Annotated in this window: 50 protein-coding genes and 1 tRNA gene (2 of these 51 running past the window's edge); 27 read left to right on the plus strand and 24 right to left on the minus strand. The window is 57.8% G+C overall.

The genetic code is table 11. The features are described from left to right. The 8 genes from BM062_RS12520 to BM062_RS12555 form a co-directional block, all read right to left on the minus strand. Positions 1-209: the beginning of an HlyC/CorC family transporter gene (locus BM062_RS12520; protein ID WP_092397284.1), read on the minus strand. 673 nt of this gene lie to the left of the window's left edge; only the first 209 of its 882 coding nucleotides appear in the window; the start codon lies at positions 207-209; its stop codon lies off the left edge, out of view. 178 nt (positions 210-387) lie between these two features. Beyond that, positions 388-672, minus strand: coding sequence for a pentapeptide MXKDX repeat protein (locus tag BM062_RS12525; protein ID WP_092397286.1), 285 nt, complete (start codon positions 670-672; stop codon positions 388-390). Positions 673-741: 69 nt separating this feature from the next. Then, positions 742-1515, minus strand: coding sequence for a molybdopterin-dependent oxidoreductase (locus BM062_RS12530; RefSeq protein ID WP_092397288.1), 774 nt, complete (start codon positions 1513-1515; stop codon positions 742-744). Positions 1516-1532: 17 nt separating this feature from the next. Continuing rightward, complete coding sequence (locus BM062_RS12535; RefSeq protein WP_092397290.1) at positions 1533-2138, minus strand: cytochrome b/b6 domain-containing protein; 606 nt, start codon at positions 2136-2138, stop codon at positions 1533-1535. 290 nt (positions 2139-2428) lie between these two features. Further along, positions 2429-2896, minus strand: a complete 468-nt coding sequence (ybeY, locus tag BM062_RS12540) for an rRNA maturation RNase YbeY (protein ID WP_092397292.1) — start codon at positions 2894-2896, stop codon at positions 2429-2431. A gap of 5 nt (positions 2897-2901) precedes the next feature. Then, entirely contained in the window at positions 2902-4053 is a 1152-nt protein-coding gene (locus tag BM062_RS12545; protein WP_092397294.1) for a PhoH family protein, read from the minus strand. A 52-nt stretch (positions 4054-4105) separates the two neighbouring features. Next, positions 4106-5446 (minus strand): tRNA (N6-isopentenyl adenosine(37)-C2)-methylthiotransferase MiaB, encoded by a 1341-nt coding sequence (miaB, locus tag BM062_RS12550; RefSeq protein ID WP_092397486.1) that lies wholly within the window; start codon positions 5444-5446, stop codon positions 4106-4108. Positions 5447-5479: 33 nt separating this feature from the next. Continuing rightward, the gene (locus BM062_RS12555) at positions 5480-5830 is read right to left on the minus strand and encodes a hypothetical protein (RefSeq protein WP_139220035.1); all 351 of its coding nucleotides are present in this window, start codon (positions 5828-5830) and stop codon (positions 5480-5482) included. Positions 5831-6305: 475 nt separating this feature from the next. Between BM062_RS12555 and BM062_RS12560 the strand changes: the two genes are divergently transcribed. The 8 genes from BM062_RS12560 (at position 6306) to BM062_RS12595 (ending at position 15148) form a co-directional block, all read left to right on the plus strand. Next, positions 6306-6779, plus strand: a complete 474-nt coding sequence (locus BM062_RS12560; RefSeq protein ID WP_092397298.1) for a type IV pilin protein — start codon at positions 6306-6308, stop codon at positions 6777-6779. Next, positions 6746-7402, plus strand: a complete 657-nt coding sequence (locus BM062_RS12565; protein ID WP_092397300.1) for a GspH/FimT family pseudopilin — start codon at positions 6746-6748, stop codon at positions 7400-7402. Before BM062_RS12560 ends, BM062_RS12565 begins: the two co-directional genes overlap by 34 nt. Then, positions 7399-7791, plus strand: a complete 393-nt coding sequence (locus BM062_RS12570) for a prepilin-type N-terminal cleavage/methylation domain-containing protein (protein ID WP_092397302.1) — start codon at positions 7399-7401, stop codon at positions 7789-7791. Before BM062_RS12565 ends, BM062_RS12570 begins: the two co-directional genes overlap by 4 nt. Continuing rightward, positions 7788-9011 carry a PilW family protein gene (locus BM062_RS12575; RefSeq protein WP_092397488.1) on the plus strand — a complete coding sequence of 408 codons (1224 nt, stop codon included), beginning with the start codon at positions 7788-7790 and terminating at the stop codon, positions 9009-9011. Before BM062_RS12570 ends, BM062_RS12575 begins: the two co-directional genes overlap by 4 nt. A gap of 3 nt (positions 9012-9014) precedes the next feature. Next, a complete protein-coding gene (locus BM062_RS12580; protein ID WP_254785054.1) occupies positions 9015-9641 on the plus strand; it encodes a pilus assembly PilX family protein in 627 nt (208 codons plus the stop codon). Positions 9642-9682: 41 nt separating this feature from the next. After that, positions 9683-13738, plus strand: a complete 4056-nt coding sequence (locus BM062_RS12585) for a pilus assembly protein (protein WP_092397304.1) — start codon at positions 9683-9685, stop codon at positions 13736-13738. 29 nt (positions 13739-13767) lie between these two features. Continuing rightward, positions 13768-14469, plus strand: coding sequence for a hypothetical protein (locus tag BM062_RS12590; RefSeq protein ID WP_139220036.1), 702 nt, complete (start codon positions 13768-13770; stop codon positions 14467-14469). Between the two features lie 190 nt (positions 14470-14659). Further along, positions 14660-15148, plus strand: a complete 489-nt coding sequence (locus BM062_RS12595) for a type IV pilin protein (protein ID WP_371326583.1) — start codon at positions 14660-14662, stop codon at positions 15146-15148. Between the two features lie 237 nt (positions 15149-15385). Here the strand turns inward: BM062_RS12595 and BM062_RS12600 are convergent, their stop codons facing one another. The 3 genes from BM062_RS12600 to BM062_RS12610 form a co-directional block, all read right to left on the minus strand. After that, positions 15386-15820, minus strand: a complete 435-nt coding sequence (locus BM062_RS12600) for an alpha/beta fold hydrolase (protein ID WP_092397310.1) — start codon at positions 15818-15820, stop codon at positions 15386-15388. Positions 15821-15854: 34 nt separating this feature from the next. Continuing rightward, on the minus strand, positions 15855-16271 hold the full coding sequence (locus BM062_RS12605) for an organic hydroperoxide resistance protein (protein WP_092397312.1): 417 nt from the start codon (positions 16269-16271) through the stop codon (positions 15855-15857). A gap of 114 nt (positions 16272-16385) precedes the next feature. Continuing rightward, on the minus strand, positions 16386-17435 hold the full coding sequence (locus BM062_RS12610; RefSeq protein ID WP_092397314.1) for an alpha/beta fold hydrolase: 1050 nt from the start codon (positions 17433-17435) through the stop codon (positions 16386-16388). Between the two features lie 178 nt (positions 17436-17613). On the opposite strand from BM062_RS12610, the gene BM062_RS12615 reads away from it, so the two are divergent. The 8 genes from BM062_RS12615 (at position 17614) to BM062_RS12650 (ending at position 30385) form a co-directional block, all read left to right on the plus strand. After that, positions 17614-18084: a MarR family winged helix-turn-helix transcriptional regulator gene (locus BM062_RS12615; RefSeq protein ID WP_092397316.1), complete on the plus strand. Its 471-nt coding sequence runs from the start codon at positions 17614-17616 to the stop codon at positions 18082-18084. Positions 18085-18880: 796 nt separating this feature from the next. Next, positions 18881-20884 carry an anti-phage ZorAB system protein ZorA gene (zorA, locus tag BM062_RS12620; protein WP_092397318.1) on the plus strand — a complete coding sequence of 668 codons (2004 nt, stop codon included), beginning with the start codon at positions 18881-18883 and terminating at the stop codon, positions 20882-20884. 6 nt (positions 20885-20890) lie between these two features. Then, positions 20891-21610, plus strand: coding sequence for a flagellar motor protein MotB (locus BM062_RS12625; RefSeq protein WP_092397320.1), 720 nt, complete (start codon positions 20891-20893; stop codon positions 21608-21610). Then, entirely contained in the window at positions 21607-23238 is a 1632-nt protein-coding gene (locus tag BM062_RS12630; protein ID WP_254785055.1) for an EH signature domain-containing protein, read from the plus strand. Before BM062_RS12625 ends, BM062_RS12630 begins: the two co-directional genes overlap by 4 nt. Positions 23239-23241: 3 nt before the next feature. Then, positions 23242-27015, plus strand: a complete 3774-nt coding sequence (locus BM062_RS12635) for an SNF2-related protein (RefSeq protein WP_254785056.1) — start codon at positions 23242-23244, stop codon at positions 27013-27015. A 540-nt stretch (positions 27016-27555) separates the two neighbouring features. Further along, entirely contained in the window at positions 27556-27942 is a 387-nt protein-coding gene (locus tag BM062_RS25555; protein WP_175500987.1) for a hypothetical protein, read from the plus strand. A 403-nt stretch (positions 27943-28345) separates the two neighbouring features. After that, entirely contained in the window at positions 28346-28906 is a 561-nt protein-coding gene (locus BM062_RS12645; protein ID WP_092397322.1) for a recombinase family protein, read from the plus strand. A gap of 543 nt (positions 28907-29449) precedes the next feature. Then, entirely contained in the window at positions 29450-30385 is a 936-nt protein-coding gene (locus BM062_RS12650; RefSeq protein WP_139220037.1) for an SDH family Clp fold serine proteinase, read from the plus strand. A gap of 1056 nt (positions 30386-31441) precedes the next feature. Here the strand turns inward: BM062_RS12650 and BM062_RS25030 are convergent. The 8 genes from BM062_RS25030 to mutL form a co-directional block, all read right to left on the minus strand. Next, complete coding sequence (locus tag BM062_RS25030) at positions 31442-31954, minus strand: hypothetical protein (protein ID WP_139220039.1); 513 nt, start codon at positions 31952-31954, stop codon at positions 31442-31444. Positions 31955-31956: 2 nt separating this feature from the next. After that, on the minus strand, positions 31957-34578 hold the full coding sequence (locus tag BM062_RS25560; protein WP_175500988.1) for a hypothetical protein: 2622 nt from the start codon (positions 34576-34578) through the stop codon (positions 31957-31959). After that, positions 34578-34784: a helix-turn-helix transcriptional regulator gene (locus BM062_RS12665; RefSeq protein ID WP_092397326.1), complete on the minus strand. Its 207-nt coding sequence runs from the start codon at positions 34782-34784 to the stop codon at positions 34578-34580. The genes BM062_RS25560 and BM062_RS12665 overlap by 1 nt, the downstream gene beginning before the upstream one ends. A gap of 109 nt (positions 34785-34893) precedes the next feature. Continuing rightward, the gene (locus tag BM062_RS12670; RefSeq protein WP_092397328.1) at positions 34894-35493 is read right to left on the minus strand and encodes a hypothetical protein; all 600 of its coding nucleotides are present in this window, start codon (positions 35491-35493) and stop codon (positions 34894-34896) included. A gap of 103 nt (positions 35494-35596) precedes the next feature. Continuing rightward, positions 35597-36859 carry a tyrosine-type recombinase/integrase gene (locus BM062_RS12675; RefSeq protein WP_092397330.1) on the minus strand — a complete coding sequence of 421 codons (1263 nt, stop codon included), beginning with the start codon at positions 36857-36859 and terminating at the stop codon, positions 35597-35599. Positions 36860-37024: 165 nt separating this feature from the next. Then, positions 37025-37101, minus strand: a tRNA-Met gene (locus BM062_RS12680). Positions 37102-37187: 86 nt separating this feature from the next. Then, entirely contained in the window at positions 37188-38159 is a 972-nt protein-coding gene (gene miaA, locus BM062_RS12685; RefSeq protein ID WP_092397332.1) for a tRNA (adenosine(37)-N6)-dimethylallyltransferase MiaA, read from the minus strand. Between the two features lie 5 nt (positions 38160-38164). Continuing rightward, positions 38165-40030, minus strand: coding sequence for a DNA mismatch repair endonuclease MutL (mutL, locus tag BM062_RS12690; RefSeq protein WP_092397334.1), 1866 nt, complete (start codon positions 40028-40030; stop codon positions 38165-38167). A 237-nt stretch (positions 40031-40267) separates the two neighbouring features. Here mutL and BM062_RS12695 point away from each other — a divergent pair, with 237 nt between their 5' ends. After that, complete coding sequence (locus BM062_RS12695; RefSeq protein WP_092397336.1) at positions 40268-40912, plus strand: VTT domain-containing protein; 645 nt, start codon at positions 40268-40270, stop codon at positions 40910-40912. A gap of 79 nt (positions 40913-40991) precedes the next feature. On the opposite strand, the gene BM062_RS12700 is transcribed toward BM062_RS12695, so the two are convergent. Together BM062_RS12700 and tsaE are read right to left on the minus strand one after the other, a co-directional pair. Then, complete coding sequence (locus BM062_RS12700) at positions 40992-42338, minus strand: N-acetylmuramoyl-L-alanine amidase (RefSeq protein ID WP_092397338.1); 1347 nt, start codon at positions 42336-42338, stop codon at positions 40992-40994. Continuing rightward, on the minus strand, positions 42302-42796 hold the full coding sequence (gene tsaE, locus BM062_RS12705; RefSeq protein ID WP_092397340.1) for a tRNA (adenosine(37)-N6)-threonylcarbamoyltransferase complex ATPase subunit type 1 TsaE: 495 nt from the start codon (positions 42794-42796) through the stop codon (positions 42302-42304). The genes BM062_RS12700 and tsaE overlap by 37 nt, the downstream gene beginning before the upstream one ends. Positions 42797-42867: 71 nt before the next feature. Here tsaE and queG point away from each other — a divergent pair, with 71 nt between their 5' ends. Further along, on the plus strand, positions 42868-43974 hold the full coding sequence (queG, locus tag BM062_RS12710; protein WP_092397342.1) for a tRNA epoxyqueuosine(34) reductase QueG: 1107 nt from the start codon (positions 42868-42870) through the stop codon (positions 43972-43974). Positions 43975-43976: 2 nt separating this feature from the next. Here the strand turns inward: queG and BM062_RS12715 are convergent, their stop codons facing one another. Next, on the minus strand, positions 43977-44870 hold the full coding sequence (locus BM062_RS12715) for an AEC family transporter (protein ID WP_092397344.1): 894 nt from the start codon (positions 44868-44870) through the stop codon (positions 43977-43979). Positions 44871-45389: 519 nt separating this feature from the next. Between BM062_RS12715 and BM062_RS12720 the strand changes: the two genes are divergently transcribed. From BM062_RS12720 to lpdA, 9 genes are all read left to right on the plus strand, one after another. Next, entirely contained in the window at positions 45390-45920 is a 531-nt protein-coding gene (locus tag BM062_RS12720) for a methylated-DNA--[protein]-cysteine S-methyltransferase (protein ID WP_092397346.1), read from the plus strand. Next, positions 45917-46855, plus strand: coding sequence for a site-specific tyrosine recombinase XerD (xerD, locus tag BM062_RS12725; RefSeq protein ID WP_092397348.1), 939 nt, complete (start codon positions 45917-45919; stop codon positions 46853-46855). Before BM062_RS12720 ends, xerD begins: the two co-directional genes overlap by 4 nt. A gap of 150 nt (positions 46856-47005) precedes the next feature. Then, positions 47006-47191 (plus strand): hypothetical protein, encoded by a 186-nt coding sequence (locus tag BM062_RS12730; RefSeq protein ID WP_092397350.1) that lies wholly within the window; start codon positions 47006-47008, stop codon positions 47189-47191. A 114-nt stretch (positions 47192-47305) separates the two neighbouring features. Further along, positions 47306-47791: a Cys-tRNA(Pro) deacylase gene (ybaK, locus tag BM062_RS12735; protein ID WP_092397352.1), complete on the plus strand. Its 486-nt coding sequence runs from the start codon at positions 47306-47308 to the stop codon at positions 47789-47791. Between the two features lie 37 nt (positions 47792-47828). Further along, positions 47829-48449 carry a glycerol-3-phosphate 1-O-acyltransferase PlsY gene (plsY, locus tag BM062_RS12740; RefSeq protein ID WP_092397354.1) on the plus strand — a complete coding sequence of 207 codons (621 nt, stop codon included), beginning with the start codon at positions 47829-47831 and terminating at the stop codon, positions 48447-48449. 397 nt (positions 48450-48846) lie between these two features. Beyond that, complete coding sequence (gene aceE / locus BM062_RS12745; protein WP_092397356.1) at positions 48847-51543, plus strand: pyruvate dehydrogenase (acetyl-transferring), homodimeric type; 2697 nt, start codon at positions 48847-48849, stop codon at positions 51541-51543. A 163-nt stretch (positions 51544-51706) separates the two neighbouring features. Next, positions 51707-53041 (plus strand): dihydrolipoyllysine-residue acetyltransferase, encoded by a 1335-nt coding sequence (aceF, locus tag BM062_RS12750; protein ID WP_092397358.1) that lies wholly within the window; start codon positions 51707-51709, stop codon positions 53039-53041. 82 nt (positions 53042-53123) lie between these two features. Next, positions 53124-53717, plus strand: coding sequence for an Ntn hydrolase family protein (locus BM062_RS12755; RefSeq protein ID WP_092397360.1), 594 nt, complete (start codon positions 53124-53126; stop codon positions 53715-53717). Between the two features lie 67 nt (positions 53718-53784). Further along, complete coding sequence (gene lpdA / locus BM062_RS12760) at positions 53785-55890, plus strand: dihydrolipoyl dehydrogenase (protein WP_092397362.1); 2106 nt, start codon at positions 53785-53787, stop codon at positions 55888-55890. Positions 55891-55976: 86 nt separating this feature from the next. Here the strand turns inward: lpdA and BM062_RS12765 are convergent, their stop codons facing one another. Together BM062_RS12765 and BM062_RS12770 are read right to left on the minus strand one after the other, a co-directional pair. Next, positions 55977-56459 carry a C40 family peptidase gene (locus BM062_RS12765; RefSeq protein ID WP_092397496.1) on the minus strand — a complete coding sequence of 161 codons (483 nt, stop codon included), beginning with the start codon at positions 56457-56459 and terminating at the stop codon, positions 55977-55979. A 34-nt stretch (positions 56460-56493) separates the two neighbouring features. Continuing rightward, positions 56494-57671, minus strand: partial view of an acetylornithine transaminase gene (locus BM062_RS12770; protein ID WP_092397498.1) — the 3' portion only. 25 nt of this gene lie beyond the right edge of the window; the window shows 1178 of its 1203 coding nt (coding positions 26-1203); its start codon lies beyond the right edge, outside the window — the gene reads right to left on this strand; its stop codon occupies positions 56494-56496.

Raw genomic sequence — 57671 nt, forward strand, 5'->3', positions numbered from 1 at the left:
CGGGCGGAGAGGTCGGAGACCTGGAACACGCCTTCGATCATCGACAGCGCGTCGGCGTCGATCAGGTTGCGTTCGTGTGCGTCTTGCAGCACATCGAGCAGTTCGGCGCGATTTTCAGGTTCGGGAGAAATCAGTGCGGTCAGGCGTTCGAATAACGACCGGTGGGGTTTAGCGTCAAATGATTTGACGCTACTAGGGTGCTCTGGCATATGGCGTTAGCCTTGGTTTCACATTGTTTCGGAAGCAATAGGATACAACAAATATGTGACAGGACGACGAAACGCACAGGTTTGCGGGATTTTTTTGTGGCGTCGGCAGACGAGTTCCAGGCATGAAAAAAGCGGCCGCTGCCCGAAAGCACCGACCGCCGCATTGTGGAAAAGATAATTATTTCTTCATTTCATCTTTGGCCATGCCGTCTTTGCCCATGGCATCCTTGCTCATCGCATCTTTCGCCATGGCGTCTTTCTTGGCGTGGGCTTTCTTTTTCATTGCATCCTTGGCCATGGCCGGCTTGTCCATGCCATCTTTCGACATGGCGTCCTTGGACATGGCATCCTTGGACATGGCGTCTTTGGACATCGCGTCCTTCGACATCGCATCTTGTGCATAGACGCCGCCGGCAGTCATCATCAGGCAGGTAACCAGCAGGGTTGTGAGGCTCTTTTTCATTTGTATCTCCAGGTAAAAGTGGCGAAAGTGCCGTAAAAATCAGCGGGTGCTGCAGGGCTGCTTGCCAGCCTAAGCACCGCCGAACCAGTTGTACCCCTGGTCTTCCCAGTAACCGCCGGGGTACTTGTTTGTTACTTCGATCGACATGATGTGTTTCGGATTCTTGTAGCCAAGCTTGGTCGGCATCCGCAATTTCATCGGGAAACCGTATTTCGGCGGCAGGATCTGGCCGTCGTAGGTCAAGGTCAGCTGGGTCTGCGGATGCAAGGCGGTCGGCATGTCGATGCTGGTGTGGTAATCGTCGCCGCATTTGAAATCGATATACTTGGCGCTCAGGTCGGCGCCGATCTGCTTGAGGAAATAAGAAAACGGCACGCCGCCCCAGCGGCCGATGGCGCTCCATCCCTCGACGCAGATATGGCGCGTGATCTGCTCGTTTTGCGGCAGCCTGTGCAATTGCTCCAGCGTCCAGGGCTGTTTGTTCGTCACCAGGCCGCTGACTTCCAGCTGATAGTCGCCGCCGTCGATGTCTGGCACTTCCTCGATGGCGTAAAACGCATTGAAAGGGAAGGGGCGGGTGATTTCGGCCTGGGTATAGGTCGGCGCCAGCCGTTTCGGATCGAACAGCCATCCCTGCACGCCGTCGTTCATGCGCGAGATGCGTTCCAGCATGCGGTTGACCGACGGTTCGTCGGTGATATTGCAGCCGGTCAGCAGCGACAGGCCGCCCAGGGTAAGCGCGCGTTTTGCAAACAGGCGGCGGGAAGGCAGCGCCAGCTCGCGCCGGGCGTCTTTCAATATCGATTCGGTGTCGAGCGCCGGGTCAGGATTTTTCTTGAACATGATTGTCTCCATTTACCTTAGCGGCCGCGCAGCATGGCCAGCAGCGTGCGCGGCACCAGCGCCACCATGATGATATGCACCACGATAAATGCCACCAGGAAGCTCATCGCGCAGAAATGCACGATCCTGGCGTTATCGAAACCGCCCATCAGTTCGCGCAAGAGAGGAAACTGCACCGACTTCCAGATAGCCAGGCCGGAAACCACCAGCAGGATCAGGTCCAGGATGACCGAGACATACGCCAGTTTCTGTACCGCGTTGTAATGATCGAGGGCGTCGTGCTGGAGCTTGCCGCGCAGCGCTTTGACAAAATCCTGCACTACCTCAGCCGGGCGCAGCGGCAGGAATTTTTTCCACAGGCGGCCGCTGCCGGCGTTCAGCAGCAGGTAAACCAGGCCGTTGAAGAACAGCAGCCACATGGCGGCAAAATGCCATTGCAAGGCGCCGCCCAGCCAGCCGCCCAATGTCCATTCGCTGGGAATGCGGAACGGAAAGATCGGCGATGCGTTATAGATGCGCCAGCCGCTCAGGATCATGATGATCACCGCCAGCGCGTTGAGCCAATGGGTGACGCGCAGCCAGATCGGGTGGATGACGGGTTTTTTGATGGCAGGGGCTGGCATTCAGGTCACCTGCGCAAGAGGAAGGACGATCGCCATGGGTGGCGTGACTTGGTTCACGGTAGTCTCCGGCAACTGAGCAATGAGGGTTTTCATGTGGCTTAGTCGCGGGCCAGGTCGGTTCATTACATGAATTCATCATAATCTTATTAATTAAAAAGATAAGGGGAAATATGTAATGCATGAATGGCAATATTTATTCTGCAAACCTTTGATTCTCAAATGAAAATCGAAATCCGGCCGCAGAAATGAAAAACGCCGCAAAAGCGGCGTTTTATCGGGGCGGAAGCGAATTACCGGTCGGCGTAGGGATTGGGCCAGCCCAGCTTGTGCAGGATTTCAATTTCCAGGTTTTCCATTTCCATCGCTTCTTCATCGTCCTCGTGGTCGTAACCTTGCGCATGCAGGACGCCATGCACCACCAGATGCGCGGCATGTTCCACCAGCGACTTGCCTTGTTCTTCTGCTTCGCGCTGCAAGACGTCGGTGCACAGGATGATGTCAGCCTGGGTGATGCCGCTGTCTTCTTCGTCCTGGTCTTCCGAATAAGCAAACGTCAGCACATTGGTGGCGTAATCCTTGCCGCGATAATCGCGGTTCAGGGCACGGCCTTCGTCGGCGTCGACGAAACGGAGCGTCAGTTCGGCCGGCGCCAGCAATGCCGCCTGCACCCAGCGCCGCAATTGCGGGCGCGGCACACTGTCTTGCAGGCGTGGATCGGGGTATTGGACCGACAGGGAGAGTTTATTTTTTTGCGACATTGTGTTTACTTACGATTCCGGGCTGTTTTGGTGATCCCGGTCTGCACCGGTTTGACGGGTTTCGCTGCTTGCGGCGTAGCGGCTTCGATGACGCCATGGGTGGACGCTACCGGCGCCGCCTGGGCTGCGGACTCATAGGCATCGACAATGCGCGCCACCAGCGGATGGCGCACCACGTCGCTGCTGTTGAAGCGGGTGAAGGCAATGCCGCGCACGTCTTTCAGGATGTTCATGGCATCGATCAGGCCGCTCTTCTGGCCGCGCTGCAAGTCGATCTGGGTAACGTCGCCGGTGACCACGGCCTTGCTGCCGAAGCCGATCCGGGTCAGGAACATCTTCATCTGTTCCGGCGTGGTGTTCTGCGCCTCGTCCAGGATGATGAACGCATGGTTCAGCGTGCGGCCGCGCATGTAAGCCAGCGGCGCGATTTCGATCGCCTGCTTCTCGAACATTTTCTGGGTGCGGTCAAATCCCAGCAAGTCATACAGCGCGTCATACAGAGGGCGCAGGTAGGGATCGACTTTCTGTGCCAGGTCGCCGGGCAGGAAACCCAGGCGCTCGCCGGCTTCCACCGCAGGCCGCGTCAGCACGATGCGCTTGACGGCGTCGCGTTCCAGGGCGTCAACCGCGCAGGCAACCGCCAGGTAGGTCTTGCCGGTGCCGGCCGGCCCAATACCCAACGTCACATCGTGTTCCAGGATCGAACGGATGTACTGGCTTTGATGCGGCGTGCGGCCGCGCAGGTCGCTGCGGCGGGTTTTCAGGACCGGGCTTTCGATGTCCGTCTCGGTCAGCTCTGCTTCGGCAGGATCGGCATCCGCAGCAGCGCCGGATGCGCCGGCAGCCTTGCCGTTGCCCTTGGCGGCTTTCGGCTTCATGCCCAGCTTGGCGCGCTGCTCCACCAGCGCCAGCTGGATTTCATCTACCGAAATCACCTTGTTGGCGATGGCGTAAAACTGGTCGAGGATTTCCACCGCGCGTTCCGCATTGCTGCCGGCGGCGATGAATTTGTCGCCGCGCCGGAAAATCGACACGTCCAGCGCCGCCGAAATCTGCCGCAGGTTTTCATCCAGCGGGCCGCACAGGTGCGCCAGCCGCGTATTGTCTAGCGGCTGCGGGATGAAATAATGCGGCTGGGTAGGTGTTTTAGTTTTCAAACTATGGTGTGTTTATCTGGTGTGCGTGGTTGGCGGGCGCTGTATCGGCGGGCTAGTCTGCCAGTACGATCTCGCCGCGCAGGGTGTAGGTATAAGTGTCTGTAATCTTTACATCTATCAGCTGCCCGACCAGGCGCGCGCCGTCAGGGCCGGCATCGAAATTGACTACGCGGTTGTTCTCGGTGCGCCCCTGCAGGTCGGCCGGGTTTTTCTTGGACGGCCCTTCGACCAGGATGCGCTGCACGCTGCCGACCATGGCGGCGCTGATCTTGCCGATATTTTCTTCCACCGCCGCTTGCAGCCGCTGCAGCCGTTTCAGCTTGACTTCGTGCGGCGTGTCGTCCTGCAGGTTGGCCGCAGGCGTGCCCGGCCGCGGGCTGAAGATGAAGCTGAAGCTGTTGTCGTAGCCGATGTCGGCGATCAGTTTCATCAGCGCCTCGAAGTCGGCGTCGGTCTCGCCCGGGAAGCCGACGATGAAGTCGCTGGAAATCGTGATGTTGGGCCGCACCTGGCGCAGGCGGCGGATCACCGATTTGTATTCCAGCACGGTATAGCCGCGTTTCATGGCCGACAGGATGCGGTCCGAACCGTGCTGCGCCGGCAGGTATAAATGGTCGACCAGCTTCGGCACCTTGGCGTAGGTATCGATCAGGCGCTGCGTGAATTCCTTGGGATGGCTGGTGACGAAACGGATCCGTTCGATGCCGGGGATCTCGGCGATGTACTCGATCAGCAGCGCGAAATCGGCAATCTCGCCATCCGCCATGGCGCCGCGGAAGGCGTTGACATTTTGCCCCAGCAGCGTGATTTCCTTGACGCCTTGCTCGGCCAGTCCGGCCACTTCGGTCAGCACGTCTTCAAACCGGCGCGAGACTTCTTCGCCGCGGGTGTAGGGCACTACGCAGTAGCTGCAATATTTGCTGCAGCCTTCCATGATCGACACGAATGCAGTCGCGCCTTCAACCTTGGCCGGCGGCATGTGGTCGAATTTCTCGATTTCGGGAAAGCTGATGTCGACTTGCGAATGGCCGGTGGCGCGCCGCTGGCTGATCATCTCCGGCAAGCGGTGCAGGGTCTGCGGGCCGAACACCATGTCGACATATGGCGCCCGCTTGACGATCGCCGCGCCTTCTTGCGACGCCACGCAGCCGCCGACGCCGATCAGCAGGTCAGGATTGTTGCGCTTCAGTTCGCGCAGGCGGCCGAGGTCGGAAAACACTTTCTCCTGCGCCTTTTCGCGCACCGAACAGGTATTGAGCAGGATCACGTCGGCATCCTCCGGGCGATCAGTCTTGATCAAGCCGTCGGACGCGTTCAGGACGTCGGCCATCTTGTCCGAGTCGTATTCGTTCATCTGGCACCCGAAGGTCTTGATGAATACTTTCTTTTGCATCGTTTTTTCCATGGCTGCTAATTGACTGCTCTTCTATCGTTTCATGCCGTTGCGCTGCGCTTCGATCTTCTGGCTGGCTTCATCGGTAGTCAGGACCCAGACGCGGTCGATGTCGCCTTGAATGTTCAAGGTGTAGTTCACCTGGTAAGTATCGGCGCCAAGCGAGTTGGGGATCTGGGTCAGCTGCTGGGTATTCCAGATGCGCGAGCCGGGCGACAGCCGCAGCGCCTGGCCATTGACGGTGACGTTCGGGTAGTCGGTGATGGTCAGCTTGCCGCGCAGGGCCGAGGCGGGGAAATCGCGGTCTACCGCCATCGCGGAAAAGGCTAGCGTGGCCAGCAGGAAGATCATGAGCAGGCGGACTGGCCGCATTGTTGCCGACATAGCAAACTCCATTCGATGAAAACCATGGCGTATTTGCGCATGGTGTTGAAAACACTGGTTCAGGCTGGTCCATAGAGGCCAGCATTGCCGGACTGCGCAAGCACAATTCGTTTGTTGCTTCAGTGCCGGGCCGCATTCCGGGAAGACTATCGGCCCGTTTGCGGGAAGCGCGGATTATAGCATTTGGCGGCTATTGCATCGAGATGCCAACTATCTCCTGGGGCCGATGTCTCTGAAAATAAATTTACGCATCAAATTGTTATCTTGATATTTTTTGTGGACGGCCGGTACTTGGTTGTCGATAGACGGAAGGTCAGATGATTTCCTTTGAGAAACGTAAAATCTATAATGATGCATCGCTGGAAAATTACGAAACTTTCGTTTAAGTCTCTGCGGCTCAGGTCTGAGTCGCTAGATAAATCGATAAATTTATTTCGTGACATATAAGCAAATTTAAGAAAGAGAAGGCACTTTCATGTACCCGAATTCATTTCGCCGTTACGCGCGCTTGCAGGCTGGCTTTACTCTGATCGAGGTAATGATCGTGGTGGCGATCATTGCGATTCTGGCGGCGATCGCTTTGCCGAGTTACAGTGATTACGTACTGCGCGGGAAGCTTGTTGAAGCGTCAAACATGTTGTCGGCGACGCGAGCCAACATGGAACAGTACTATCAGGACAATCGCACATACCTTACCTCCGGCACAATCCTGTCGCCGTGCGATGCCGCGAGTTTGACTACCCTGAACGGCAGTCTCAAGAATTTTACGCTCAGCTGCCCCACTCTCACCGCATCGACCTATAAGCTCGTCGCCACTGGCTCCACTACGGCTACCACGGGCTTTATCTTTAACGTAACCGATGCCAATGTACAGACGTCAACGGTAGGAGCCGTCTGGGGTGCGGGGAGCTATGCTTGTTGGGCCATGAAGAGAGGTACGACGTGTTGAAGCGATCCCTTGCTCGGGAAGCGCGCGGCTTCACACTGATAGAGCTGGCGATAACATTGACGGTGATGACGGTATTAATACTGATGGTGGTTCCATCATTCACTGGCTGGCTGAATAACTCAAAAGTCAGAAGCGTTGCGGAGGCTCTGCAAAATGGCTTGCGCGCCGCGCAGGCTGAAGCGATCCGACGCAGTCATCAGACGGCCTTCGTACTGACAAGTGCGACGCCGGCACCGAATACGGTTGCCAGCACTTCTGGCAGCGGCAGCAATTGGTACATCCAAGTCTTGCCTGTCTATGTTGGCGAAACCCTTGACCCTAATCCTATGGTGCAGAGCGGCTCGTTCGGCAACCTGGCGCCAAACGTCAAGGTTACTGCCAGCCCAGCTACGGCTTCCCTGGTTTGTTTTAACTCGATGGGGCGGCTGGTTGCCAATAGTGACGCCACTACAAGTACGAATTTTGGAACAACCTGCACTGCTCCCACCGGGAATATCACCTATGACGTCACCCTCACTGGTGCGACGCATCCGCTTCGGGTATTGGTAGGTCTTGGCGGGCAGGTGCGCATGTGCGACACCACAAGAGTTTTATCTACCTCAGCTCCGGATGGGTGCCCATGAAAACTCCGCAACGCAATCATCTTGACCAGTCGGGCATGTCGCTCATCGAGGTGCTGATCTCCATGCTTATTTTTTCGTTCGCCATTCTCGGACTGGTCAGCTTGCAGGTTAACGCAGTCAAGGTTTCATACGGCGCAGAAGATCGTACGCGCGCAGCGCTGATGGCCAACGAGATCATTGCGACAATGTGGACGAAAAAAACGCTCAACCCATCCTTGACGTCGTGGCAAACACGGTTGGCTGATCCTACGGTTTCCGGCCTTCCCGGAAGCGCAACCGGAACGGTCAGTGGGGCGGATGCGAGCGGTGTGGTGACGATCACCATCACTTGGCAAGAGCCATCGACCAAGAGCACAGACAACTATATTACCCAGGTTGCGATGCCATGAATCAGTCACTTCTTACTCATAAACGCAAGGGCGGATTCAGCCTGATCGAATTGATGGTGGTGATCGCCATCGTGCTGGTGATGTCGCTGGCTATTTTTGGCGTGATGTCGACCAGCGAAGGTAAAAAACGCAGCTTGACCTCGGTGAATGATATCAACCAGTCAGGAAATTTTGCCCTGTTCCAGCTCGAAAAAGCGCTACGTAATGCCGGCTCCGGGTTTTCCCAGAGTTATGCGCAATCGTTTGGATGTAAGTTATTCGCATCTCAGAAGCAGGCTGTGCCTGGCAATACCGGGGTAGTTCTTCCTTTTCCCGGAGCAGCCATGGCTGAGCCTTTCAAGACTGTGAATGCGACGGTGGGCGGGATATACATGCTGGCGCCTATGATTATCGCGAGCGGGGCAACCAAGCCCGGCATGAGCGGGAGTACCTCCGATGCGCTCATCGTCATGGCCGGGTCTGCCGGCTATGGCGAGGTGCCAACGGCGTTCACCAATGTAGCCACTTCGACACAGCTTAATTTGCAAAGCACCTTGTCCTTCAATCCAAATGATTTTGTCCTTGTAGCAGATGAGGCTGGCAGCGCTGGATCATTGCCATGCATGATCGAACAGGTTGACTCGGGCTACACGGCCGGCAGCAACGCCACGGCATTACCGCTGGCGGGCACCTATTACGCTAGTTCGATCAAGGATAAAGGTGGGGCGATAAGAAACCTGATAGATTTTTCGAACAACGCCCTTGCCATGGGTATTGGCAATTCTGCCGGCAACCCGCCATCTTTCCAGATGTTTGGCGTGGGAGACAATAATGTCCTGTTTCAATACGATTTGCTGCAAGGGGGCGCGTACGACACGCCGATACCGATCGCAGACGGTGTTTTTGAAATGCATGCGCTGTACGGCGTGGACACCAATAATGACGGCTTGGTGGATACCTGGATTGATCCATCAACGGCCGGTTACGACTACGCCACGCTTGAAAGCGGGACCGTCGCCGCGAACAACACGCTTTTGACCATCAAAGCAATTCGCCTCGGCCTGATCATGCGGACCTCGCTGCCGGAAAAAGCGCCGGTAACCACAGGGCCGTTAGTCTTATTCTCGGATCTGGGAACAACGCTCACGTTCACGCGTACCCTGGCTGCCGCAGAACAAAATTATCGATATCGGATCATTGAATCGACTATCCCGCTTCGCAATTCACTGCTGTTAAATTGAGCCATGAAACCTGCGCCTAATTATATTCGCCGCCATGCCTGCCGACGTTCAGCGATACGCCATCATGGCCAACGCGGGATCATTCTTATCGTGACCATGTTCGCCTTGATCATACTGATGATTTCCGGCATCGCCTTGGTGCGTTCTTTCGATTCTTCACTTGTATTGGCCGGCAATATGGCATTCAAGCGAGATCTGGTTAATCAGGGCGAGCGCGGGATGTCGGCGGCTATTCTGTCCATGAAAGGCTCGGGCACCCTGGTGTCGGAAATCACACGGCAGAGCAATTTGCCAAGCAGCAATTATTCGGCTTCGCTCCTGCCTACGGATGCGCATGGAATCCCGGTAGTCCTGCTCAAAGATAGTGCCTGGACCACGGCCGGGATGAGTGCTGCCGATATTACCGACGCAGCAAGCCAGGTGACGATCCGCTACGTGATTGACCGCCTATGCTCGGCGTCAGGTGTTGCCAGCTCGGCCAGCTGCATTGTCAGTTCTTACGGCGACAAGGGCGGTACAGCTGACGTGAAAAGAGCTACGGCAATCACCCCGCCGGTATATCGGATCAGCGTGCGCGTCACCGGTCCTCGCAGTACCCAAACATACTTGCAAACGACGTTCTCACTCTGAACGCACGTCAAAAAACGCAAAAACATAACTGGAGTTTCAACATGGCGACCATATCTCTTTTTCGGCGAACTGCTGGTTTTTTTCGGTTTCTTGCCGTTACCGGTATGGCGCTGCTATCTTTTCCGAGTCACGCGGCAATTACGCTTTCCGACCAGCCTATTTTCTCTTCCATTACGGTTCCCGGAAATCTCTTGTTGCCCCTGTCGGTTGAATATCCGACGGCCTTGAGTCAAGCCTATCCGTACACTTCCAATCCGTATACGCCGGCTACCACTTATCTTGGCTATTTCGACGGAGCCAAGTGCTACACCTATAAAGCCGATACGACAACGCCGGCAAACGGGTATTTCCAACCGTATGGCGTCGCTGCCAGCCATGCTTGTACCTCCAGCGCAACCAATCCGCTCTGGAGCGGTAACTGGTTGAATTGGGCAGCCATGCAGACAATCGATTCGTTTCGCTGGGCGCTGACAGGCGGATATCGATCAGTTGATTCAGCCACGTCAACCATTCTTGAAAAAGCATATGCGTCGGGGCAAGGGGGCAATGGTGAAACGCCGAACAAGACCATTCCTTCATCGTCGGGTTCTGCGACGGATGTGACCGGCGCAACACCTTTTACGTGGTCGGCAGTCACCTCACGCATTTGGGGTGTCGGAAATCAAATCTGGGTTTCCGGTATCAGTTCCGGTAGCCTGGATAGCACATCTAAAAGCGGTACAGTAAACTACACGGGGCAATACGGGAACGGGGCTTTGTCCAGCACGCCAGTGCAAACCTGTGTCGCTACACGGAAGAAAACCTCCAATAGTTTCGGGACCCCAACGTGTACATCGACTACGACCACCGCTTACAACTCCAGTCCGATCACGACTACGCAAGGTCCTACCTGCACGACTAGCAGTAATGGCCTTACCCAGACTTGTGTGACGATTAGTCCGACCAATGTGACAGGCACCTCAGATCCGTCGCAAGTATATGCCCTCAATGCCAGAGTTCAGGTATGTAACAGCGGGGTGGGACTGGAATCAAATTGCGTCGCGTACGGTTCCAATTACAAGCCGCAAGGCTTGATGCAGCAGTACGCGATGAAAATTCGATTTGGCGCCTTTGGATATTTGAATGACTCGTCAGTTAATCGGGATGGCGGGGTGCTGCGTGCGAACATAAAATACATTGGCCCGCGGCAACCAGTGCCAGGGGCGCCGGATATTGCCAATTCGTTGGCTGAGTGGAGTTCCACGGACGGTACCTTCGTTGTCAACCCAAACCCGCTAGATGCTACGGCTTCAGGTGTGACTAACAGCGGCGTAATGAATTATTTGAATAAATTCGGGGAAGCCGCCCAGACATATAAGACTTATGATCCAGTCAGTGAACTGTATTACGCAGGAATTCGCTATTACAAACATCAGGGAGATTGGTCGACATATTCGTCAATCCCCTCGGGCTCGTCGAGCATGCTGGACGGCTTTCCGGTCATTACCGGGACAAGCACGGATCAAACCAAGGCGTCGGGTTGGGTTGACCCAATTCTGTACAGCTGTCAAAAGAACTTCATCCTGGGGATCGGCGACGTCAACACCCATGCAGATGCAAACCTGCCAGGAAGTACCATCGGCAATAGCAGCTACGAAACAAGCACCAAGCCAACGGATACCTCCGTTGACGTGACGACTGCAACCAACATGGTTGGTACCCTGGAAGGATTGGGTACTACTACCACTCCACTTGGGAAAAAGTATGTCAGTGACTATGCGACTTATTTCATTGCCGGCCTTGCCTACGATTCGCATGTCAAGGACATACGGCCAAACGATTTTAAGAATTCGGATGGGACCAAGAACGGAATACAGACGATTTCGACCTATTGGCTGGACGTTCAGGAATACCAAACATATACAAACAACAATCAATTTTACCTGGCGACGAAATACGGTGGATTCACGGTACCTAAGGATTTCGATCCATATGCGTCGACCAATGCATTGAATACTTTGGCCATCAAGGGTACTCCTGCCTCTACAACTGCCTTGATCGACTCGATGTGGCATACCACGACCGACACGGTCGGCACCAACAAACGTCCTGACAACTATTTCAGCGCCGGGCAGGCAGACAAAATGGTCAGCGGCTTGCAATCGGCATTTGCCAATATTGCCAATGCAATTACAGGATCCGGAACTGCCTTTTCTAGCACCTCGGCAAATGTCACCTCAGGTAGTCTAAGCTATGCCACGCAATATTCAGACTCCTGGACCGGAGACGTGATCGCCACGACGGTGACTTACGACGCAAACGGAAATCCGACATTCAGTGCACCTATCTGGAATGCAAAGTCTGTGCTGCAAGCACAAACCGGCAGAAAAATTGTCACCTGCTGTACCACTACAGGTGCGGGCTTGCCTTTTCAGGACGCGAGCTTGAAAGATGCTTCGCAACTGAATAGCCGCACCAACTATGCAACATTCTCCAACATAGCCGGAGTGGGAGCAACCTCCCAGTCGGCCGCGAATTATCTCGCCTATTTACGCGGCGACCAGAGTCTTGAGGTCAGCAAGGCAGGCGGCATTTATCGGACGCGTTCATCTTTGCTGGGCGATATTGTCGACTCCAAGGCAAATCCTGTTGCGGCTCCTGCAAGTCCGTTCTCCGAGAGTACTAATCCAGGTTATAACAACTTCAAGAGCACATATAAAAATCGCTCTACCGTTGTATACGTGGGCGCCAATGACGGCATGATGCATGCGTTCGACGGGTCAAGTACCGGTGGCAAAGAACTGTTTGCATACGTTCCAAGTTTTGTATATGGAAGCGCAACTACAGCACCGCTGAGCGGATTGGCATCCTTGGGCCGCCTGGATTTCACGCATCACTTCCTGGTGAATGGCACACCGCAGGTCTTTGATATCGACACCCAATTGACCGGAAGCCCGGTAACGGCTTCCACCGCCTCCACTGCTGCGTGGAAATCGATCCTGATCGGCGGTCTTGGCAAAGGCGGTCAGGGTTATTATGCAATAGACGTCACAGATCCGACGACCTGGACCAGCGAAACCGCATTGGCCAGCAATGTATTATGGGAGTTCACGAATGCCCATATGGGATATTCATATGGCGATCCAGTGGTGGTTAAAACCAAAAAATACGGGTGGGTGGCAATTTTAACCTCAGGTTATAACAACGATGACGGGGTCGGTTATTTCTTTATCGTGAATCCGAAAACCGGCGCATTGCTTGAGACGGTGTCGACTGGCGCGGGGTCGGTTGCCAGTCCTGCCGGACTAGCGCGTGCTTCGGCTTATGTTCCGGATTTTACGGATGGCACAGCAGACTCAGTATATGCCGGCGATCTTTTAGGGAATGTCTGGCGGCTGGATTTGACAGCTTCAGCCGGCACTTCATATGTCGTTACCAACATTGCCACATTGACAGATAAAGACACGTCTGGCGCCGTGCAACCAGTGACTACGGCGCCGCTTATCGAGGTGCAGCCCAACACATCCAAGCGCTATGTCCTGGTTGGCACTGGCCGCCTGCTCGCATTTACCGATGTCCCAACTACCCAGACCCAGACATTTTATGCGATCTTGGATGGTAAATCGGCCTTGGGTTCCTTTTACACATCGGCCACCTTGCCTAAAGGCATAACCTTTCCGATCGGTCGCACCAGCATGATTGCGAATACCGATGTCACAAAAGCGATCGTTGCAGATACGACTAAACCGATGGGGTGGTATCACGATTTGGCTGCAGGTGAACTGGTAAATATTCCGCTTTCGGCCAATTCAGGTTTCGTCACCTTTGCGGCTAATCTGCCGAGCGGCGATGTCTGCAGCAACACCGGTTCCAATGAAATCTATGTGATCAATTTCGGCTCAGGCCAGTCGGTAGTGACCGACAGTGCCGGGAACATCATTGCCTCTTCTACAGCTCTTGGCGGCTTAATCACCGATGTGGCAATTCTTAATGTCGGTGGCAAACTTCGCGTGCAGGCTGGTAATAATCAGGGGAAAGTTGTCAACATACCTGGAGCATTGGGCGGCGCAAATTCCTTGAAACGTCTGAATTGGCGTGAAATCCCCACCTCTGACTGATCGCCAGAGCCGGGGTAGTTGGTGATGTTTTGAATAAATGGCTGGACAATTATAATTCCAAGCGATGGACGGCCGAACGCTGCCGTCTTTCGCTGTTATCTGTGTGTGTGTCAGTGGGCATGCATATCTTGCTGCTGTTCATGGCAACCAGGCCGGTCATGTCCGGCCAGCACTTGCGCCAGAACGCCCAGCTAGTGCAGATGACCTTATATGTCGGGGTAGGCGAAGCCAAGGCGACCGCCTCGGTGCCAAGCCCTGCTGCGCTTCCGGTCCGATCGATGCGCCCAATATCCGTGGATGCCGGTAAAACCAGGCCGGGAAGCGGAAGCATAGGCGAAGTGACCCCTAAAGCTGGCGAAGCCGAGCGGGGGACCGACCTGCAAGATGAGCTACCTTCGACCTTCCTGCCTTCTAGCGAGATGGACTTTGGCGCCGTGCCGGTTTCTGAGCCCGATAGCCACTTCCTTGTCGGTGTGAAGAATAGCGGTTCGCCTATCAGGCTACGCCTCTATGTCGATAAATATGGAGTGGTCAAAGATATTCATGTCCTGCAAGCCGATGATATGGACGGATTGGCGGTTGAGCATCTGGTAGCCATGTTTTATGCCACGACATTTATTCCGGCGCGGCGCGAGGGGGTAGATATGTCTTCGTATATGGATATTGAACTGAATATCACCGATTTCACCAGTGTTTCTTCGGCGCCGGTAACGCCGCCGCAACGGCGATAAGCAGCGTTGAATAAGGCCTCCAAAGCCTTATGGACAAATGGTTTGTGAATTTTTATATTTGCATATACCCAACTCAGTTACCGGATCCTTTTATTTGATCCGGATGTGATCCAGCCCTGGGTGCGTCAATGCGGTCGATTCGGGTGGCAAGATACATTGCTTTAAATTTTCAGGCCACGGGTGCGACGGTGTGCCGCTGGCTGCAATTGTCGCTCAAGCCGAATTAACGATTGAAGTGCTGTTTCGAATCTGGGGGATGTGCATGAAATATCGCAATGCATTCGCGCAGCCTGGTTTTACATTAATTGAAGTAATGGTGGTAGTGGTGGTGATCGCCATTTTGGCGGCGGTTGCTGTACCTAATTACACCCAATATGTACAGCGCGGGTATCGGGCGCAGGCGATGGCATCGCTGCTGCAGGACGCCAACTGGATGCAGCAGCAGTTTACGGCCAACAATTCGTATCCGGCAACGACAGCCGTATTGCCGCAAAATGGCAATCCGAAATACAACATCACCATCAATGCCTCGACCGCCAGCACTTTTACGCTATCGGCGGCGCCAGTGACAAATGACAAGTGCGGTACATTTACACTCGATAACACCGGACTCAGGAGTACCAAGGGGGACGGTGCTACGCCTGTGGCAACTCCTGCAGATTGCTGGGCCGGGAAATAAAAGGCGTGAGCGCATAAGTTACGGGAAGCCAGATACAGACGGTGATTTATGGTTGGTGCGCTTGCAGCTGACCGATCGTCGTTTTTCTCAAGATGCCTTCACCGAGTGAAGGCCAAGGTTTTAACTTTTAATTTCGCGGGTATAAAAATTTGACGAAGCGGACGGTCCGGAGAGGTAAAGCTCTCAAAATTTGACACCCCCCTACCCCCAGGAGGGTTTTCCGCGCCAACCGTACAATCAGCCAAAAGTGAAGGTAAGCGCGCCGGCGACTGTTTCGCCCTGCTCGGTTGCAAATGCGGCCACATAGACCAGCGCCTTCACTTCGGGATTACCTTCGGCAGCCTTGGAAATGACCATGCCGCCGTAGGAGTGACCGACAAGAACCAGCGGCCCCTTGACGGCGCCGATCACGCTTGCGGCATATTGCGCATCATTGGCGATGCCGCGTAGCGGGTTGACGACGCTCAGCACAGGATAGCCATGGTCAGTCAGTTTTTTCGCCACGCCGTCCCAGCTGCTGGAATCGGCGAAGGCACCGTGGACCAGCACGATGGTGGGCTTGGCGATCATACCCTGGATCGAGGTAATGGGCGCTTCGGCATGCGCCAGCGGCAGGACGACAGCAAACGATGCGGAAGCGGCAATGGAGATCAATAGTTTCCTGGTAATCATGTTGGGTTCCTTATCGGGATAGGTCGCAATTGCCTCAGGCCAAGGTGACACTCACGTCGATGTTGCCGCGAGTCATTTTCGAGTATGGGCAGATCTGATGTGCGGCATCGATCAAGTCTTGTGCAGCATCGCCTGGCAGGCCGGGCAGACTTACTTTGAGGCGTGCCTGCAAGAGGAAGCCATCGTTTCCGGTGCCGAGGTCGACTTCGGCATCGACGGCAGTGCCGGCCGGCAGGGAGAGATTCTTGTCCTTGGCGGCACGCCCCATGGCGCCTATGAAGCAGGCCGACCAGCCGACGGCGAAGAGCTGCTCGGGGTTGGTGCCCGCGCCGTGGCTCCCAGGAGGGGACAACGTGATGTCGAGACAGCCATCGTCGCTTTGCGCGGCGCCGTCGCGGCCGCCGGTGGTGTGCGTCTTACCGGTATAGAGAACTTTGTCGATCCTGTTCATGATGTTTCCTTTCAAGTGATTGAATGATGCAAAACTGCAATGACATGCTGCGGACGAACGGGTGAATGCCAATGAGCGCCGGCACCTGCAGGCGGGATGCCATCCAGATCATCATCAGAAATGATCGACTTCGATCACGGCATCGGCAAATGCGCGTGGAGCTTCTTGCGGCAGGTTATGGCCGATGCCGCCGGTGACAAGTTCATGCTTGTACTTGCCGGTGAAACGCTTGGCGTATGCGGCGGCGTCAGGGTGAGGCGCACCGTTGGCATCGCCTTCCATGGTGATGGCCGGCACCGCAATGGACGGGAACTTCGCCAACCTTGCTTCCAGTTCGTTGTATTTCGCTTCGCCATTTGCCAGGCCGAGGCGCCAGCGATAATTGTGGATGGTTACTGCTACATGGTCCGGATTTTCCAGGTTCGCGGCACTGCGGTCGAAAGTGGTATCGTCGAAGTGCCATTGCGGCGACGCTGTTTGCCAGATGAGCTTGGCGAAATCGTGGCGGTTCTTTTCATAGCCGGCGCGGCCTCGCTCAGTAGCGAAATAAAACTGGTACCACCATTGCTGCTCGGCGTTCGGCGGCAAGACTTGCTTGCCGGCTTCCTGGCTGCCGATCAGATAGCCGCTGACGGAAACCAGGCCCTTGACGCGTTGCGGCCACAGCGCAGCAACGATATCGGCGGTGCGAGCGCCCCAGTCGTAACCGGCGAGGACGGCCTTGTCTATCTTCAGCGCATCCATCAGCGCGACGACGTCGGAGGCAAGCGCCGCCGGCTGGCCGTTGCGCACTGCATTGGGGTCGAGGAAACGCGTGGTGCCGTAGCCGCGCAGGTGCGGCACGATCACACGATAGCCGGCGTTGGTCAGCAGGGGCACGACGTCGATAAAGCTGTTGATGTCATACGGCCAGCCGTGCAGCAGGATGACTACCGGGCCGTTGGCCGGGCCTTCGTCAACGTAGCCGACGTTGAGGTCGCCGGCGTTGATCTGCTTGATGGACTTGAAGCTAGCCAGTCCGTGGCTTGCCGTTGCAGTCACGCTCGCCACTGCGCTTGCGGATTGTGCTTTGGCTGTTCCTGGCAATGCAAACTGAGCGCCGGCAAGGGCGAACGCGACAGTGGCAAGGACGAGGCGGCGATGGTTGTTGAGGTATTGGCGCATTTGCTTTCTCCGGTGATGGTGGGGTGGTTTTCAGGTTCTTGCCGCAATCGATACGGCGTGGCCAGCAGCAATAATTAATTATCGTCATAATTATTATGAAGGTAAACATATCCGAGCTCGCTGCAATTTTCAAGTACGATAATCATTATTTCGATAAATAATTTTTTGAGGATATTAAATGAGCAACAAATCCAACTCCGGCAAAGACATTGCAAGGCTCGGCGACTTCATGTGCTTTGCCGTCTATTCGACCAACCTCGCTTATTCGCGCGTCTATAAACCTGTGCTGGAAAAGCTCGGGCTCACTTACCCGCAATACGTCACCATCATTTGCCTTTGGGAAGAGGACAACCAGACCGTCAAGGGGCTGAGCGAAAAGCTGTTTCTGGAACCGAGCACGATGACGCCTATGCTGAAACGGTTGGAAGCGATGGGCTATGTGCGCCGCGAGCGCGACAGCGAGGACGAGCGCAGCGTGCTCGTGTCGCTTACTGAAACGGGGAGGGAGCTGAGGGAAAAGGCCTTCGCCTTCCGCGAGGTGACGGCCAAGGCATCCGGCCTGGCGCCGGAGGAATTCCGCGTGCTGCAAAAAGCCATCGTCAACCTGCGTACCAATTTGATGAATGCCTCCAGTCAGAACTCTGCCTAAGGCAGCAAGCGCTGATCCTCGTTCTTGCTCTGGAGATGTTTCTCGGTGCGCTTGCCCGCACTCCGACCAACCAAAGCTTGACACTGCGTCGTTGGTGCACGGGAATCCGACGGAGGGCAGGATTGCGGAATCGGTGGCGCGTATGCAGGCATGTCGCGTCCGGGCTTTGCGGCCCGCTTCAAGACCGTGGCTGGCCAATCGCCGCTGGAATATTTGACCCGATGGCGCATGTACTGCGCGACTCGGCTACTGCGGCGAGGGGATGTTGCAATGGCCTAGTCAGAGCCACAGCTATGGATGCAAAAAAATTGGATGTAAATGGGAGGTGCTGGACGTCCTAAAACAGAAAAACCTCATCAGCATTAGGCTAGAGACGGGTTTTTGTGATAGGTGGAGTTGAATAGTGTCTTGAAAGTGGCGTAAATAAAGGGTTTGTGAATTTTTCGATTCATATATACCCGCACTGATACCCGCAAAAACATTTATTAGCTGGTTCGATTTCATCGGACCCAAAGAGGCTTTAGCCATTATCAGTCTCAGACCGTAGTCAGCTGCATGACCCATCCTCCTCGTCCCGACCCACCGACTGTTCGCATATTCCCAACGTGATTTGCCAAAGTTTCATATCTGCAATATAAGAGATGGGATAAGATGACTTTTTCATCAATTGCCATTATTAACATCTCTGCATGATCGACGACATCAAGAAAATACCCCGGAAGACGTCAACAAGGGAGTGTTTCGGCTTTTCGCATGGGGCGGCGTTAGACAAGATCAAAAATAGGGGAAGTTCAATATGGGAGAGCTCGATCTCGCAAATCTAGCCAAAGAATATTGGCACATGCTCCTTGTGGGAGCCTTTCTTGTCATCATCACGATCGACTTCCTGGTCCGCTTTGTCGGCCAGTCGATAAAGTTGTCGCGGGAGCTGAAACAGTCGCTGGCCGCGTTGCGGACCATCCGCTCCAAGATCAAGGGGGATGTCACCGAGCTTGGCGAGATCGGCGAGAAGGCGATGTCGGGGCCGGCGCTCAGCCATCTATGGAACGAATATAGCAAGACGCTGCACCCGCAGAAAGATGATGACGAGAACGGGCAGAGCCAGATTGTGCGTTGGCGGTCCACGGCCCTCGCGGAGAACTTCTTCACCGAGCAGGCGATCGTCGACAGCCGATTGAAGACGGAGTTCTACAAGCATTTGCCAGGCGTGCTGACGGGCCTTGGAATTATCGGCACGTTTTTGGGCCTCATCAAGGGGCTCATCAGCTTCGATGTCTCGCTTGATCCGACCAAGGCGCAGGAACAGCTCCGCAACTTGGTCAACTCGGTGGGGCACGCCTTCTTCGTTTCGGCCTCGGCCATCGGCTTGGCGATGTTGTTCACTTGGATCGAGAAGTCCCTCGTCACTTCGCGTTGCCGGCAAGTCGAGGAATTGCGCGAGCTGATCGACAGTCTGTTCAAGGGCGGCGCGGGCGAGGAATACCTCGAGCGGCTTGTCGTCTCGTCGGAGAACGCCGCCACGCAGTCGGCCCAGATCAAGGACGCGTTGGTCGCCGACCTCAAAGAGATTTTGACGACGTTGGCCACTCAACAGATGGAGGCGCAGGCCCAAAACGTCGGCCAGATGTCGTCGGATGTGGGCAAGGCGATTGCCGACAGCCTCAGCGGCCCGATGGATGCGATCACCAAGGCCGTCCAGGGCGTGAGCTCCAACCAGGGCGATGCCGTCAACAAGATGCTTACGGACGTGCTGGCGAGCTTCGCGTCGCAGATGCGCGAGATGTTCGGCGGCCAGATGGCGGGTATGTCCGAATTGATGGTCAAGGCCAGCGAATCCATGCAGGCCACCGCGATCCAGTTCGGGCAACTCGCGGCCAACATGGACGCCGCCGGGACCAACACGGTCGACGCCATGGGCGAACGGCTGGGCAAGGCGTTGGAGGCCATGGATGCCCGCCAAGCGGCGATGAACGCCCAGATGGGAGCGTTCGTCGAGCAGATCAAGGCGTTGGTGTCGGAATCTCAGACCGAGTCCTCGCAGAAGCTCAAGGACACGCTGACGGCGGTGGGCGACCAGGTCGCCGGCGTTGTCGAGCAGCTCCGGAGACAAGCCGAGCAGGCGGCCGAGTCGCAGGGCGAGCGTCACGCGCGATTCGAGCAGACCACCGGCCAAGCCATCGGCTCGCTGTCAGGCCAGGTCGAGCAGTTGCTAGCCCAATCGATGGAGACCAACAAGTCGCTGCAAAACACGGTGGCGAGTTTGGCGCTGGCTACCGACAAGGCGATCTCGGGCATGAACTCCGGCGCGGAGACGCTCTATGTCGCCGCCACCGATTTCGCCAAGGCGGGCCAGGGCGTGTCGGAGACCATGCGGGCATCGGCCACTGCCACTGAGGCCATCAAGGTCGCATCGACCCAGCTAACCATGTCCACCGATGGCGCGCGGGCGATCTTCGCCGACTATGCCAAGACGCGGGACACCTTCGCCCTGATGGTCGCGGAGTTGAAGGAGACCTTCGAAAACGCCAAGCGCGACGCGTCGATGACATCCGAGATCATTGGCCGGATCGAGGCAGCGGCCCAGCATCTCGCGGTCGCGCAGAAGCAGGCGGAGGAATACCTGCAAGGCGTCAGCGAGGTCCTGGTCAAGGCCCACGAGTCGTTCCGGGAAAACATCGAGAACACCCTCCGCGAGGGGAATCGGCATTTCCAAAGTGAGCTGTCGAGTTCGGTCCAGTTGCTCTCCGGGGCGATCAAGAACCTAGGTGACGTGGTCGACGACATTCCGGTTCGGAGGTAATGGGCCATGCTTGGAATCAAAGTTCCCAAGCGACGCGGCGGCCGAGAGGAGGGCGAGAAGCCATTCTGGATTTCATTCTCGGATTTGATGACCGCGTTGATGGTGTTGTTCCTGGTGGCGATGGCTGTCGCGTTGATGGCGGTCACGCAGGGTTTGCAGCAGATCAAGAAGGAGACCGAGGAGCGCGACAAGACCATCGAGAACTGCGTCTCTGATGTGGACGCGTTGACGAAGCTCGCTGAGTTCAAGGGCGTCACGGTGCATGGCCACTCCATAGATTTCGGCACCTTGGTCCAGTTCCAGGACAAGGAGCACAAGTTCGAGAAGCCTGATGATGAGCATTTCGTCCGCAAATTCGTCCCGCGCGTACTGGACGTGGCCCGCTCGGCCAAGTGCGACAAATGGTTGAAGCGAGTCGTGGTCGAAGGCTTCGCGAGCAAGACTGGCGATTACCTGTTCAACCTCAATTTGAGCTACCAACGCTCACAGCGGGTGCTATGCGCCTTGCTCAGCACGCAGCAGCCGGATGCGCTGTCGGCCGCCGACCGCGCGTTGATCCAAACGCTGTTCCTCGCGGGCGGCTCTTCCTTCAACACGGCGTCCAGCAGCGCGGCGCAGATGAGGCGGGTGGAGATCAAGCTTGAATTTCGCGATCTGGGCTCGATGAAGGAGCCGCCGCCCGACATCCCATTGGACCCAGGGCTCAGATGCCCCAACGACAGATGATCGACTCCCTAGCCATCCTCCAAGCCGGGCTCGCGCGATCATTCGCCGGCCCGAAATCCCCCGAGACGTGGTCGGACCCGGCGGAGATGGCCCGCGCGCGCAAGCGCGTCCATCACGACCATGGCGGGGCGGGCATCGCCGCCGATCCGCGCTCGATCATGGCGGCGATCGCGGATTTCAAGAAATCGGGCAAGATCGGCGGATTCCGCGACCTCAAATACGTCTGCCTCGGTATGGGCGCGTTGGATGGCGAGGGATGGTCGTTGCTGGCGGATGAAGCGCTGCGCGGCGCCGTTGCCCGCATGGCCGAGCAGCAGCCCTCCACACATCGGCGTCTGCGTTGCTTCCAAGCCCTGCTGTCGGCCTACTTCTCGTTTCCCGCCAACGGCAAGGAAGTCAGCCAGGAATCGAAGACAGGCTGGAGCGGCTTGCGCGGATGGCTGCGCGCCGAGCGCGATCACATCGTGAAGCTTCTCGACTTCAAGCCACCTTGGTTCGATACGTTGTTGCGCCACCCAGAATTGCTGACCAGCCAGCCGTGCGACAAGTTCGGAGCCGATCTCTTGCGTGGCGACGCGTCGGGCTTGAACGACGCGCGGGAGGGATTATCCATCCCAGAAAACTCATGGGTGATCGACGAGGCGGTGTTCGCCCAAATGAAGGCCGCGTCGGACCTCAAAGACCCTCCATTCAAAGCCGCGTTGCCTGATCTGCTGGCGATCACCATGGGCCGCGTTGGAGTGTCCATCAGCGAGCCGTTGAGGATTCGGTGCGTGGCCCAACTGGTGTCGCGCTACGCCCGCTGCAGCGACCGGCCCGAGCAGGCTGCATTGCGGGACGCCGCCACTTCGACGATCGGCAATCCTTGGCTTCGTCGGACTCATTGGGATGCGTGGGTTCGCGTTGGCGACAAAGCCGACGACCAGGCGCGCGAGATGGTGTTCTTTTGGCTCAAAGAGCGATTGGTCTCGGATTTCTTCGAGTTGCTCAGCGCCGAGGGGATCAACGACAGGCGGCGAGTGGCCTATTGGCTGCGATTCGTTCCATTTGTCGAGGACATGTGGTTTGCCCTGGGGTCATCCGCGTCGTCGCGCAGGGGCGGCAAGTTTGGCGAGTTCCGCGAGCGGGCAAAGGGGCGTCTTCTTCGATTGGAGGGCACGACGGGAGACAACAACGCGTTCGTCATGCGCATTGGCGCCTATCTGGCCGTCGAGTTCGGCGCGGCCGGCAACGCCTTCTACCTGTTCCGCTGGGATTCGCTGAGCCCGTCGCTTCTCGAATCCCTCAATTCCGGCCGGGCCAGCGCGGCCATCCATATCGCCGACATCAGGGGCGACGACAACGAGGACAAGATCGGCCATCGCGATTCGCCGGTCGCGTTGAAGAGTTGGGAGCAGAAGTTCGACGACAAGCTGACCAAGCTCATTGGGAAGAAGCCGGAGCTTCGGCCCGCATGCGTGCCGGAGCTCGAAGTTTTGGTCGCTGATGGCCGCGTCAATGTGGTCGATCTTCGAGGAGCGGGCGGCGCGCTATGGGTCTATGAGTCGGAGCGTTCATCGCATCTTGCAAGGAAATTGCAGGCGTTGGACTTTTTATACCGGGCCGGCCGTGGCTGGTTCAAGGAGTAGACAATGGTTTGGTCCCCGTTCCAATCAAAAGATAAGGCTGCGGCAAGCGACACCGCCCAGCCATCCGCCACGGTGCTGGTTTCTTGGGATCGCGAAGGCGCGCGCTTCCGCCCCGAGCCCGCGCTCGACGATTGGCTTTCGTCGCCGATGTCCTTCGCAGTGGGCTCCGAGCTGGTGCTGCTGCTTCGCCAGCTTGAGGAGGAGGGATTCGCCGAGTTGCGCGGCGATGGCGCCGGCCTTCCATGGTCGGCCTACTACATGCTGACGGAGTCGCCTGAGCATGGCGGCGCTCTTGGACTTTTGGGGTTGCCCAAGCAAGAGGCATGGAAGCCAGTGCTGTCCAGCAGCGGCACGTTGTCGGACGCCAATTTCGCCGTCAGCATCCAAGGGTGGCTCGATCCCCATGGGCAGCGACCCAATGGCAATGTCGGCATCGATGGCGCCGTGCTGACTGCGGGAGGCAAGTCGGCGATCGTGCCTGAGGCGGCTTGGCGCATGGTCCAGGCCATCGCCGAGCAGCGAAGCCGGAAGGCCGGCGAGCGCGCGCCGGAGATCAACAAGCGCGATTGGTCGACGATCCGGGGACATGCCTCCCGCGCTGGCGCGGACTTGACCGACTACCTGCGCAAGACCGTGGTCCTGACGCCCGAGCGTTTGCGCATCGATCTTCGCAAGGGCGATGTGGTTGGCGACAAGCTGGTGGAGGTCATGCCCGGATTCGATGGCGCGCCGCCTCGCTGGCTTGAAATGTTCGATCGCCTCGATGCCGTGCCGGAGCGCTATGAGATTCCAGATGGGAATGGCTTGGTGCATGTGCTGCTGTCGGAAGAGGCGCGGACGGTGCTGCGCGAGATCAGGCGCATGCCTGGCCGGCGCATCGCGGGGGAGCGCGCCGAGGCGTTCGTCCGCAACCCATTCGCCACGCTGGGGCCGGATGCGGCCAAGGTCATCGATCCCGAGCAATTCGAGCGCGCGCGCGAGGATGCCGGCATCGTGTTCGCCCGCTTCACCGCGAAGGTGTCGCGCGATGACAAGGGCCATTTGTATGAGGTCGCCTTGCTCGTCGAGGAGACGCTTCGGGGCGCGGTCCAGGCCGAACAGGTGAAGTTCGAGGGGCCGGCCGCGTTGGGGGACTTCCTCAAAAAGCTCGAAGCCAAGATGACGGCCGGCGCGCAGTGCTGCCACTGGGAGGGCTTCGACCTGGAAATCTTGGGCGATACGCCAGGCCAAGCGGCGTTGCTGCGCAGCGCTCTAAACGATTGGCAGCGGCCCAACCGCATCAGCGCGGCCGACATATTCGATCTGTCCAAGTATTCCGAGCGCGTGGGCGGTTTTGGGGTTGAGAAACCCTATTACTCGCCCTTCATCGCGAAGAAGAACGAGGACGCAGGGTGGTTCCCGGAAAACGTCGATTTGGGCCTGTGCTTCACGCCAGAGGGCGGCGGCGAGACGGTGGCCATCGCGCTCGACAACAGGAATCTTGACGCATTCCGGGAAGAGCTCGACAAGGCTCGCCAGGAGAAGCGCGAGACCTTCGAGTTTCCAGGCTGCCCCAAGCCGGTGCCGGTCGCGTGGGCGGTCGATGCCCTCGAAACCTTGGGCCAGGTCCGCGAGGACGTGTCGAAGGGATCGTTCGACCCCAAGAAGCCATCCACCAGGGGCAGGGCCTCCGAGCGCAAGGGGTTAGTCGTCAAGCCCAATGTGGACGCGTTGGATTACGAGGAGCGGCGCGGAGTCCTCGCCGCCCTGACTGAGTCGGCGGCGCTGCCATCCTCGCTGCTCAGCCACATCGAGCTCAAAGAGTACCAGCTCCACGGCGTCGCCTGGCTCCAGCATTTGTGGCGGCACTCCCCCGCCGCATGCCGAGGCGCGCTGCTCGCCGACGACATGGGCCTTGGCAAGACCATCCAGTTGCTCACATTCATGGCCGCAGCCATCGAGCGCGAGCCCGGCATCGATCCGTTCCTGGTGGTGGCCCCGGTCTCCCTGCTCGAGAACTGGAAGGAGGAGATCGCCAAGTTCTTCGCGCCAGGCACGATGAAGGTCCTCACGCTCTATGGCCAGGACCTGGCGTCGAAGAGGGTGTCCAAGGCCGCGCTCGATGAAGGATTGGTCGAGGCCGGCTCGCCCAAGCTGCTGTCGCCGGGCTGGCTGGGCTCGGCCCATGTTGTCCTCACAACCTACGAGACGCTTCGGGACCTTGAGTTTTCGTTGGCGGCGCAGCGCTGGTCTGCCATGATTTGCGATGAGGCGCAGAAGATCAAGAACCCCAACGCGTTGGTGACCCGCGCGGCCAAGAAGCAAAACGCCAGGCTGAAAATCGCCTGCACGGGAACGCCCGTCGAGAACACGTTGACCGACATCTGGTGCCTGTTCGATTTTGTCCAACCGGGGCTGCTCGGAGCGTTGAAGGACTTTGGCTCTAAATACCGCAAGCCGATCGAGTCCGAGACCGACGAGGAGAAGGCCCGCATCGAGGAGCTGCGAGGCTTGATCGAGCCGCAAAAGCTCAGGCGCACCAAGGCGGAAGTCGCCAAGGACCTGCCCAAGAAGATCGAGTTCGAGGGATGCCGGGCCCTGCCCTTGTCGCAGCGCCAGCGCGTGCTGTATGCCGATGCCATCGCGCAGTTCAGATCGAGGTCGGGCGGACGCCAAGCGACCGGCATGCAGTCCCCGTTGGGACTGCTGCAATACCTGCGCCGGCTCTGCTCCGATCCACGATCGCCAGGCCATCTCTCCACCGAGTCCGAGCCGCTCGCCGACATCGAGAGGAATTCGCCCAAGATGGCTTGGATGCTGGCTCATCTTCAAGAGATCAAGAAGGCCGAAGAGAAAGCCATCGTGTTCTGTGAGTTTAGGGATTTGCAGCGGACATTGCAGCGGGCCATTTCGGATCGTTTCGAATTCATGCCCGACGTGATAAACGGGGATACGTCGGCAGACTCGGCCAACGCGAACAACCGTCAGAAGCGGATCAAGGCGTTCCAGGAGCTGCCTGGCTTCGGCGTGATCGTCCTGTCGCCGTTGGCCGTGGGGTTTGGCGTGAACATCCAGGCAGCCAACCATGTCATCCACTTCACGCGGACCTGGAACCCGGCCAAGGAGGATCAAGCCACGGACCGGGCCTATCGCATCGGCCAGAAGCGTGATGTCCATGTCTATTATCCGGTCGTAGTAGCCCACGACTTCCTGACCTTCGATGCCAAGCTCGACAAGCTGCTCGACAAAAAGCGGGCTCTTTCGACCGACATGCTCAATGGGGCGGGAGACGTGAGCCCCGCTGACTTTGGCGACTTGGAGGCTCCCGATGGCGGCAACGCGTTCAGCAATGAGCTTTTGACGGCCGATGACATCGGCTCGCTGGATGGCGACGCTTTCGAGGCATTTTGCGCGCTGCTGTGGAACAAGATGGGCTATTCGCGGACCATCAAGACCAAGCGCGTTGGCGATGGCGGTATCGATGTTGTGGCGATCAAGCACAACGAAGGTGCGTTGATCCAATGCAAAAGCTCGACTGTCGAAAACAAGGAGCTTGGTTGGGAGGGAGTCAAAGATGTCTCTGCCGGGTCGGTCGCCTACGCGGCTCGTTATCCAGGAATCGTCTTTTCCATGCTGGCCGTCACCAATCGCCGCTTCAACCAGGCTGCGAGAAGCCAAGCGGGAGTTTTGAAGGTGGTGTTGATCGAAGGCGATCAACTCGCGGAAATGCTCGCGCGTCATCCAATGAAGCGTGGGGAGCTTGAGCGGTTTCTGCTCGCGAGCTGGGGCGTCGCCTGAGCGGTCGGTGAGTAAATTCCAAACTGACTAGGTTGTTCGGAGCCGGGATGTTTAAATGTGTTTTTTCCGTTTTTGGCCAAAATTGCTTTTAAACGAATGTCCGGCTCTAGATATGGCAACCGACTGCAATCGGTCGGGAATTCAGCCTTTCGCGAATGACGCAGTTCGACTTTCCCGTTTCGTTAGCCGCTATCTGCGCGACCACCACCAGCATCGCTGGTATCAGCTTGCCGGAAGGCGCTGACAAACATGCTTGACCATGAAATTTTCCCGAATGGCATCTGATCTATCTGTAACCGGATTACAGATAGGACCATGCTCTGCATGGGCCGGTTCGATATCCTGCGCCTCGAATACCTTCGGACAGCCTCAAGTCGATCTATACTTTAGCGAACAGCATTGGCATCAACGGGCCAAGTACGGCACCACCTTCGACAACCGACTGTTGGTGATCGACAAGACCGGCCCGACCACGCAGGATGTTGACGGGTAAGGTAGCGTCGACAGATGAGCTGCCGGCTCTACTGGAAGACATACGTAATGATCGACAAACACCAACTCAAACGGATTCAGTTGGCGAATCAGCAGCCAATCAACCAGGCCGCAATGGCATTCCTGCCGAAGACTTGGCAGGGAACGGACGAGATAGCGGTGCTGGCGCTGATGCGCTGGGGGATGGACAACGGGGTGACAATGGCACCCCTGGCCGCCGACCACCCGGACAACAACCAGCTACTGATACAACTGAGCCTAATGGCAAGCTGGAAACCGGCCAACGCGCTGGGCTTCCTGCTGAACCCGGAACAGGAACAGGACGGCTCGGTAGCACTCGAAGCGGAAACGCTGGCGGCAGAGCCAACAGCGGAGGACGCAGCGGGCCTGCTGCTACAGACTCTGTACGAGGCGATGGTGGCGACAGCGCCGTAGCCGTGAACATCGCCTAGCGCTGCGCCACGGCCGTTTTAGGCGGCCAGCCGAACGTCTTGCGTTCCGCCTTAGCGCGTGCAGGACCGATCTGTGTGCGCTCGTCCAACAAGCCGCGTTCCATTTCCGCGACCGCCGCCAGCATCGTTGGTATCACCTTGCCGGGCAGTGTCAACGAGCATGCTGGAGCCTGAAACTTTCCCCGATGGTATCTAGCCTCACTTGGAGAATTCCAAGTGAGCGGCATACAGGTGTAAATGGGGTACACGCCAGCATGACACATTGGGTTGACACTTTTCCACCCTAAATTGCGCGCAAATAGGATTGATTTGTTTATTTCTTGACACTAGGCTTGCAACGTCTAGACTCTAACTGTACACAGCGTACAAATTTAGGGAAGTCGATCATGAAAGCCATACAGGTTGGTTACGTCCGGGTTTCGAGTCTGGATCAGAACACCGACCGTCAGCTTGACGGCATCGCCCTGGACAAGGTTTTTACCGACAAGTGCAGCGGCAAGGACACGCACCGTCCACAACTGGCCCTGGCACTCGACTTCCTACGTGAGGGCGATACGCTTGTGGTGCATTCAATGGACCGGCTGGCGCGCAACGTGGATGACCTGCGCCACATCGTCAAAATCCTGACCACCGACGGTATTGCGGTCAAGTTCGTGAAAGAGAACCTGACCTTTGCCGGCGACGATAGCCCGATGAACAATCTATTGCTTACGCTCCTGGGTGCGGTGGCCGAGTTCGAGCGCGCGATGATTCACGAACGCCAGCGCGAGGGTATTGCATTGGCCAAGGCCAAAGGCGTCTACACGGGCCGCAAGCAACAACTGACTCCGCAACAAGTAGGTGAGTTGACCGCACGCGTCGGGCATGGCGAACCGAAAGCACAGATCGCCCGTGACCTCGGAATCAGCAGGAACACCTTATACAATTACATCGAACGGCTGCGCTAAACAGGCCGGCTATCACATTGGGATGGCCTTGCCATGCTGCTGGCGTGACCATCGCTTTGTGTTGACCTCTACCCTGTAGAAATATCTCACCACCTACCCGTTGATCCGCAAACCAGTATTCGACGTGGTATCCGCCGTGTTCGACCTCCTGCCGTTAGTTCCCGATGGCTTGATCAGCGATTATAAACGGTCGTTTTTGAACATGTGAATGTAAGGAGCTATGCGGAGAGCTTAAGTAGGGCAGCACAAATGAATTGAAATTCTGTTGTCCGATAGAAACTGGTAGTGTATTTTATGGAAATAGTGCGTATTGGTTAATGCAGGCGGGGATGGATGCAGCTATAGGTGTTGAAGCACGTCGACAGTCGCTGGCAATTAATTGCCAGTCCAAGTGACAGGCGCGGGTTGTGGTGTGAAGGGCATGAGCGGCATAAATAGTTTCCGCCGCTGGTTGACATATCGATTGGTTAAGGTATTAGGTGAAGAAGAAGCAAGAGATTGAACTCTTCCCACAGTCTCAAAGTATATTTTTTGGATGGTCACATGACAAAAACATTTGAGCAAGTAGTTGCCGAATTAAGTGCAAGTAATCTCGATAGGGATTGCATTTTGATTAGCCAGGGGATTTCTCGTGAACTTCATGTTAATTTATCAAATCTTTTAGAGGAGGATAAAAAACACAAAAAAGTTACGGTGTTTCTCACTACGCGCGGAGGAGACCCTGATGGAGGTTATCGAATTGCGCGTTGTTTAAAGCACCACTATACCCATATTCGGTTGGTGATACCAAGTCTATGTAAGAGTGCTGGCACATTGGTGGCGATAGGAGCCAATGAGTTGGTGATTGGCGATCTAGGTGAACTTGGACCACTTGATATTCAAGTCAGGAAAGCTTCAGAACTAGAAGAGAGAAGTTCGGGTCTGGACATTATTCAGGCCTTGGAAGCAGCACAAAATCATGCGCGCGAAGCATTTCACAACACTTTGCTGGAAATTAGGCGAGGAGGCCGACTATCTACCCGTCTGGCAGGTGAATTTGCCTCAAATGTTGCCATAGGCGTGGCCGCTCCACTATATAATCAAATTGACCCTAACCGATTAGGTGAAATGCAGCGCGCTATGCGTATTGCCTTGGAGTATGGTCAGCGGCTCAATCGCTATAGCAAAGCCCTACGTCCAGGAGCGTTGGAAACGTTGGTCGCTGCATATCCATCACATAGTTTTGTGATTGATCGTAAGGAAGCTTCGGAATTATTTACGTGCGTCCAAAGTCCAACCAAAGAAGAAAATGATTTTTGTCGTACACTGTGGCACGTTTTAGGAGAACAGAGTGGCCAAGGGCCAATGTTTATTCGAGACGAAAAACAAGGAGAGCAGAATGATGAACTTATTGAAGCCAACCCCGCCGGTCAAGCAGAGGCAGCAGAGCCAGGAAATGGTCCAGAAGATCCAGCGCAGCCAGATGGTGAAGGCGAGTGAATTTGCGCGCATGGTTCATGAAAAACAAACCTCTGGCACTCTCAAAAAACAAAACACGTTAAGCAAATAGCAATTAAATATAGCGGCATATAGCCCACCCTTCGCGGTGGGCTTTTTAACGCACTCTGCCGCCCTAACAGGCTATTGCACCACCCGCCTGCATAGCCGAACGTTGGTGCGGGTAATCGGCTTGGCGAAGCAGAGATCGTTAAAACTGGCGACGTTCGATACCACCAGTGGGCCTGACCATTGGCATCCATCGCCCACCAATACGCAGGTGATCAGATGCAGCCGTTCGGAATAGGCGACCTCCGTAGGGTTGCGGACGGTCGTCCCTGCAAGCACTTAGCCAATGTGCCAAGCCGCCGGTCGAACTGGTTGGCAAGGACCAGGGGGAGTGACGGCGACAGTGATGCGGTATGTGCGCGGACGCAAGTCGATCACGCGCTCATCGGGAAAAGCCCACAGGTCACCATCAGTACCCATGAACTTGATCGCACTCTCGAACGGATACCCGCCGCTTTCTGCGTCGGATGCGGACAGCTGAAGCCTGCCAGGGTCGAGAAAGTTTGGGCATTCGCTAATCTGCCTCATGCCGTTCGCACTGACACTGGTTCGCACCGGTCGTTGCGCTCTGGGCGTGCGAACCTGGTGCGAACCAACGCAAATTTTTCATGAGCCACCGGCATGGCCGTGCCGTGCCGTTAGTGAGATTGCCGACCTGGCCAGGGAGGTACGCACTTGACCGTGGGGGGTTGCGTACTGCGTACCCGGTGTGCGTACCGCGACGGATTTCACGGATTTGAGCGCTACGTCCGGTGCCCATAACTGTATGCAAAGTCCAGACCCTACCGAAACAGTGCGTCAGATATTGCTTGTGCGCCATCATGTGCGCCGCATGTTCCCTGATTGGCAATACGCGCTTGCTCATGGAGCGTGATATCGCCACGTGCTAGACCTCCTTGACCATCTTGCGATTCGTCTTCTGAAAATTTCGCTTTGGCCGGCGTGCAGAATTGCCCGATGTCGTCGCCCAACGTTGCGGCCAGAGCCATTCTATATACTCTGATCGGAGTTTCTGATTTTCTTGAACGCGGCAAATCGATCTTCTCTTTGGTCAGTATCATCCGGCCCAGGAGCATAGCCGGAACAACGCTGAAGAATGTCTTTTACTGGCTCATGATCACGGCTGACACCGTATAATTCACCGCGCCATGCAGCAAGGCAGCGCCCATCGCTACTCAAGTTGCGGCACTCCATGCAGGTGCGTCGTTCATCCCAATCCGGCAAGCGAGGTAACCCGCCGCCTGTTGTCAATGCCGGTCGGGATTGATCCAATAACCCCACCAACGTTTCCACGTTTGCGCGGCACAAGCTATCCTGTTTCTGCATTGCCGGGTTCGTGGAATCGTTCACTGCGCCCGACAGCGCTGCCAGAATATACGGCTTGTTGTTGCGGATGATGGTCCGTAGATCGTCCGTCAAAAGGTGTCGTGGTTGAACCAGCAGACGGTTGCCGTCTGCCGTAACCGTTAGGCCCGCGCGAGCCAGGATGTCGAGTTGCGTCATTGTTAAAACTCTTCGCAGTCGGTGTCGACGACAGTTTCTGGCTTGGGGCTGGAAGAAACCGCAGAAACCGATATAACCGATTCAATGCGCCAGGTGTCCGCGTTTTTGTACCCAGTTACCTTAACCAGCTTCTTGTCGTCGACGATGCGACCCGCATGACGTTTGATCCACCATCCCAGCCGACGGCGATTGATCCCGTCGCGGTCACCAGCAATGTCGACGACCACTTCCCGCAGTTCTTCTGCATTTGGTCCACCGTCTTGTACGCGTCTAGCAATATCACGCACCATCACCGGTGCGTTCCCGAATTGCCCGTGCAAAGCCACGAGCAATCTGCCCAGCGTTTCCCGGTCGGGATCGTCAGCCATGCCAGCGAACACGGAGGATGCAGGATCGGCTTGGGTCAGCCACAGCAGCGTTTGCCGACAATAGTCGGTCCAGGTGCTGTACGTTGCCAGCGGCTTACATTCAGTTTTCGGACATTCGGCCACGATCCAAGCGCGAATGATCGTCAGCGCTGCGCTGACGTACCGTCCCCGGTTTGCAAGGACCTCGCGCAACAGGTCAGGTCGCATGAAGGTTCGCGCTGCGGGCGTTTCGCATCCAGGGTCGAGATTGATCGTGACGCAGCGTCTCGTCATGTCCGACACCGGTCCGACATTGTTTCCGGAGGACAGGAACAGGGCACGGGTGTTCACCGTTGCCGTCTTGGAGACTCCCAATATCCGCCCGGTCATATATTCGCTCGTCAACGCCGTGCAGAGGGATTTGTGCGGAACCAGATCGCCAGTCAGATTATCGAACACGATCACCGCCGGTGCGCGCAGCAGTTCTGCCAGCAGCAACTTGCGGCACTCCTCATCGTCAGCAGGAAATGTCGACGGCGTGCTGTACTGCGGTGTCGCAAAGGCGGTGATGAGTTCGCATAGATAAGTCTTACCGGAACTGATCTGCGGCGCGCGGAGGTGGAACATCGGTGCATGCGGCAGGCTGGGCCGAACTACCGCAGTCAGCATGGCCGACAAGGCCGCGCTACGGTCTGACTTAGCAGCGAAGACAAACTCGTTAAGCAAGTCGTCCAGGACAGCCAGCGCATCGACAGCCTGCTGGCGAGTCGGTGCTACAGGCACATCGAAATCGCGAGTATTAAAGACGCCAAACATGCCCGTGGGCGCGTCAAATCCAGCCTCACTACACAACGAGCCATCTGGACGCAAATAGGGTTGACGGGTCAGGCCGTTGAGAACCGGCAAGTGGGGATAGTCGCTGGAATCAAACAAGATTACTGCATGACGCGTCTGGGGGTCACATGAAGTCCAGTCATTCGCCCGTGCGTCGAATCGCTGCCAAATTGCCACACCGGCCAGTGCGCGCACCAGCGCAGACGCACTCACGTCCTGTACCCGTGTTTCGCGAGTGCCAGGATCGGTCGTAACGGTGACGATCAGGCCACCACGCTGATAGTGACGTCCCGTGCAGGCGAGAAGGCGCTCGGCGGCATCGACAATCCGGTGTATCTCCCCGGGTATCAGGCGGATGGTGGCCTTCATCCGTGCCGAGGCAGTCGATACGTTGAGGTGTTGAAGCAGATCGCGCAGACGGTACAGGCTGCCGTGGGAATGCAGGCACTTGAACCCGCCGACAGACCAGGTGCCGCTTGGCTCGAAATAGGCAGTGCGGTCGTCTGTGCCGCCGGTGTGCTCCGACACCCAGGGACAGGTGATGTCATGCTTGCCACTGCCGAGCGGTGCTTTGTAAAGATTGCGCGACCGGAGCGCGGTGATCACCGGGTTCTCGTCGGGCTTGGGGATCAGGACATCATCGCCACCATCGTTGTCTTGATGGTGTGCGTTGCCGGCCTTCTCTTTATTTGGACGCCCAGCAGACTGCATGTCCAATGCGAGACCATCGATGATTTCCTGCACGGTGTAGCGACGATCTGGCGCCCATTCATCCAGGCTGCAATTGAATGGCGGTGTGTGCTTGCCGTTGATCGCCACGGGCAGGCGTGCAAGGCGGCTCTGCGGACCGCCTGCGCCAGGATCGCACAGATCAGCGGCAATAACGGCATGCATGAGCCGATCAGCCTGTTGCCCATCCGTTAGCGGTTCCGCCAAGATAAAGCCAAACTGGTAATTTCCCTGCGAGGTTTCAATGCGCCAGGAGGGGGGCAGTGTGATGCGTTCGGCGTCGACCTTGCCGCCGATATCGTCGAGCATGATGGCGTGCAGGGCTGAGAAGTTTTTCTTCTGACGGTTAATCTTGCCGCTTTCCTCCCGATGGAATGTCGCCAGTGCAAAGTAGTTGTTGCGGTCGGCAGGCAGTTGAGTGTCCGGCTGCAACGGTGTTGCATTCCACGCGGATGCCTTGGCTTTTGTCGGATTGCCGGCGAATGACACGACAAGCGGTGGCGAGGTATCCAAGCATGGGCCGAAGATGCCTTGGAGGAAATCGGCGTTCGACAGATTGTCGGTTACGTCGGTTATTTCGGTTTCAATGGAGTGGTCAAGGAAAAGTGTCGTGTTATCCATGACCTGCTTCTTTTGCGCCAGGTCTCCCGGATAGTTTTGGTTGGTCTCTTGAATGACCTCTGTGTCAAAGGCGGGGATTATTTGTTTGTCCATTACGCACCCCCTCCGACTTTACGTGATGCTTTAATGCGGGCTTCGATGAAATCTGAAACGTCGCTTTCCAGCCAGCCAACAGCACGGGCACCGAGATTGATCGGTGGGTTCAATTGGCCTCGTTTCACGAGTGCGTAAATTGTCGAGCGGGATAAGCCCGTGAGTTGTTTTACTCGTGGTAGGCGGATGATGCTTTTGGTAGTCATACCGTGATCTTTCCATAACGTCCCTGCTGTGTCGCGGCAGTGTAAGGAAAGCTTAGTAATGACTACTAGGGGCGAAAATGCAAATGCACCTTATTAGAGTGCAACTGCACTATTCGTTGAGAACAGCCTTGATGGCTTTTGAGAGTTTGTCTTTTAGATTGCGTTCGCTCAACCCGGCAAAACCACGGTATGTCTCTAACGCTGCGATTATTTCGGATTGATTTATTTTGGTTTGGCCTGGTTTGGCTGCACGCCAGTAAAGATCAACCAAGGCGCCAATAATATGGAGATAAGCAGTTTCGGATTTTCCCGAAATTTCTTTTTCGTCGACATGCGGTAAGTCTGGCGTAATTTCCACCGGCTCATTTGCGATACGCGTCTCGATACCTAGTGATCTGGCAAATTCAATAAATTGCATTTGTGAAACAAGATTCTCTTTGGCGCGTGTGTCTTTGTACTCCGCATCTATCGGCATTTTAAGATAGAGGATGGGGTCGAAAACCCGCACCTCTCCATTGTCGATTGCGTCACTCAGAAACCGTTCATGCGCCTGTTCGACTTCAATCTTGTTCATATCCGAAGGAGAGTCGTTGAATTCTGGTTCGGGCCAAATAGCCCCGGCTGTTAAATTTGGTATTTCTCCAACAGTAAAAAATTTCTTGTTAGCTGGTATTTCAAGTTGAAAATGTATGTCATCGTCAAGACTCATGCAGCGCCTCCTTGTCCCCCATCAAATATCGGAAGCCATGCCGCAGATAGGGGGTGCAATATCTGTTTCCCCCGCTATTGGGGGAGGCACGACTCAACTGATTCTATGCGGCTCTACCGAACTTCCCCGCGATTATCGTGCCGCCGGCCACCGTGTCCAGGTAGTCGGCATACTGCTGCATCATGACCTTGCGTTCGTCAAGAAACATTGCGCGGTCATATGCTTCACCATAGGTGTCGCCGGATGCATGGGATAGCTGACGGTCTACAACTTCGTGGCGGTAGCCTAAGCGTTCTTTGATGACGCCCATCGCCAATGAGCGGAATCCGTGGCCGGTCATCTTGCCGCTGTAGCCCATGCGCCTGAGTGCGGCCAGAATGCCGTAGTTGGTTGCTGGTTTTTCATGATCGCGCAGGTTAGGGAAAAGGTACTTGTTACCGCCCGTGTGTTGGTGTAGCTCTCGGAGTAGCTGCCAGCCTTGACGCGGTAAAAATACGTGGTGATCGATTTTGCGCGGATTCAGTTTCCTCTTGCCCATTTTCATGCGCTGCCACGGGATCACCCAGCTTTCGTTTTCAAGGTCGATTTCTGTCCATTCCGTTGTAGTCAACTCGCTGGTGCGTACAAAGGTCAGCATCATCAGTCGAAACATGATTCTTGTAGGCGGGTACATGCGCCCCTCGATCTTCTCAAAGGCGCGGATAAATTGCTGCAACTCATCCGGCGTAATTGCCGCGTGGTGACCTTTAGTTGTTGCTTTTAATGCGCTGCGTAGGCTGGGCACAGGGTTATTAATGTCGGCTATTCCCGACGCGATGACATACTCGAATATCAGACTGCAGACTTGCCCCTGTCGCTTTGCCATCTCTATCGCGCCGCGTTTTTCGATCTGGCGCAACACGTCCAACATGACCGGCGCTTTGATTTCTGAAATGGGATATTTACCGATTAGCGGGAAAACGTCTTTTTCAAGTCTGTGCAGTAAATTTTTTGCCGTCCCTGGTTGCCAAGAGTCGAACTTGTTTGCGTGCCATGCACGCGCCACGGCCTCGAAGGTGTTGGCGTTCGCGGTTGCTTTGTTTTTCTTCTCTATCCGCTTGGCCTGAGCCGGATCGACACCGGCATTGATCTTTTCACGCGCCGCCATTCTTGCTTTTCGGGCATCGCTCAACGAGATATCGGGGTATTTCCCAAATGCAAGTAATCGTTCAGTACCCTCAAAACGATAAGCCATGCGCCAATACTTCGCGCCGTCTGGGGTGATTAGCAAGAACAGGCCGCCGCCATCGGCCAGCTTGTAGGGTTTGTCCTTGGGTTTGGCATTGCGTGGCTGTATGTCCGTCAGCGGGGTGGCTAATTTTGGCATTTTGCGGGTACTTTCCTTGCGGGTATCGGCCCATACCCACAAAAATACCCTCATAAAACCTGGATGTCAACGGACGTTAAAAACGCTCAGAAAACAAAAAACCCGCATCAGCACTAGGCTAGAGGCGGGTTTCTGTACGTTACTGGACTTCTTGAAACGTGTTCTTGGTGGTGATAGGTGGACTTGAACCACCGACCCCAGCATTATGAGTGCTGTGCTCTAACCAACTGAGCTATATCACCAATGAAGCCCTAAATTATGAAGCATTTCTCCAAATGCTGTCAAGAAAAACAGGTTCAGGGCGCTTCCCAAGGGCAATTTCGTAGCGTTATCGCTGCTTGAGGGCCGCTGTTACCGTCTCCAGCACTGTATCGGCAACATGGTCGCCAATACAGTCGATCACAATCCGTTCCGGCATGGAACGCAGCCAGGTGAGCTGGCGCTTGGCCAGCTGGCGGGTGGCGGCGATGCCTTTTTCGCGCAGTTCCTGGTAGCCGTACTGGCCGTCCAGGTATTCCCAGGTCTGGCGATAGCCGACGCAACGCATGGATGGCAGGCCGAGATGCAGGTCGCCGCGGGCGCGCAGGGTTTCGACTTCGCCGATCAGGCCGCCGCTTTGCGGGTCCAGCATCAGGTCGAAACGCCGGGCGATCCGGTCGTGCAGCACGCTGCGGTCCGATGGTTCCAGGGCGATCGGCAGGATGTCGAAGGGCAGCTCCGGCGCCTGCCGGTCGATCAGTAGCGAGGACATGGTCTGGCCGCTGAGTTCGATGATTTCAAGGGCGCGCTGGATGCGCTGGCTGTCGTTGGGTTTCAGGCGGGCGGCGGTGGCAGGGTCGAGCTGGGCCAGCCGGGCATGCATGCCGGGCACGCCGATCAAGGCCGCTTCGGCGTCCAGCCTGGCGCGCAGCGCGGGATCGGCTTGCGGCAAGGCGTCGAGGCCGTCGCGCAGGGCCTTGAAATACAGCATGGTGCCGCCGACCATCAGCACCAGCTTGCCGCGTGCGTGGATTTCAGCGGACAGGCGCAGCGCGTCGTCGCGGAATTGCATGGCCGAGTAGGATTGCGTCGGCTCCATGATGTCGATCAGGTGGTGCGGCGCCGCGGCAAGTTCGTCGCGGCTGGGCTTGGCGGTGCCGATATCCATGCCGCGGTACACCAGTGCCGAATCGACCGAAATGATTTCGGACGGAATGTGTCTCGCGATTTCCAGTGCGGCGGCGGTCTTGCCGGAGGCGGTGGGGCCCATGATGGCGATCACCAGCGGCTTCGCTGTGGTTGGTGCTGGCTGTGATGGCATACCGCTTACTGGCCGCGCAAGAATAGTTTGTCCAGGTCGGACAGCGCCAGCTGGCTCCAGGTGGGGCGGCCGTGGTTGCACTGGTCGGCGCGTTCGGTGGCTTCCATTTGCCGCAGCAGGGCGTTCATTTCCGGCGCCGTCAGGCTGCGGTTGGCGCGCACCGCGGTGTGGCAGGCCAGGGTGCCGAGCAGTTCATTGCGCCGTTCGACCAGGACCCGCGAGCCGCCGAATTCGCGGACGTCGCGCAGCACATCGCGCGCCAGCGTTTGCGCATCGGCGTTTTTCAGCAGGGCCGGGACCGAGCGTACGGCCAGCGTGGTGGGCGAAATCGCGGCGATGTCAAAACCTAGCGCATGCAGGGTTTCCTGGTTTTCTTCGGCGGTGCCGACTTCAACCGCGTCGGCAAAGAAGGTGACCGGGATCAGCAGCGGCTGGACCTGCATCGCATCTTCATCCAGCGCGCCTTTCAACTGCTCGTACAGGATGCGTTCATGCGCCGCGTGCATGTCGACCAGCACCAGGCCCTTGGTGTTTTGCGCAAGGATATAGATGCCATGCAGCTGGGCCAGCGCGAAACCGAGCGGGAAGTCGTCGCTCGGCAGCGTCTGGCTGGCAAGCTGCTGCGGTGCTGCCGGATAGGTTGCAGCGCCGCCGGCAGGGTCATTGCCGGTAAACAGCGCGCCGTAATTGGCCATGGTTTGCGCCACGCCATTGGCGGTCGGCGCAAATTGCGGTCCGAATGAAGTCTGCTGCTGCGGCACTTGCGTGTTGGGTTGCAGGATCGCCTGCAAATGTTCTTGCGAGCCGCGGATCCACGGCATCGCGCCGCTGGGCGAGGGCAGCGGCGCCGGCGTCGCGCCGAACGAGGTGGCGGAGGTTTGCGCCAGCGCACGGCTGACTGCATGGAATACAAACTGGTGGACGGAGCGGCTGTCGCGGAAGCGCACTTCGATTTTCGATGGATGCACGTTGACGTCGACCAGCGCCGGGTCGAGGTCCAGTCCCAGCACATACGACGGGTAGCGGTCGCCGTGTAGCACGTCCTGGTAAGCGGCGCGCACGGCGTGCACCAGCAGCTTGTCGCGCACGAAACGGCCGTTGACGTAGAAATACTGGGCGTCGGCGCGCGCCTTGGAGGCGGTCGGCAAGCCGACAAAACCGTGCAGGCGCAGCGGTCCGGCGCCTTCATCGAGCGCCAGGCGGGCGTTGGCAAATTCGTTGCCGAGGATGCTGGCGCTGCGTTTGGCGATTTCGGTGATGTTCCAGTGGTCGACGGTCTTGCCGTTATGCGTCAGCGAAAACGATACATCCGGCCGCGCCAACGCGATGCGCCGCACTACTTCGGCGCAGTGGCCGAATTCGGTCTGCTCCGATTTGAGGAACTTGCGCCTGGCCGGGGTATTGAAATACAAATCCTGGACGTCGACCGTGGTGCCTTGGGCGCCGGACGACGGCGTCACGGCCAGCGTGCTGCCGTCGATTTCCGAGGCGTGGCCGGCATCGGCGGTGCGCGAGGTCAGGGTCAGCTGCGATACCGAGGCGATGGACGCCAGCGCTTCGCCGCGGAATCCCAGCGTGGCGACATTTTCCAGGTCGTGCAGCGAACTGATTTTTGAGGTGGCGTGGCGCGCCAGCGCCAGCGGCAATTGTTCCGGCGCAATGCCGCGGCCGTTGTCGGTGATGGCGATGCGTTTGACGCCGCCTTGTTCCAGCCGCACCGTGATTTGGGTGGCGCCTGCGTCCAGCGCGTTTTCCAGCAATTCCTTGACCACGGCGGACGGCCGTTCGACCACCTCGCCTGCCGCGATTTGCGAAATCAGGTTGTCGGGCAGCTGCTGGATGGCGCGGATAGGGGAGAGCGGTGGATTCATGCAGCGATTATACCGAAGCCGGAGCCAGCGGTTGTTTGCGCGCGCGCCGGCGCAGGCAATTGCCAAATCTAAGTTTGCGCTGTCTTTGGTAGTGTATTATTCCGGCGCTACCTGAGGAAAAGCGCGCCGGGCTTCCTGGCGATGCTGTTGTCGAACGGGTGAACTTTATTCAACAAAGGAAAGTCAGTGTGCATAAGACTTTTCAATCATAAAGCGGTTAACTGAGGAACACGGACTATGGACTTCATGCAATTCATCGACATCATCCTGCATGTCGATAAATCCCTCGGCTTCTTGATCAAGGAATATGGCGCCTTGATCTACATGGTCCTGTTCCTGATAGTTTTTTGCGAAACCGGCCTGGTGGTCCTGCCGTTCCTGCCTGGCGATACGCTGTTATTCATCGGCGGCGCGTTTTGCGCAACCGGCGAGATGAACATCTGGGCCCTGATGGCTTTGCTGGTCATCGCCGCCACTACCGGCAACACGCTCAATTACTGGATAGGCAGCCTGATCGGGCACAAGGTCTACACCCATGACTATCGATGGCTGGACAAGAAGGCTTTGCAAAAGACCCACGCGTTCTATGAGCACCATGGCGGCAAAACCATCATCCTGTCGCGCTTCGTGCCTATCGTGCGGACTTTCGCGCCGTTCGTGGCCGGGGTGTCGGAAATGACTTTCTCCAAATTCCAGTTCTTCAATATTACCGGCGCCCTGATCTGGGTGGTAGGCCTGGTGTCGGCCGGTTACTTCTTCGGTAATATTCCCGTCATCCGCGATCATTTGAACACCATCGTGCTGATCGGGGTCGGCGCGGCGGTAGTGCCGGTGGCGCTGGGCGGACTGTGGAAGTTCTACAAGAAAATGCGCGGCGCGTAAGCGCTGGCGACGCCGGATGAAAAAAGGGCGCGCTGCAAGTTTGCAGCGCGCCCTTTTTGTTTGGTGCCGGCCTGGCAGCTTAGGTCAGGCGATTCCTTGCCAGCGGCGGGTTGTGGGCAAAGTACTTCTTGATCCCTTTCAGGACTGCGTCCGCCATCTGGTCCTGGTAAGCGTTATCGGTCAGCCTGGCTTCTTCTTCCGGATTGGAAATGAACGCGGTTTCAATCAGGATGCTCGGGATGTCCGGCGCTTTCAGCACGGCAAAACCAGCCTGTTCCACCGCGCCCTTGTGCAGCTTGTTGATGCCGCCGATCTCACTCAGCACTGCGCTGCCGAGCTTCATGCTGTCGTTGATCTGCGCCGTGGTCGATAGGTCCAGCAGCACGCTGGCCAGCTGGCGGTCGTGGCTCTTGATGTTGATGCCGCCGATCAGGTCGGCCGAGTTTTCCTTGTTGGCCAGCCAGCGCGCGGCGGTGGAGCTGGCGCCTTTCTCCGACAAGGCAAACACTGAGGAGCCGCGTGCGGTCGGCGTGACAAAGGCGTCGGCATGGATGGAGACGAACAGGTCGGCCTGCACTTTCCGGGCCTTTTGCACGCGCACGCCGAGCGGCACGAAAAAATCCGCGTCGCGCGTCAGCATCACGCGCATGTTCGGCTGCTGCTCGATCTTGGCCTTGAGCCGCTTGGCGATCGACAGCACTACGTCTTTTTCGCGATTGCCGCCGCGCCCCGTGGCGCCCGGATCTTCGCCGCCATGGCCGGGATCGAGGGCAATCGTGATCATGCGGGTCAGCGTCGGCGTCTTGTCCGGCTTCGGATCGGCCTTGGCGACTTGCGGCGGTTCAGGCTGCGGCTGCAGCGGCGGTTTTTGCTCCTGCGGTTTGGTTTGCGCCACCGGCGGCGTAATTTCACCTGGCGTGGAGGAAGGCCATTCGCCTTTTTCAATCATCGCCTGGATCGGATCTGGCGGGTTGACCGGATACAGGTCGAACACCAGCCGATGCTGATAGCCGCCCACCGGCGCCAGGGTGAACACCTGCGGTGTGACTTCTTCCTTGAGGTCGAACACCAGCCGCACCACATTCGGGCGGTTCTGGCCGACCCGGACTTGCTTGATGTAAGGATCGTTAGGCTGGATCTTGGCGACCAGTTCCTTCAAGGTCGGATTGAGTTCGATGCCTTCGATGTCGACCACCATGCGGTCCGGGTTCTGCACCAGGAAATGGGTGGTTTTCAGTTCAGCGTCGTTTTCCAGCGTGACGCGGGTGTAGTCTTCCGCCGGCCAGACCCGTACCGCGACAATTTGCGCGGCGCGCGCCGAGAGTGGCGCCAGGACTGAAATGAGCAAAGTACCGCCGGCCTTGAGTACGGTGCGGCGGATTTTTGATTTTAGAGGTTTGGCGCAAATTTCAGTCGAGCGAGACATTGACTACCCTTATCAGATAACGCCTGCAATTCTACATCACGTCCCTTGTCGGAAACACGGGAAACGCTGAGTAATACACTGATGTCGGGCGGCGGCAACGCGCTATCGGCTTTTTCCGGCCATTCGACGATACAGATGGTGTCGGGATTGAAGTATTCGCGGAAGCCGGCTTCCAGGAATTCGTCCGCGCTGGCCATCCGGTACAAGTCGAAATGCATCACTTCGACCGCCTGTTGGGCTATCTGGATCGTATAAGGTTCCACCAAGGTGTAAGTAGGGCTTTTGACGTGGCCCTGGTAGCCGGCGGCATGCAGCAAGGCGCGGGTCAGCGCGGTCTTGCCGGCGCCCAGGTCGCCGTGCAGGTGGATCGCCAGCCCGGGCAGCAAGGCCCTGGCCAATGCGGCGCCGAGCGCGCCGGTTCCGGCCTCGTCATGCAGGTGGGTTGTAAAATGCTGCATCTCGTCACATAGTCCTTTGTATCAAATCTTTCTTTCAAGTCTTTCTGAAGTCTTTTTGAAACGCACCAGCCATGGCAGTAATCGACCAGGATTTAACCGCGCTAGCCGCCACCATCAAAGCGTGGGGGCGGGAGCTTGGCTTCGCCGATATCCGCATCAGCGATGTCGACCTGGCGCAGCAAGAGGCCGGTTTCGAGGCTTGGCTTGCGCTCGGTTATCACGGTGACATGGATTATATGGCAGCGCACGGAATGAAGCGCGCCCGGCCTGCCGAACTGGTGCCCGGCGCGATCCGGGCCATCGCGGTGCGCATGGATTACCTGCCGCGCGCCTACCAGGACGACCAGGGCAGCTGGCGCCCGCGCGAGCAGGCGCGGCTGGCGCCGGCGGCCGCCGGCAGCGCCACCGTTTCGCTGTATGCGCGCGGCCGCGATTATCACAAGGTGCTGCGTTCGCGCCTGCAGCAGTTGGCCGATCGCATCAAGGGCGAGATCGGCGAATTCGGTTATCGCGTGTTTACCGATTCGGCGCCGGTGATGGAGGTGGCGCTGGCGCAGAAAGCCGGCCTGGGCTGGCGCGGCAAGCACACCTTGCTGCTTAATCGCGAGGCCGGCTCGTTTTTCTTCCTTGGCGAAATCCTGACTGACCTGCCGCTGCCGGTCGACCCGGCCATCAGTTCGCATTGCGGGCAATGCAGCGCCTGTATCGATGTCTGTCCGACCAAGGCGATTGTCGGCCCTTACCGGCTCGACGCCCGCCGTTGCATCTCTTACCTGACGATCGAATTGAAAGGCAGCATCCCGGTGGAACTGCGGCCCCTGATCGGCAACCGCGTCTATGGCTGCGACGATTGCCAGCTGTTCTGCCCATGGAACAAGTTTGCGCAACCGTCGACGCTGGGCGATTTCGACGTCCGCAACGGCCTCGACCAGGCTACGCTGGTGGAATTGTTCGGCTGGAGCGAGGAACAGTTCAACAGCCGCATGGAAGGCAGCCCGATCCGCCGCATCGGCTACCAGCGCTGGCTGCGCAATATGGCGGTCGGCCTTGGCAATACCGCGGCGGCCGGCGCCGCTACGCCGGAGATCATCGCCGCCTTGCAGCAGCGCAGAGACGATCCGTCCGAACTGGTGCGCGAGCACGTGGCGTGGGCATTGCAGCAGCACGGCATCGATTAACCTCAGTGCTGCAGCACCCACAGCCAGAACGGCAAGGTCAGCGCCGACAGCATGGTGCCGGCGGAAATCATGAACGCCACCAGCGGACCGTTGCCGCCCATCCTGGCGGCCAGGATGTAAGCGCTGGAGGCGGTAGGCAGGGCGCAAAACAGCACCACCAGCTGCAATTGCGATGGCGCCAGTCCCAGCCACTGCCCCAGCAGCCAGGCTATGGTCGGCAGCGCCAGCAGCTTGACCACCAGGAAATATCCGGCCAGCGCCTTGGCCCGGTGCACGCCGCTCAGGCGCAGGCCCGCCCCCACCAGCAGCAAACCCAGCGCCAGTGCGGCGTTGCCGAGCCGCGACAGGACCGCTCCCGCCACTTCCGGCAGCGGCAGTCCGGACAGGCTGTACAAGAGGCCGCAAGCGGTGGCGATCAGCAGGGGATTGCGCGCCAGTTCCTTGAACAGGCCGCCGCTTTTGTGCGCCAAGGCATGCACCGCTGCCAGGTTGCACAGGGGCACGCCAAAGCCGATCAGCATCGCCATCATGCCGGTGGCCTGCTCGCCGCCCAGCCTGGCAGCCAGGGCCAGCGCCATGTACGAATTGAAACGATAGCCGGTTTGCATGCCGGATTCGTAATCCATGGGCGCCGCCTTGATCCACGGTTTGCCCAGCCAGGTGAGGAGGATGGCGCCGAGCAGCGCGCCCATGCCGACCATCAGCATCTTGCCGCTGGTGTCGAAGCTGAGCGGTGTGCGCGCGGTGGAGTAAAACAGCAGGGCGGGGAACAGCAGGAAATACACCAGCTTTTCCGCCCCGGTCCAGAACTCGGCGCCCCAATTGCTGATGCGGTGCAGCACGGCTCCCAGCAAGATTAGCGAAAAATCAGGAAACAACAGATTGACGATATACATGGAGTGGCGGATATTGTTAGAAAGCGGGCTGGATTGTCGACATGTTGGACATTCCTGAGTAATTCCCGGGGCCAGGCGTTGAAGTTAGTTTCCGTGTGGAAAATCTGCCGAAATTGCTGAGTATTAGTTTGATAAGGGTTTAGTGTAAACCTATGTTGTTTAGTCAAAATGATTCATATAAATTATTTGTTAAATCCGGGTAACACCTGTTACAGTGCGACCACACTAGAGATTGCAGCTTGCAAAAGCGGCAATTTCGCAGCGGGCTGAAGCGGATTGCGGTTTCCGGCAAGTGGCTTTATCTGGTACAGAATTTAGATCCGCGTCCGGCAAAGGAATTTGCCAACGAGGTTGTAAAAACGGGATTGTAGGTGGTGGTGCATAAGAACGGTATTGATACCGGGGATACTGAGGAGACCGTGCATTCCGAATGAAGCTGTCTAAACAGCCGGGAGTGCATAACGAAGTAATTTGAGGCGCATCGACACAGATGCGCCTTTTTTATTTTATGCTTGCGGTATGAATATAATTCCCGGCAGTCCCGTAAAGCGCACCGGCGGTCAGCTGCCCGCACAGCATTTCACTGCGGTGGTCGCCGCGCCGTTCGGTGCGATGGGCATACGCACTGAAGCTGGCCTGTTGCAGGAACTGGTCTATCTCCCTCCTTCTTTCCACGAAAAAGACGCCACCGATGCCCTGGCCGAACGTGCGGTCAAGCAGATCTGCCGTTACCTGGAACAACCGGATTTTCGCTTCGACCTGCCCCTGGCCCCGCTAGGCACCGCGTTCCAGCACAAAGTGTGGAAGGCGATTGCGGCGATCCCGCGCGGGGAAGTGCTCACTTACGGCCAGGTTGCCAAGCTGGTGGAATCGGCGCCGCGCGCGGTTGGGCAAGCTTGCGGCTCCAACTGGTTTCCGCTGGTGATCCCTTGCCACCGGGTGACCGCGGCCGGCGGGATTGGCGGCTTTTCCCATCACGACGAGGCGGATGGTTTCCATCTGCGGGTCAAGCGCTGGCTGCTGGAGCACGAAGGCGTGGTCGGCCTGTGACCAGGTCCAAGGCCGGGAGCGAGGCCAAGCCGGCGCTTGGCGCCGAACATCAAACTGCAATCGACGAATTCTGCGACAGCTTGTGGCTGGAAGACGGCCTCGCCAAGAACTCGCTGGAGGCGTACCGGCGCGACATGACCCTGTTTGCGCTATGGCTGCAGGAACAGCCGGACGGCAAGTCCCTGTTTGCGGTCCATGCCGGCGACCTGAACGCCTATTTCCTGGCCAGGCATGACAGCAGCAAGGCCACTTCCTCGAATCGGCGCCTGGCGGTGCTGAAGCGCTTCTACCTGCTGGCCTTGCGGCAAAACCGGGTCAGCGCCGATCCTTGCCTGCATCTGCGTTCGGCCAAGCAGGCGCCGCGCTTTCCCAAGGTCTTGTCCGAAATCCAGGTGGAAGCGCTGCTGGCGGCGCCCGACGTCGCCACGCCGCTTGGCCTGCGCGACCGCACCATGCTGGAGCTGATGTACGCCAGCGGTTTGCGGGTATCCGAGTTGGTGCTGCTGAAATCGCTGGAAGTCGGCATGAACGAAGGCGTGCTGCGGATTACCGGCAAGGGCAGCAAGACTCGCTTGCTGCCGTTCGGCGAAGAGGCGCGCAACTGGATCGTGCGTTACCTGAAAGATGCGCGCGGCCAGATCATGAATGGCCAGATGGACGACGCCTTGTTCGTGACGGCGCGCGGCGGCGCCATGACGCGCCAGATGTTCTGGACCCTGATCAAGAAGTACGCCGCCAAGGCGGCCATCAACGCGCCCTTGTCGCCGCATACCTTGCGCCATGCATTTGCCACCCACCTGCTGAACCACGGCGCCGATTTGCGTGTAGTGCAGCTGCTGCTGGGGCACGCTGACATATCGACCACCCAGATTTATACCCATGTGGCGCGCGAGCGCCTGAAGGCCCTCCATGCGGCGCATCATCCGCGCGGCTGAAATCCTGGGGCTGGATGGAGGGTGGAGGTGGATGAGTTCGTTTTATTTTATTGCCATATTGTAATTTTCTTCGGATTGAATTCTGCATCCTCCCAATTATTCTCCTGTATCCTGTACTACATCATTCAAGAGTCTATTTAGGGGGCGCAATTGGCAAAAACGAATTTTCAGTATGAAAAACGGCAGAAAGAATTAGAAAAGAAAAAAAAGAAGGAAGAAAAACTGAAGCGCAAGCTGGAGAAGGGCTCTTCCACCGAAGTTGAGACAGAGGATACGGCCGACTCCGAACTGCCGGCGAGCGGCGAACCTGCTTCCGATGAGCCTAAGCAGCCTTAAGCGCTGCCTGTCCGCTCAGCGCAGATCAGCGGCAAGGACTGTCGCTGCATCGGGGCTGGCGAAAACATGATGTGCAAGCAGGCGCTCCGGCCCGCTGCATTCAAGTAACCCGGTATGACAAAACATATTTCAGAGACCCCGGCGACGCAGTTCTTGCGCAAGCACGGCGCGGTCTTTTCAGAGCATCCCTATGCATATGAGGAACATGGCGGCACCACGGTATCGGCGCGCGCGCTGGGCGTGGACGAGCACCATGTGGTGAAGACGCTGGTGATGCAGGACGAGGCGGCCAAGCCGCTGATCATCCTGATGCATGGCGACCGCAAGGTGTCGACCAAGAACCTGGCGCGGCAGATCGGCTGCAAATCGGTGGAACCCTGCAAGCCTGAGGTGGCGAACCGCCATTCGGGCTACCTGATCGGCGGCACGTCGCCGTTCGCTACCCGCAAGGCGCTGCCGGTGTATATCGAAGAGAGCATCCTGGCCCTGCAGAAGATATATATTAACGGTGGCCGGCGCGGCTACCTGGTCGGCATGGCGCCGCAAGACGCGGCCGGCCTGCTGCATGCAAAAGCAGTCCGCTGCGCGCTGGACGAATAGGTCCTGGACCACTCAAATACAAAAGAAAGAGACACGCATGTATACATTGTTATTCGCGATTGCCGCCTACCTGATCGGTTCGGTGTCGTTCGGCATCATCACCAGCAAATTGTTCGGGCTGGGAGATCCGCGCACCTACGGTTCGAATAACCCCGGCGCCACCAATGTCCTGCGCAGCGGCAACAAGACCGCGGCTGCCCTGACACTGCTCGGCGACGGTTTCAAGGGCTGGCTGGCGGTATGGCTGACGCAAAGATACGGGCCGCAGTTCGGCCTTGAAGACGGCGCGGTGGCGCTGGCCGCGGTGGCGGTCTTCCTTGGGCATCTATGGCCGGTGTTTTTCCGTTTTGCCGGCGGCAAGGGCGTGGCCACCTTGTTCGGCATTTTGTTCGGCATCAGCCTTTGGCTGGGCCTGGCGACTATCGCAACCTGGCTGATCGTGGCTTATGCGTTCCGTTATTCCTCGCTGGCGGCCCTGGTCGCCAGCGTCTTCGCGCCTTTCTTCTATGCGCTGATGGAAGGGCCGGACATGATCCTGCTGGCGATCGTGGTGATGAGCGCCTTGCTGATCTATCGCCATGCCAAGAATATCGGCAATCTGCTGGCCGGCAAGGAAAGTCGCATCGGCGCCAAGAAAAAAGGTGGCAAGGCCGCTTAAGCGAAATCGGGAACCGATTTCCCGGGCATAAAAAGCGCTAGCCAATTCTGGTTTAGCGCTTTTTTACTTAGATTTCCGCTAGTTCTTATATCGAATTAGCTATAAGTCGAATTTTAATAGTGTTTATATATAATTATTGTTGCGTTGCGCCATGCAAAATGTGTCCGAGATTCATGTTTTCGACTCCATGACGAGGGAAAGTGAAGGCGCTGTTTTATGCTAATTTGCCTTGCTATGCAGCATATTTTCATATTGTGAAATTGAATATCGCTATTTGGAAATCAAAAAAACTCCTGTTAGAATTTGGCACCCGTCTACATAGTGACGTAGATGCTTGCGACCCAACCCGCAAGTCCGGTGTCAGATCGGACAAGCGCACATATTCAGGAGACTCAGCATGTCAGCCCAGCTCGACCAGGTTTTGGCCCAGGCCGCCAACGATCCAGATGTCATTGAAACCCAAGAATGGCTTGATGCGCTAGAAGCTGTCATTGAAACCGAGGGCCCTGAACGCGCCCATTACCTGATGGAAAGAATGGTCGACCTGGCCCGCCGCCGCGGCGCCCAGATCCCGTTTTCCAGCAATACCGCATACGTCAACACCATTCCTGCCCACATGGGCGAGCATTGCCCGGGCGACCTCGAGATCGAAGAGCGCCTGCGTTCGTGGATGCGCTGGAATGCGATGGCGATGGTGGTCAAGGCCAACCGCCTCGACGGCGACCTCGGCGGCCACCTCTCCAGCTTTGCCTCGCTGGCCAACATGCTGGGCATCGGCTTCAACCATTTCTGGCATGCACCTTCTGAAAACCACGGTGGCGACCTGCTGTACATCCAGGGCCACTCGTCGCCAGGCATCTACGCCCGCGCTTTCCTCGAAGGCCGCCTGACGGAAGAACAGCTGCTGCACTTCCGCCGCGAAGTCGACGGCAACGGCCTGTCCTCATACCCGCATCCGAAGCTGATGCCGGATTTCTGGCAATTCCCCACCGTATCGATGGGCCTGGGCCCGCTGATGGCGATCTACCAGGCGCGTTTCCTGAAGTACCTGCATGCACGCAGCATCGCCGATACCGCCAACCGCAAGGTCTGGGCTTTCTGCGGCGACGGCGAGATGGACGAACCGGAATCGATGGGCGCCATCGGCATGGCCGGCCGCGAACGCCTGGACAACCTGGTGATGGTGGTCAACTGCAACCTGCAGCGCCTGGACGGTCCGGTGCGCGGCAACGGCAAGATCATCCAGGAACTGGAAAGCGATTTCCGCGGCGCCGGCTGGAACGTGGTCAAGGTGATCTGGGGCGCCGGCTGGGACGACCTGCTGGCGCGCGACAAGGAAGGCATCCTGCAGCGCGTGATGATGGAAACCGTCGACGGCGAATACCAGAACTACAAGGCCAAGGACGGCGCATTCGTGCGCAAGCATTTCTTCGGCAAGCATCCGAAACTGCTGGAACTGGTCAGCAAGATGTCGGACGACGACATCTGGCACCTGACCCGCGGCGGCCACGATCCGCACAAGATCTACGCTGCCTTCAAGGTAGCGCAGGAACACAAGGGCCAGCCTACCGTCTTGCTGGTCAAGAGCATCAAGGGCTACGGCTTCGGCAAATCGGGCGAAGCGCGCAACACCGCGCACAACACCAAGAAGCTCGACGACGAAGCCATCAAGGCCATGCGCGACCGCTTCCAGCTGCCGATTTCCGACGACCAGCTGCCTGACGTGCCGTTCTTCAAGCCGTCCGACGACACCCCGGAAATGCAATACCTGCACGCCCGCCGCAAAGCGCTGGGCGGCTACCTGCCGCAGCGCCGCCAGAAAGCCGACGAAGTGCTGGTGGTGCCGGAACTGTCCGCATTCAAGGGCGCGCTGGAACCGACCGCGGAAGGCCGCGAGATTTCCACCACCCAGGCTTACGTGCGCATCCTGAACACCCTGCTGCGCGACCCGAGCCTGGGCCAGCGCGTCGTGCCTATCATGGTCGACGAATCGCGTACTTTCGGCATGGAAGGCTTGTTCCGCCAGATCGGCATTTTCAGCCAGGTCGGCCAGCTGTACGAGCCGGTCGATAAAGACCAGGTGATGTACTACCGTGAAGACAAGGCCGGCCAGATCCTGCAGGAAGGCATCAACGAAGCCGGCGGCATGAGCTCGTGGATTGCCGCGGCAACTTCGTACTCGACCAACAACCGGGTCATGATCCCGTTCTACACTTATTACTCGATGTTCGGCCTGCAGCGTATCGGCGACCTGGCATGGGCAGCCGGCGACATGCGCGCCCGCGGCTTCCTGCTGGGCGGCACCGCCGGCCGCACCACGCTCAACGGCGAAGGCTTGCAGCACGAAGACGGCCACAGCCACGTGCTGGCGTCGACCATCCCGAACTGCGTGCCTTACGATCCGACCTTCTCGCACGAAGTGGCGGTCATCATGCATGACGGCCTGCGCCGCATGGTCACCAACCAGGAAGACGTGTTCTACTACCTGACCCTGATGAACGAGAACTACAGCCATCCAGGCCTGAAGGAAGGCCAGGAAGAGGGCATCATCAAGGGCCTCTACCTGCTGCAGGAAGGCGGCAAGAAGAACAAGCAGCGCGTGCAGCTGATGGGTTCCGGCACCATCCTGCGCGAAGTCATCGAAGGCGCAGCCTTGCTGGCCAGCGACTGGGGCGTGGACGCCGATGTCTGGTCGGCGCCGTCGTTCACCCTGCTGGCGCGCGACGGCCAGGACGTGGAACGCTGGAACATGCTGCACCCGACGGACGCTCCGCGCGTGGCGCACATCACCCAGTGCCTGAAAGACACCGCCGGTCCGATCATCGTTTCCACCGACTACATGCGTACTTTTGCTGAGCAAGCGCGTGCTTTCATTCCTGCCGGCCGTACTTACAAGGTGCTGGGCACGGACGGCTTCGGCCGTTCCGACACACGCGCCAAGCTGCGTGAATTCTTTGAAGTCAACCGTTATTATGTAGCGGTGGCGGCATTGAAGGCATTGGCCGACGAAGGCAAGATCAAAGCCTCGGTTGTCGCCGATGCCATTACCAAGTATGGTATCAATCCGGAGAAGCCGAATCCGGTCACGCAATAAGGTACTGGTCTTGATATCTGGATAACAAGCAGCAATACGCAAGATACGTAAGAGTAACCAAGCCAGTATTAAAATTTCCACGGCTGTCATGCGCGGGCCTGAATTTTCTGAAAGGAAACTCAGGCCCGCGATGTGCAGCGGGCAGAATGAATGGAGCTAAGCGATGAGTATGGTGGAAGTCAAAGTCCCGGATATCGGCGACGTCAGTGAAGTTGAAGTCATTGAATTGATGGTGAAAGTCGGCGACACGGTAAAGGTAGACCAGTCGCTGATCACCGTCGAATCCGACAAGGCCAGCATGGAAATCCCGTCCAGCCATGCGGGCGTGATCAAGGAATTGAAAGTCAAGCTGGGCGACAAGGTCAAGGAAGGCACGCTGGTGCTGGTGCTGGAAGCCGATGCGGCGGCCGGCGCTCCTGCCAGCGCCCCGGCTGCGGCAGCGCCGGCGCCGGCCGCGGCAGCTCCGGCCCCAACCCCTGCGCCAGCAGCGGCAGAAAACAAACCGACTCCAGCAGCTGCGCCCGCTCCGGCGGCGCCGGCACCGGCGCACGCCAGCGGCGGCATCCCGCATGCATCGCCGTCGGTGCGCAAGTTCGCGCGCGAACTGGGTGTTGACCTGAGCAAGGTCGCCGGCACCGGCATCAAGGCCCGCATCACCCACGAAGATGTACAGAATTACGTCAAGGGCGTGATCTCCGGCGCGGCCGGCGGCAGCGCTGCCGCTGCGGGCAGCAAGGGCGGCAGCGGCGTCGGCCTGGACCTGCTGGCATGGCCGTCGCTGGACTTCAGCAAACAGGGGCCGACCGAGTTGCTGCCGCTGTCGCGCATCAAGAAGCTCAGCGGTCCGAACCTGCATCGCAACTGGGTCATGATCCCGCACGTCACGCAATTCGACGAAGCCGACATCACCGAACTGGAAGAATTCCGCAAGCAAGCCAACGACAGCTTCGCCAAGGCCAAGTCGCCGGTCAAGCTGACCATGCTGGCGTTCGTGATCAAAGCCAGCGTCGCGGCGCTGAAGAAATTCCCGGCATTCAACGCTTCGCTCGACGGCAAGGGTGAAAACCTGATCCTCAAGCAGTACTACAACATCGGTTTTGCTGCCGATACGCCGAATGGCCTGGTGGTGCCGGTGATCAAGGATGCCGACAAGAAAGGCATCAGCCAGATTGCCTTGGAAATGGGCGAACTGTCCGCACAGGCGCGCGAAGGCAAGCTGAAGCCGGCCGACATGCAAGGCGCGACCTTCACGATTTCGTCGCTGGGCGGCATCGGCGGCACGGCATTTACGCCGATCATCAATGCGCCTGAAGTCGCCATCCTGGGCTTGTCGAAAGCGTCGATGAAACCGGTATGGGACGGCAAGCAGTTCGTGCCGCGCCTGATGATGCCGACCTCCCTGTCCTATGACCACCGCGTGGTCGACGGCGCCATGGGTGCGCGTTTCAGCGTCTACCTGGCTGAAGTGCTGGCCGACATGCGCAAGACACTGTTGTGATGCCAGGCGGCGTCGGCTGAAAGAGCAGCGTGTTTCAGCCGGCGCCGCTTGCGGTCAATTGGCATACAGATGGAGAGCAATTATGACTACCTGCGTTGTCGTCAAAAAAAATGGGCAGATCGCGATTGCATCGGACTCGCTGGTGACTTTCGGCGATACCCGCTTGTCGCATGCCTATGAGGTCAACAACAAGATATTCCAGATCGGCGAATCGTATATCACGCTGGCCGGCACCGCCGCGCATTTTCCCGTGATGCGCAAGCTGCTGACGGGGATGGGCGAAGAGTGCAAGCTGAATAGCCGCGATGAGGTGTTCGATACCTTTTCCAAGGTGCACACCATCCTCAAGGACCAGTATTTCCTGAACACCAAAGAGGATGAAGACGACCCTTACGAGTCGTCGCAGATCACTGCCCTGGTTGCCAATCCTTACGGCATCTTCGGCGTGTATTCGTATCGCGAGGTATTCAGTTTCGACCGTTTCTGGGGCATAGGCAGCGGCCGCAATTTCGCCCTGGGCGCGATGTATGCGGTGTATGACAAGGACGTCAGCGCGCAGCATATCGCCGAGGTAGGGATTCATGCCGGCGTTGAATTCGATAAAAGTTCTGCCATGCCCTTGCGCATCCACAGTTTTGAAATGAAATTGCCGCCTGGCGCGTCGCCGGACGCGTAAGCGGCGCGCAGCATACAACATCACACATTTTTCCTCCCGACGGAGGAGCGAGCATGGAGCAAACGCTATGAGCATGGTTGAAGTCAAAGTCCCGGATATCGGCGACGTCAAGGATGTAGAAGTCATCGAACTGATGGTCAAGGTGGGCGATACCGTCAAGGTCGACCAGTCGCTGATCACGGTCGAATCGGACAAGGCCAGCATGGAAATCCCTTCCAGCCAGGCCGGCGTCATCAAGGAAATCAAGGTCAAGGTAGGCGACAAGGTCAGCGAAGGTTCGCTGATGCTGGTGCTGGAAGCCGCCGGCGCCGCGGCTGCAGCTGCAGCGCCCGCCGCCGCGCCGGCGCCGGCTCCGGTTGCTGCCGCAGCAGCGCCTGCAGCCGCGGCGCCTGCCGCATCCGGCGCCGCCGGCATCGTCGAGATCAAGGTGCCGGATATCGGCGATGTCAAGGATGTCGATGTCATCGAACTGATGGTCAAGGCCGGCGACAGCGTCAAGGTCGACCAGTCGCTGATCACGGTCGAATCGGACAAGGCAAGCATGGAAATTCCTTCCAGCCACGCCGGCGTGATCAAGGAAGTCAAGGTCAAGGTGGGCGACAAGGTCAGCGAAGGTTCGCTGATCCTGGTGCTGGAAACTACCGGCGCCGCTGCCGCCGCGCCGGCAGTGGCGCCTTCTGCTCCGGCAGCCGCGCCTGCGGCGCCTGCCGTGGCCGCTCCCGCCGCCGTCAGTTTCGCCGGCAAGGTCGATGTCGAATGCGACACCATGGTGCTGGGCGCCGGCCCCGGCGGTTATACCGCGGCTTTCCGCGCCGCCGACCTCGGCCAGAGCGTGGTGATGATCGAGCGCTATCCTAGCCTGGGCGGGGTTTGCCTGAACGTCGGCTGTATCCCGTCCAAGGCATTGCTGCATGCAGCCAAGGTGATTACCGAAGCCGAGGAGATGGCGCATTTCGGCGTCAAGATGTCGGCGCCGGAAATCGATATCGATGCCCTGCGCGGCTGGAAGGAAAGCGTCATCAAGAAACTGACCGGCGGCTTGTCCGGCCTGTCCAAGGCGCGCAAAGTGCAGGTGCTGACCGGCAAGGGTGAATTCAGCTCGGCCAATACGATTACCGTGGCCACTGCCGAGGGGCCGAAAGTGGTCGGCTTCAAGAATGCGATCATCGCCGCCGGTTCGTCGGTTGCCCGCATTCCCGGTTTCCCGTACGACGATCCGCGCCTGATCGATTCCACCGGCGCGCTGGAACTGCGCCAGATCCCGAAGAAGCTGCTGGTCATCGGCGGCGGCATCATCGGCCTCGAAATGGCTTGCGTCTATGACGCGCTCGGCTCCAAGGTAACCGTGGTCGAATTTGCCGACGGCCTGATTCCGGCAGCGGACCGCGATGTGGTCAAGCCGCTGCAGAAACGCATCGAAAAACGCTACGAAGCGATTTACCTGAAAACCAAGGTGACCAAGCTGGAAGCCCTGAAAGAAGGCTTGCGCGCAACGTTTGAAGGCGCCGACAGCAGCTCTCCCGCAGCACCGGAACCGCAGCTGTACGACATGGTGCTGGTGGCAGTAGGCCGCCGTCCCAACGGCAAGGAAATCGCCGCCGAAAAAGCCGGCGTGATCGTCAACGAGCGCGGTTTCATCCCGGCCAGCAAGCAGCAGCGCACCAACGTGCCGCATATCTTCGCCATCGGCGATATCTGCGGCGATCCGATGCTGGCCCACAAAGCCACCAACGAAGCCAAGGTTGCCGCCGAAGTGATCGCCGGCCACAAGGTCGAGTTCGATGCGATGACGATTCCTTCGGTGGCCTACACCGATCCGGAAATCGCATGGATGGGCTTGACCGAAACCGAAGCCAAGGCCAAGGGCATTCCTTTCGAAAAAGCCAATTTCCCGTGGGCGGCAAGCGGCCGCGCGCTGGCGATGGGACGTGACGACGGCATGACCAAGCTGTTGTGGGATCCGGCTACCAAGCGCATCATCGGCGCCGGCATTGTCGGCGTGAATGCCGGCGAACTGCTGGCGGAAACCGTGCTGGCGATGGAAATGGGCGCCGACCTGGAAGACCTGGCGCTGACCATCCATGCGCATCCGACCTTGTCGGAAACGCCGATGTTTGCGGCAGAGATGGGCCTGGGTACGATTACCGACCTGTTCATTCCGAAGAAGAAATAAGACGGACGCTGTCCGCATGTAAAAAAAAGCCGTTCCGGTTGATTCCGGAACGGCTTTTTTATTTGTGGCAGCAATCAGTTGCAAGCCTAATCGAAATACCGGCGCACTGCCTCGAAGCGTGTTGCGTAATACCGGTTGTCGAGACGGTCTATGCGCACCTTGCCGTTGGTCGAAGGCGCGTTGATGAAACGGCCGTCGCCGATATAAATGCCGACATGGGAAAAAGCCCGGTTCATCGTGTTGAAGAAAACCAGGTCCCCGGGGCGCAGCTCAGTCCTGGAGATGGCTCGGCCTTGGCGCGCAATGTCTGCCGCGCTGCCGCTGACCTTGAGTCCCGCCGCCTGCCTGTACACGTAACTGACCATGCCGCTGCAATCGAGCCCGGCTTCCGGATTCTTGCCGCCGAAACGGTAGTTGGTGTCGATCAGGCCCAGCGAATAGATGACGATGTCGTTGCCTTTATCGCTGACCGGTGTGTCGTCGGCCGAGCCCGGGCGTACCGAGCCGGTTCCGCCGCAGGCTGCCAGCAACAGCGCCAGGCAACAAATAAGAAGGTTTTTTATCGTCATCAGGTACATCGCTCCAGACAGGTTTGACCGGGTCTCATTTCTCCAGCTTGCTTAACACGTCCGACAGCATGGCGATCATCTGGTCGATTTCGGCGATCGTCACGTTCAGCGCCGGCATGAAACGCAGCAGGTTAGGGCGCGGCGAATTGAGCAGCAAGCCTACCGGATTCATGTCGCGTGCGATATCGACGATCTGCGGTCCGATATCCTTGCCCAGCTTCAGCGCCCGCAGCAAACCTTCGCCCCGCTCGCCTTCGAGTCCGTGTTTCGCAGTTAGTTTCAGCAGCTCGCTGCTCAGGTAGGCGCCCTTGTCTTTCACCGATTGCAGGAAACCCGGCGCCAGCAAGGCCCTGATCACCGCGACGCCGACTGCCGTCATCAGCGGATTGCCATTGTAAGTGCCGCCCTGGTCGCCGGCTTCGAAGCAGGCGATCTCTTCGCGCGCCAGCAGCGCCGCCAGCGGCACGCCACCGCCTATGCCTTTGCCCAGGGTCATGATGTCCGGCGTGATGCCCGACAGCTGGTAAGCGAACAGTTCGCCGGTGCGGCCCATGCCGGATTGCACTTCATCGACGATCAGCAGGATGCCGCGCTGCTTGGTCAGTTCGCGCAAGCCTTGCATGAATTCGCGGCTGGCCGGGATCACGCCGCTTTCGCCTTGCACCGGCTCCAGCATGACGGCCACGGTCTTGTCGTTGATCAGGCTCTCGACGCTGGCCAGGTCGTTCAGTTCCGCTTTCGGGAAACCCGGCACTTGCGGTGCAAAAATGGTGTCCCAGCCCGGCTTGCCGCTGGCCGACATGGTCGCCAGCGTGCGGCCGTGGAAGCTGTGGTTGAAAGTGATGATCTCGAAGCGATGCTGGCCCGCCTGGTTCGGATTCTTCTTGCCCCATTTGCGCGCCAGCTTGATCGCGCCTTCATTGGCTTCGGCGCCGCTATTGGTGAAGAACACACGGTCGAAACAGGAATTGGCGGTCAGCAGGCCGGCCAGTTCGATCGACGGTGCGTTGTAGAAAGCAGGCGAAGGATTGAGGATCTTTTTCGACTGCGCCAGCAGCGCATCCTGGATGCATTGCGGCGAGTGGCCCAGCGCATTGACGGCCCAGCCCTGCAGATAATCCAGGTAGCGTTTGCCGGTGTGATCCGTCATCCACATGCCGTCGCCTTCGGTAAACACCAGGGGCGGGCGGTTGGTGATGTACATCAGGTCGT

It is taken from the genome of Collimonas sp. OK412 (assembly GCF_900112135.1).
GTDB lineage: Bacteria > Pseudomonadota > Gammaproteobacteria > Burkholderiales > Burkholderiaceae_D > Collimonas > Collimonas rhizosphaerae.

Coding starts and splice junctions, on each gene's coding strand:
- BM062_RS12695 (WP_092397336.1), top strand. CDS start 40,268: ATGGACTTCATGCAATTCATCGACATCATCCTGCATGTCGATAAATCC.
- BM062_RS12755 (WP_092397360.1), top strand. CDS start 53,124: ATGACTACCTGCGTTGTCGTCAAAAAAAATGGGCAGATCGCGATTGCA.
- tsaE (WP_092397340.1), bottom strand. CDS start 42,796: ATGCAGCATTTTACAACCCACCTGCATGACGAGGCCGGAACCGGCGCG.
- BM062_RS12765 (WP_092397496.1), bottom strand. CDS start 56,459: ATGACGATAAAAAACCTTCTTATTTGTTGCCTGGCGCTGTTGCTGGCA.
- BM062_RS12610 (WP_092397314.1), bottom strand. CDS start 17,435: ATGCGCCAATACCTCAACAACCATCGCCGCCTCGTCCTTGCCACTGTC.
- BM062_RS12600 (WP_092397310.1), bottom strand. CDS start 15,820: ATGATTACCAGGAAACTATTGATCTCCATTGCCGCTTCCGCATCGTTT.
- ybaK (WP_092397352.1), top strand. CDS start 47,306: ATGACAAAACATATTTCAGAGACCCCGGCGACGCAGTTCTTGCGCAAG.
- plsY (WP_092397354.1), top strand. CDS start 47,829: ATGTATACATTGTTATTCGCGATTGCCGCCTACCTGATCGGTTCGGTG.
- miaB (WP_092397486.1), bottom strand. CDS start 5,446: ATGCAAAAGAAAGTATTCATCAAGACCTTCGGGTGCCAGATGAACGAA.
- BM062_RS12605 (WP_092397312.1), bottom strand. CDS start 16,271: ATGAACAGGATCGACAAAGTTCTCTATACCGGTAAGACGCACACCACC.
- BM062_RS12535 (WP_092397290.1), bottom strand. CDS start 2,138: ATGCCAGCCCCTGCCATCAAAAAACCCGTCATCCACCCGATCTGGCTG.
- BM062_RS12625 (WP_092397320.1), top strand. CDS start 20,891: ATGCTTGGAATCAAAGTTCCCAAGCGACGCGGCGGCCGAGAGGAGGGC.
- BM062_RS12670 (WP_092397328.1), bottom strand. CDS start 35,493: ATGAGTCTTGACGATGACATACATTTTCAACTTGAAATACCAGCTAAC.
- ybeY (WP_092397292.1), bottom strand. CDS start 2,896: ATGTCGCAAAAAAATAAACTCTCCCTGTCGGTCCAATACCCCGATCCA.
- BM062_RS12630 (WP_254785055.1), top strand. CDS start 21,607: ATGATCGACTCCCTAGCCATCCTCCAAGCCGGGCTCGCGCGATCATTC.
- BM062_RS12530 (WP_092397288.1), bottom strand. CDS start 1,515: ATGTTCAAGAAAAATCCTGACCCGGCGCTCGACACCGAATCGATATTG.
- BM062_RS25560 (WP_175500988.1), bottom strand. CDS start 34,578: ATGGACAAACAAATAATCCCCGCCTTTGACACAGAGGTCATTCAAGAG.
- mutL (WP_092397334.1), bottom strand. CDS start 40,030: ATGAATCCACCGCTCTCCCCTATCCGCGCCATCCAGCAGCTGCCCGAC.
- BM062_RS12720 (WP_092397346.1), top strand. CDS start 45,390: ATGAATATAATTCCCGGCAGTCCCGTAAAGCGCACCGGCGGTCAGCTG.
- BM062_RS12675 (WP_092397330.1), bottom strand. CDS start 36,859: ATGCCAAAATTAGCCACCCCGCTGACGGACATACAGCCACGCAATGCC.
- BM062_RS12700 (WP_092397338.1), bottom strand. CDS start 42,338: ATGTCTCGCTCGACTGAAATTTGCGCCAAACCTCTAAAATCAAAAATC.
- queG (WP_092397342.1), top strand. CDS start 42,868: ATGGCAGTAATCGACCAGGATTTAACCGCGCTAGCCGCCACCATCAAA.
- BM062_RS12575 (WP_092397488.1), top strand. CDS start 7,788: ATGAATCAGTCACTTCTTACTCATAAACGCAAGGGCGGATTCAGCCTG.
- BM062_RS12665 (WP_092397326.1), bottom strand. CDS start 34,784: ATGACTACCAAAAGCATCATCCGCCTACCACGAGTAAAACAACTCACG.
- BM062_RS12570 (WP_092397302.1), top strand. CDS start 7,399: ATGAAAACTCCGCAACGCAATCATCTTGACCAGTCGGGCATGTCGCTC.
- BM062_RS12645 (WP_092397322.1), top strand. CDS start 28,346: ATGAAAGCCATACAGGTTGGTTACGTCCGGGTTTCGAGTCTGGATCAG.
- aceE (WP_092397356.1), top strand. CDS start 48,847: ATGTCAGCCCAGCTCGACCAGGTTTTGGCCCAGGCCGCCAACGATCCA.
- BM062_RS12560 (WP_092397298.1), top strand. CDS start 6,306: ATGTACCCGAATTCATTTCGCCGTTACGCGCGCTTGCAGGCTGGCTTT.
- miaA (WP_092397332.1), bottom strand. CDS start 38,159: ATGCCATCACAGCCAGCACCAACCACAGCGAAGCCGCTGGTGATCGCC.
- BM062_RS12635 (WP_254785056.1), top strand. CDS start 23,242: ATGGTTTGGTCCCCGTTCCAATCAAAAGATAAGGCTGCGGCAAGCGAC.
- BM062_RS25555 (WP_175500987.1), top strand. CDS start 27,556: ATGATCGACAAACACCAACTCAAACGGATTCAGTTGGCGAATCAGCAG.
- BM062_RS12615 (WP_092397316.1), top strand. CDS start 17,614: ATGAGCAACAAATCCAACTCCGGCAAAGACATTGCAAGGCTCGGCGAC.
- BM062_RS25030 (WP_139220039.1), bottom strand. CDS start 31,954: ATGACGCAACTCGACATCCTGGCTCGCGCGGGCCTAACGGTTACGGCA.
- BM062_RS12525 (WP_092397286.1), bottom strand. CDS start 672: ATGAAAAAGAGCCTCACAACCCTGCTGGTTACCTGCCTGATGATGACT.
- lpdA (WP_092397362.1), top strand. CDS start 53,785: ATGAGCATGGTTGAAGTCAAAGTCCCGGATATCGGCGACGTCAAGGAT.
- BM062_RS12715 (WP_092397344.1), bottom strand. CDS start 44,870: ATGTATATCGTCAATCTGTTGTTTCCTGATTTTTCGCTAATCTTGCTG.
- BM062_RS12580 (WP_254785054.1), top strand. CDS start 9,015: ATGAAACCTGCGCCTAATTATATTCGCCGCCATGCCTGCCGACGTTCA.
- BM062_RS12650 (WP_139220037.1), top strand. CDS start 29,450: ATGACAAAAACATTTGAGCAAGTAGTTGCCGAATTAAGTGCAAGTAAT.
- BM062_RS12555 (WP_139220035.1), bottom strand. CDS start 5,830: ATGTCGGCAACAATGCGGCCAGTCCGCCTGCTCATGATCTTCCTGCTG.
- aceF (WP_092397358.1), top strand. CDS start 51,707: ATGAGTATGGTGGAAGTCAAAGTCCCGGATATCGGCGACGTCAGTGAA.
- zorA (WP_092397318.1), top strand. CDS start 18,881: ATGGGAGAGCTCGATCTCGCAAATCTAGCCAAAGAATATTGGCACATG.
- BM062_RS12585 (WP_092397304.1), top strand. CDS start 9,683: ATGGCGACCATATCTCTTTTTCGGCGAACTGCTGGTTTTTTTCGGTTT.